Source organism: Rufibacter soli (assembly GCF_054781795.1).
Genome location: NZ_BAAGTS010000001.1, coordinates 115,344 through 172,619, shown reverse-complemented (window position 1 = coordinate 172,619; position 57,276 = coordinate 115,344). Strand labels below are relative to the sequence as shown.

Below are 57,276 nucleotides of genomic sequence, written 5' to 3'. Positions count from 1 at the left end.
GACCTGCGGGCTCTTTTTATTACCACGGCCTCAGGGAAGGGATTGCAGCAGATTTCTCCTAAAGGCGAGCACCTGGTGCATTGGAAAATGCAGAAGACTACCAACGCGCTTACGTTCATCACCAAGGCAGATTCTAACAAAGACAACAAGTTTGACGAGAAGGATGTGAACAAGGTGTATGTCTTTCACCTCACGGAGGAAAAGCTGACGCCGGTAAGTACCGGTGAACCGCAGCCTATGCGTTAAGCCCTGCGTGGGGGACGCCGGTTTCCTCCAGGTAGCGCTGATGCGCCAGCACGGTTTGCGGGGAGATTTCCTCCAGGACCGGGTGTGGTTGGGAGAGGTTGAGCAGATAGCCTTGCAGAGTCATAAGGTTCAGGAGGTCATGCGTGATGCAGAGCACGGTCTTGCCTTCGGTCTGTACCCACTGGGTCATTAAATCAAACACCTTTCTTTTGTGGTAGACATCTAGCTGCTGCGTGGGTTCATCTAGCAGGGCAATGGGGGCGTCTTGCAGCATGAGCTGGGCCAGCCAGACCAGTTGCTGCTCTCCGCCAGAAAGCTGGGTGAACGGGCGGTGACTCAGGTGTGAAATGTGCAGGTGGGCCAGGGTCTGGTCTACGCGCGCATAGTCGGCGGCAGTGTAGTTCTCCAACAGGCGCTTCTGCCGGAAGAGCCCCATCACCACCAGTTCGCGCACTTCCACCGGAAACGCCACATTGTTCTTCTGCGGCAGGTAGGAAAGGGAGCGGGCCAGTGCCCCGGATTTTGAGGGAAGCGCCTTGCCCTGCACCAGAATCTGCCCCTTATAGGGCACATGGCCGGTAAGGGTTTTCAGAAAGGTAGATTTGCCGCTGCCGTTGTGGCCAATAATGGCAATGAAAACCGGCTTGGGCACTAAAAAAGAAAGGTTGCGGATAAGTACGCGCTCGTCGTACCCCGCAACCAATTCTTTTATTTCTAAAACGCCCAAGGGAATCAGGAATTAGGAGTTAAAAATCAGGAATCACCGGAGAGTATATTCCTGATTTTTTAATTCCTAATTATATTAATATTCGTCCTCGTTGAACATGAAGTCTTCTTTGGTAGGATAGTCCGGCCAAACTTCTTCAATGCTCTCATACGGCTGACCGTCATCTTCCAGGGCCTGTAGGTTTTCTACCACTTCCATGGGAGCGCCAGAGCGGATAGAATAGTCAATCAGTTCGTCTTTGGTGGCGGGCCAAGGGGCATCTTCCAGGTAAGAGGCAAGTTCTAGTGTCCAATACATAGTAATTTCTTTAAAGTAGTATAGCTATACAAATAGGTTGCACGTGTTTCAACGGGCTGCAAAAATAGAAAATTGATTGACAAATCAAAGGTTTCTTCTCAATAGGCAGCCGTAACGTTAAAACAGAACGGGCAGCTAGGTAAAATGTTTAGGTTCCAGGGGTATTTTTACTGGTGCCGGGCGCTAGATTCGCCATCGCCGGTGTTAAAGAGATAATTGATGCCCAGCTGCACGCCCACCACCATGTTCTGGCGCAAGACATAGTAGTCTGGGTCTGTGGCGGGCCGTATGTATTCCTTGTCTCTGATGTCTACAAAGTTGTAGCTGTAGCGCACGTTGGCGCTCAAATACAGATTTTCTGTGAAGCTGTACTCTACGCCCGCGCCCAGGGCAATGCCCAGGTCATGTTTGTTGAAGCCACCCACCTGCGCGTTGTTGCCGCGGTCACTTTCTTCAGTGCTGGCCATGAGGTAGGTGCCCTGTGGAATGGTGATAGGCTCTTTGTCTCTTAAGTAGTTGGCGGTGCGGGTGAAGCGGTTTTCCTCGCGGCCCTTTTGCAGAATGCTTACCTGTGGCCCTACCATGAAGTTAAAGCGCAGGGTACCGGTAGTGGTGTATTTGAAGAGCAGCGGAATGTTCCAGTACACCAGGTCTACCTCTTTCTCGCCGGTTTTCTCATCGTTGACATCATGCAGGTCAAAGGTCTCGCCTTGGTAAGACCGGATGGCCTCTATCTGCAGATTGTGATTTTCATTGAACTTGTAGCCCAGCGTGGCGCCAATGGGGGCCCATTTGGTGGTGAAGTTGTGGCGGTAGTTCACGTTCTCGTACTGCTCATCATTAATGATCCAGGTATTCTGGAGCTGGGTCGTGAGCCCCACGTACGGACCTTTAATATTTTGGGACTGTGCCAGCAGGGGAAAAAGGAGGAGGGAAAGTAAATAGTATTTTTTCATAAGTAAGCCGTTAGAACTATGGTTAAGTTTCTAACGGCTTACGGAGAACTTAGGCTGTTTTGTTGCTTTGTACTTCAGTCTTTTTACGGAGCAGGTCTATGAGCTCTGTCTTGGTCCTGATCTTGCGGTTGAAATTCTTGATTTTTCCTTCCAGCATGGCCCTGAACGTTTCATTGCCCGGGTTGGGGTTCAGGCGGCCCAGATTGGTTTCCAGCACTTCCAGTTCCTGCTTGTCATACTTGATGAAATCACGCAGGGCACTAATGCGGGCCTGCACCTGGTCCTGGTCAGAGTTCTTGCCGTCTGGCAAGGGCCGCTTGCGCATGAAATGCTCCAAACTGCTGAGTTCAAATATCTTGTCGCAGGCCACTAAAAAGCTTTCCCAGACAATGTCAGACTCTTCCTGCTTTACCGGGCCTACCTTTTTCCAGGCGGCCTGCAGTTCTTTGGCCTTAGGCACAGCCTGCTGCACAGGCTCCTCTAAGAGGGCTTCGGCCTGGGCCACCAATGATTTCTTCTTGGCCAGGTTATCTTCCAGGTACTTGTCTTTAGACTCTGTTTTCTGGCTGTTGATATGTTTTTTAAGGCGCTCAAAGAAGTGGTTGTTGGCCGCCCTGAAGCTGTTCCAGAGGTCATTAGACACCTTGCGGGGCAGGGTGCCACCAATTTCCTTCCACTGGTTCTGGAGGTCTTTGAGTTTCTTGCTGGTCTCTTCCCACTCCTCAGAGTTTTTCACGGCCTCAGACTGGGCAATGAGCGCTTTGTATTTGTCTATGGTGCGGGAAAGCATGTCCTTCTTGTCCTGGAAGAACTCTTTCTTGCGCGTGAAGAACACTTCTACGGCGGCCTTGAAACGCTCTTCCAACTCCTCAGTAAGGGTTTTGTCTACCGGGCCGGTCTTGATCCAGTTCTGGCGCAGTTCCTTCAGCTTGTCAGTGGTTTCCTGCCAGTCAATGCTGTCTTGCAGGGCCTCGGCTTGCTGGATAAGGGTAACTTTGGTGGAGAGGTTCTTGTCGCGGTTTTTGGAAATGGCTTCTTTGATCTCGGTCTCAGCGGCGGCAAGGCGGTGGTGAAGAGCCTCAAAGTCACCGATGGCGTCATATTTCTCAATCTGTTCTTTCAGGTGAAGCACCTTCATCAGAAAAGAACCCTTGTTCTCAGACGTTTCAATCTTCTCCAACAGGGCATTCACCTTCTGCCTGAAGTTCTCAAACCGAAGGGCAAAGTACTGCAATGATTCCTCGGGGACCTCTTTCACGTCACCAACCTGGCGGGCAGGAAAGTGCATAAAAGGCTTCAACCACACCTGGTTACCCTCAATGTAGCCGTACTTATGGGCCTCCTCAGACAAATCTTTGGTTTCCATCAAATGGATTATTAACTGAAAATATGAACGTCTATTTTTTTACAAGTTTATGAATTGCCGGCAATTTTCATAACCCGCCCCTGCCAAAATTTACGATATTTGCACCTTCTGGCACAGAAATACTGCGTTTTGGCGTCTGATTGCATACTGATTTCCAGCCCACAAAGTTATGCCTTTGTTTTAGGGCCGTTTTGGGCAAAACAGGCGTAAAACGCTTTGGGGCCAGGCACTTGACCTGAACTTATACCAAACGTTCCTTATGAGCAGCGAAACCATTATCTTCTCCATGGCGGGGGTAAGTAAGATTTACCCTCCGCAAAAGCAGGTTCTCAAAAACATTTACCTTTCTTTTTTCTACGGGGCCAAAATTGGCGTGCTGGGTCTTAACGGCTCCGGTAAATCATCCCTCCTGAAGGTGATTGCAGGGGTAGACAAGCAGTTCCAGGGCGAGGTGGCCTTCTCGCCGGGCTATAGCGTGGGCTACCTGGAGCAGGAGCCGCAGCTGGACCCCTCCAAAACCGTGATGGAGATTGTGCAGGAAGGCGTGGCCGAAACAGTGGCGCTTTTAAAGGAGTACGACCAGATCAACGAGGCCTTCGCCGATGAGAACGCCGACTTTGACAAGCTCATGGCCCGCCAGGGCGAGGTGCAGGAACGCCTGGACCACCTGGGCGCCTGGGACCTGGACAGCAAACTGGAGCGCGCCATGGATGCCCTGCGCACCCCGCCCTCTGAAGCCGTGATTGGCAACCTCTCTGGAGGGGAGAAACGTCGCGTGGCCCTATGCCGCCTGCTCTTGCAAGAGCCAGACGTGCTGCTCTTAGATGAACCTACCAACCACTTAGACGCTGAGTCTGTGCTGTGGCTGGAGCAACACCTGCAACAGTACAAAGGCACCGTGATTGCCGTTACCCACGACCGCTACTTCCTGGACAAGGTTGCCGGCTGGATTCTGGAACTGGACCGCGGCGAGGGTATTCCCTGGAAAGGCAATTACACCAGTTGGCTGGAGCAGAAGGCTGAGCGCTTAGCCAAAGAAGAGAAAACCGAAAGCAAGCGCCAGAAAACCCTGCAACGTGAATTGGAGTGGGCCCGCATGAGCCCCAAGGCCCGCCAGGCCAAATCTAAGGCCCGTTTAGGCAACTATGAGAAAATGGCCTCTGAGGACGCCAAGGAGAAAGAACAGAAACTGGAGCTCTTCATCCCAGACGGCCCACGCTTGGGTAACGTGGTAATTGAGGCCGAAAACCTGAAGAAAGCCTACGGTGACAAGCTCCTCTTTGAAGACCTCACCTTCAACCTTCCCCCGGCCGGTATTGTGGGGATCATCGGGCCGAACGGCGCCGGTAAATCCACCTTGTTTAGGTTAATCACGGGCCGCGAAACGCCAGATGCCGGCAACATCACCGTGGGTCCTACCGTGGAGATTGCCTATGTAGACCAGCAACACGAAAGCCTGGACCCCAACAAGTCTGTGTTTGAGACCATCTCTGGCGGAACCGAGACTATGCTCTTGGCCGGCCGCCAGGTAAACGCCCGCGCCTACGTGAGCAAGTTCAACTTCACGGGCGGTGACCAGGAGAAGAAAGTTGGGGTACTGTCTGGGGGAGAGCGCAACCGCGTGCACCTGGCCATGACCCTCAAGCAAGGCGCCAACTTACTGCTGCTGGATGAGCCTACCAACGACCTGGACGTGAACGCCATCCGGGCCCTGGAAGACGCCTTGGAAAACTTCTCTGGCTGCGCCGTGGTCATCAGCCACGACCGCTGGTTCCTGGATAGAATTGCCACTCACATCCTGGCCTTTGAAGGTGACTCACAGGTAGTCTGGTTTGAGGGTAACTTCTCTGACTACGAAGAAGCCAAAAAGAAACGCCTGGGCGACGTGGAGCCGAAGCGTATCCGCTACAAGAAGTTGATGAGCTAAGCCGCTGGTTTAGCCCTGTTTTAAGAAAAACGGCCCCGAAACGAAAGTTTCGGGGCCGTTTTGGTTTTGGGAACGTGTGGGTGTTAGGAGGGGTAGTTGTGTAAAGAGAAACCAAATTATGGTTGCAATGAAAAGAGCCCGGTAACGAAGTTGCCGGGCTCTCATTTTCTTTGTGAAAATATTGAATTTTATATTTGATTTAAATTCCCCAAACCTGCAGTCTAAAGGACCAGATTTGAGCGTGTTAGAATAGATAGTTTTTGATGATGGTTTTTATTTTCTCTTAATTAGAATCCGGTCAACTTAGTTCAAATCAATGCCTTAATAATTTTGCAAGGGGGAAATGGCTGCTGTGATGACAAGAGACTTGCCTGTGATAATTTTAGGTAAAGAAAAGCCTAAATCTGCTGGAAAAGAATACCAATATGTCGGTATTTTGCTTGGGAAGATATAATTATTCAATGTTTTATATATATCAAGGAAAGCATTAAACAACAGGCCGCAGACAGGAGCAAAAGTCTGGTTTGGGCCTCATTTCTGAAAAATGGCTTGGAAACGATTTTCCCTATCCAGGCTGCCTGTACGGGTGGTTGGCGCGGCGCTGACCCTCAAGCAGCCGTATTGCCCAGATGAAAACAGAAGTGTAGCTTTAGAAGGGAAATAGGAGACGCATCTCCCTTAAAACGCTGAGAGAAACTTGGCCAGGACCATTCACCAACCACCTAACGCGCCCCATGAAGTCATTCCTTAAAATTGCCAGTGTTTGGATCTTACTAGCGCTGGTATCCTGCTCGAAGCCAATTAAAACCGAGGAGATCCAGGAAACCCCAACCTCCGCTTACTTTGCTTTCCCTGAGAAAGGGGTGCAGGACGGCGGTGTGCAGATGGTGCCTATTAAAACCGCCAAAGGCACGTTCAAAGTCTGGACCAAGCGCATAGGCAACAATCCTAAAATCAAACTGCTCCTGCTGAATGGCGGACCCGGGGCCACCCATGAGTATTTTGAGTGCATGGAGAATTTCCTGCCAGCAGAAGGCATTGAGTTCATTTACTATGACCAACTGGGTTGCGGCAACTCAGACAATCCGCAGGATACCACTTTCTGGGCCTTGCCCCGGTACGTAGAGGAAGTAGAGCAGGTGCGGCAGGCGCTGAATCTGGGCCCAGACAATTTCTACCTGTTGGGCCATTCCTGGGGCGGTATCCTGGCCATGGAGTATGCGCTTAAATACCAGCAGAACCTCAAAGGCCTCATTATCTCCAACATGATGGCCAGCGCCATTGACTACGGCCAGTATGCCCAAGACGTGCTCTCCAAGCAAATGGACCCCCAGGTGCTGGCGCAGGTAAGAGACATTGAAGCCCGAAAAGATTACCAGAACCCCAAATACATGGAGCTGCTCATGCCGCACTTCTACGCCAAGCACGTGCTGCGTCTTCCGTTATCCGACTGGCCCGAGCCGGTGAACCGCTCCTTCGGCAAAATGAACCAGTCTTTCTACGTGACCATGCAAGGCCCCAGCGAGTTTGGGATCTCCGGTAAACTGGCCAAATGGGACCGCAAGGCAGTCTTGAAAAACATAACGGTGCCCACCTTGTCTATTGGCGCGCAGCATGACACCATGGACCCCGCGCACATGCGCTGGATGGCTACCCAGGTACAGAACGGCAGCTACCTGCATTGCCCCAATGGCAGCCACATGGCCTTCTATGATGACCAATCCACGTATATGAAAGGCCTGATCACGTTCCTGAAAGAAATAAACAAAGGCCAAAAACAGGTAAAGCTTTAACGCTGGGTAGTACCTTTGGCCATGAACTATAAATTCTTCGCGCTGCTGCTCTCTGTCACGCTGCTTACCAGTGTGGTTGGGTACACCCAAACCCCGGCCCCAAAGTTGGTTACCTGGCAAGACCTCACGCAGTTACCCACCCCAGCCTCAGGTCAAAAAATAGCCTATGGCAAAGATTCGTTGCAGTTTGGCGAGTTAAGGATGCCGGTCGGCAAAGGCCCGTTTCCGGTGGTGGTGGTCATTCATGGCGGGTGCTGGCTGGCCCAATACAACTACCAGTACATGAGCCACCTGAGCGCGGCCCTTACCAAAGCCGGCTACGCCACCTGGAACCTTGAGTTCAGGAGGGTAGGCGACCCGGGCGGCGGGTGGCCAGGCACGTTTCTGGATGTAGCCCAGGGCGTAGATTTTGTGAAACAGCTGGCCCGGCAATACCCGCTTAATAGCAAAAAAGTTGTGGTGATGGGGCACTCGGCGGGAGGGCATTTAGCCCTGTGGGCCGCCGGCCGAAAAGACCTGCCGCGCAACAGTGAATTGTACACCCGCAACCCGTTAAAAGTGACGGGAGTAGTGTCGCTGGCCGGTATTCCAGACCTGGTTTCCTATAGCGCAGCCAAAGGCAGCTGCAACGCCGCCGTAGAGAAACTGATGGGCGGGTCACCGGGGGGCGTTCCCCAGCGGTATCAACAGGGCACGCCCTCCTCTAAGTTGGCCCGTCGTGCCACGGTCAGGTTGGTGCAGGGGAGCCTGGATCCCATAGTACCCGTAAGTCAGGCCAGTGATTTCGCCGCGAAGTCTTCGGGTAAAGGCAACCACGTGAAAGTAGCTTTGTTGCCCCAGGCAGGCCACTTTGATCTGGTAGCGCCCACCTCTCCGGTGTGGCCTACCGTGGCGCAAGCCGTCAAAGAGGCCCTGGAAAAGAAATAGGATGAACCTGGCTGGGTAATCACTCCGCAATAGGGCGGGCTTCCTTATGAGCATAATCCTTGATTAAGGTTTCCATTTCAAGGCTGTTTTTATGAAAACAGGCTCAAAACAGGTTTTCCGGCCAAAGGGAACAGCACCTAAGAACGCGCTGCCGGCCATCCATCCTCGGCCCTTCCTTCCCATAAAATTAACGTCCATTTTTGGGTGAACCTCGTTTTCTATAAAGAGAGACGGTGCGTTTTAAACCGATTGAATATGAAGACGTTATATGTATTTTTCAATGTCCTGAACAGGTGCTGGGGGCTGTGGCTTCTGCTGCTGTTTGGGCTGGCAGGCTGTGCCCCTTCCAACCAGATCACGGGTACCTGGAAGAGCCCACAAGCCTCCGCCAACACCTATGACCGCATTCTGGTGGCCGTGCTCACCGACCACGCCCGCGTAAGGCAAACCGTGGAAGAGCACTTGCAGACGTATCTACAGCAACATGGGGTAAAGGTGACCAAAAGCATGGACCTGTACCCGCCCACGCTCAAGCGCGAAGGACAGGTCACTGCTGATGACCTGCTTTCCAAGATAAAGGGAGAAGGCCAGGATGCCATTTTAACGGTGGCCCTGATAGACACAGAAACTGAAACCCGCTACGTGCCCGGCAACATGGTCTACACGCCTATTACCCGGTTTGCCTGGTACGGCACTTTTAGGGGCTATTACACCTACTGGGCGCCCATGATGTATGACCCCGGCTACTACCGTGAGTCAAAGGTCTATTACCTTGAAACCAACCTCTATGACGCAGCTACTGAGAAATTGCTGTGGTCTGCCCAGTCCCAGTCCTATAACCCCACCAGCCTGCACCGGACAGCGGAAAAGTTTGCGGAGATGACCGTGACCAGAATGAAACAGGAAGGCCTGATCAAATAAGGCCGAAACAGACAGGCGTGGCCGCCGAGGCCGTTTTAAAGCCGTTTTTACAAAAACAGCCCCGAAACGCAGATCGCGCCGGGGCTGTTTTATTTTGGGTGGAGGAACTCCAGGTGCTTATTTCTTCTTGGCTTCCAGGTCTAGTTCAATATTCACCGTTTCTGAGATGAATTTATCGCCTAAGGTTTTGTCATTGCCGTAGTTCATCTGCCACTGGCGGCGGTCAATGTCAAAGTTAGCCTCAGCCTCCATTTCGTCTCCGTTCAGCTCAATGCGGGCCGGGAAGGTGATGTTCTTGGTCACGCCCTTTAAGGTAAGGTTGCCGCTCACGCTGAAGTTGGCGCCGGCTACCAATGAGGTGTCTTTGCCGTCTGCTTTGTACGGCTCAATCTTGGTGATCTCAAACTGGGCGGTACCAAACTTCTCGGCGTCAAAGAAGTCGCCGCTTAGAAGGTGGGGTTTTAGCTTGGTCTGGAACATCTCTTCCTGCTGCTTCAGCTTCAGGGATTTAATGTCAATGACAAACTTGCCGCCGGTTATCTGGTTGTTGGCCACGGACACGTCCCCTGAAAGCAACTGGAAAGTACCCGGGTGGTTTTTGCCCACTCCGTTCCCCGTGAACTGTACCACTGAGGCGGTAGTATCCACTACAAAGGTCTGGCCGGAGGCATCGGCGGCTTCCTGTTTGTCGGCGATGGTGGCTTTATCGCCGGTAGGGGCCTGGTTGCAGGAGGCCAAGGCCAGTCCCAGCAGCAAGGCCAGAGAAACGTTGTGTAATTTCATAATGAAAGAGGTATAGAGGTTAGCAATGTACCTACACCAAACAAGGATAGGTATTCCGCTATATAACGGGATTGTTACAGATTGGTTCAGGCGTGGGGACAGGTGTGCGCGGCCCCGGTTTCTGTAAGTCTCTAGAAGTTAAATATTTCTTAAAAAAGCGGAAGGCACCTTGGCTGGTAAACCAGAAAGGGCTTTAATGTCTTCATGAAAAGGAAAGGGGCTTTGGGTAAAGGGTAAAATGTTTTATTATTACTCAGAATTGTACCGCGCCTAGAGCACTGCCCCCTTTCCCTTTATGAGATATTTCTGCTTTGTATTCGCCTTGCTGCTATTCGGTTTAGGATCTACTGCTTCGTTGGCCCAAGGCCGCAAGGGCGAGGTGAAAGGCCGGCTCTGGGATGCCACCCACAAAGAGGCGCTGTCTTACGCCACCATTGCCGTGTACACCGCCCAGGACACCACCCTGGTCACCTTTAGGGTAAGCGATGAGAAAGGGCACTTCAGGGTACCTAGCCTGGCGCTGGACCAGCCGCTGAGAATAGTAGTGACCATGACCGGCTATAAAGTGTTCAGGAAAGAATTCTCCTTAACGGCCAATGACCCGGTGCGGGACCTGGGGCAAATAGACATGACCCAGGCCGATAACATGTTGGGCGAGGTGATTATTGAATCTGAGGCACCGCCCATTGTGGTGAGAAAAGACACGCTGGAGTTCAACGCCAATTCCTTTAAGACCCTTCCTACGGCCCTGCTGGAAGACCTATTGAAAAAGCTGCCCGGCGTGTCTGTAGACGGGTCTGGCAACATAGGGGTCAACGGCAAGGCGGTCAACAAGATTTTGGTAGACGGCAAAGAGTTCTTCGGGACGGACCCCAAGGTGGCCTCCCGCAACCTGCCCGCCGACATGATTGACAAGGTACAGGTGGTCAATGACCCAGATGCCCTGCGCAAAGACCCAGACATGTCGGTGAACGAGATTCCGCAAGTGATCAACCTTAAACTGAAGAAGGGCATTAAGCAGGGGGCATTTGGTAAACTGTACGCCGGCAAGGGCAATGACGGCCGCTATGAGGGCGGCGGGATTCTCAATATTTTCAGAGACACCACCCAGGTGAGTTTGCTGGGGTACTCCAATAACCTCAACCGGCCCGGCTTTGGGTTTGAAGACATCTCCCGCATTGGTGGCTTTAACCGCAGCGGCATGAACATGATCATGATGCGCAGTGATGGCGGCATTGCCGTGAACGGAATCTCCTTTGGCGCCACCGAGGAAGGCATTCAGCAATCGTCGGGGGCGGGCGGTAACTTCAATACCCTGCTAAAGGGCGGCGTGAAACTTAACCTGCAGTACTTCTTTGGCGGCATTGACGCAAACCTAAACCAGATCGTGAACTCGGCGCAGCACCTGGAGAAGGACACCATTAACAGCCGGCGCACCAGAGATAATGCCAATGAAAGCCGCAACCACAAAATAGGCGGCAGAATAGACTGGAAAATAGACTCGGTGACCAACGTGAGCTTCACGCCCAGCATCACGCTGGCCAATAGCTTCTCTAACCAGGTGGCCCTCACCCGTACCTTCCAAAACACCAATGAGGTATTGAACAGAAGTGATAACCGCCAGCAGATAGACAACGGCGCTAAGACTTTCTCGGGTAACCTTTCTTTTGACCGCAGTTCCCGCCGCAAGAAAGGCCGCATATTCAATTTCTATGGCACCTATAACTTCAATGACGGAGACCAGGAGCAGTACTACCAGGTGTTCAATGAGTTTTTCCGGCCGCAGTTCTCCACCAGTGAACTAAACCAGTTGCGGGACAATGCGGTGGCCAGCCGGTCTGTGAATGCCTCCTTTGCCTATACAGAGCCGTTCAGCAAAAGCCTGAGCGCGGTGTTCAGGTACAACGCAGAATATTTCCAGGACAATAATGAGGTAAACACCTACAACGCCATCTCTGAGAACCAGGAATACACGCAGCTGGTGCCGGGCCTCTCAGACGAGGTGAAACGGGAGGGCATGCGCCATTACCTGACCACCGGCCTTAAATGGAAAGTGAAAGACCTCACCCTGCAACCCGGGCTACGGTTTACCAGGCTGGATATTGACAACACGTTCCAGAAAGTAGCCCCTGTGCCGCAGGAGTATTTCTATGTGTTCCCGTCTTTGAACATCAACTGGAAGCAGTTTTACCTAAGTTATAACGTGAACGTGCGGGAGCCCTCAGCCGCCGATCTGCAACCGGTTACGGACCAATCCAACCCCTTGTTTATTCTGCGGGGCAACCCCCAGCTATCGCCTACCATCTCTAACAGCGTGAACCTTAATTACAGGCAGACAGACAGCAAGCGGTCTATCACGTATTATGCCTACCTGTCTGGCAGTGTCAGCAAAGATGCCGTGACCCGCGCCAGAACCTTAGACCGGACCACAGGCGTGCAAACCACCCAGCCGGTAAACACAGACGGCAACTGGGACCTGTACGGCAACGCCAGCGTGAACAGAGACTACAAGTTTGACGGCAAGAAGCAGTTTACGGTGGGCATGTCCATGAGCTTTTCCTACGTGCGCACCCTCATCCTGATCAATAACTTAAGAGGCTATGGGCAAACCCTGAACCTAAATCCCCGGCTGGAAGCCCGGGTCAACCTCAATGACAAGTTTGAGTTCAATGAGACGTTTTCCGTTGGCACCCGCAGCAGCCGGTATGAGCACAACCTGTTCCAGAATCTGAATTATTTCACCAGAAGCTCCAGAACGGGGGCGGTGCTGCGCATGCCCAAGAAGCTGGTGTGGGAGGCTACCTTTGACTACTCTTATAACTCCAACGTGGCACCAGGCCTCCGCAAAGACGTGGGCCGGTTAAATGCGGCCGTGACCTACCTTTTCATGAAAAATGACCGGGCCCAGCTCAAGTTTTCTGTGTTTGACCTCCTGGACCAGAACATAAGCACGTACCGCTCCATTAGGGAGAACCTCATTGAAGATTACCAGACGGTAGTGCTGCGCCGCTATGGGCTGCTTACTTTCACCTACAATATCCGCAATTTTGGCGGCAAAGTAGGGGGCACCAACTCAATTATCAGATTCTAACCAAAAAAGATACCTATCTTAGCCAGTAGTACCCAAGCCTGGAGAAGCGGTGTCCTGCGTTTTGCGCCTGTTTTTCTTAAAACAGGCGCAAAACGGCTTTTAGGGCCTTGAGTTTCCCAGACCAAGGGAGGCTGGCCCAATCCGTCATTTTCTGCCCCTGAGGGGAAGTGGCTGTTCCTGCGTACTTACCGTATAAGTCTTTATTCTTACCAATAGCCTCCTATGCCTTCCTTTACCCAGCCCAACCCCACAGATAATGGCCTACATTTGTTCCAGGGGGGCGGTGAAATGGGAGCCTTGATGCGAAACTATCCCTGGGAAGAACACCCGCTGGGTCCGCCTGACCTTTGGCCGCAAAGTCTCAAGACCAACATCCGGCTTCTCCTCAATTCAGATTTCCCCATGTTTATCTGGTGGTCAAAGGAACTGTACGCCTTCCACAATGACGCCTATCTGCCCGCCTTAGGCGACAAACACCCGCAAGCATTGGGTACCTCCGCCCGCAAGGTCTGGGCCGAGATATGGAAAGACATTGGCAACGTGGCGGAAGAGATCTTACAGGGGGGCAAGTCTTTCTATGCCGAAGAACTCAAGCTGTTTCTGGAGCGCAAGGGCTTCGCCGAAGAAACCTACTGGACCTTCTCCTATAGCCCCGCCTTCAATGACCAGGGCCAGGTAGAGGGCGTTTTCTGCGCGTGTTTTGAGGTAACCAGCACGGTATTGGGCCAGCGCCGCCTCAAAAACCTGAAAGACGTAGCCGACGGTATCTCGCACCTAACTACCTTGGATGACGCTTGCCGCACCGCCTGCGATATCCTGGCCCAGAATGCCAGTGACATTCCCTTCTGCCAGATTTACCTGCTTAACCGGCAGGAAACCGAGGCAAAGCTCTGTGGAAGCGCAGGTACTGAAACCCCTGAGGCCGCCCAGGTGGTGCAACTGCAGGAAGAAGATGAATTGGCCCATTGGCCCCTGGCCCAGGCCCTGCGCACCCGGCAGGCCGTGGTGGCCGAACAGTTAAGCAGCTATGCCCAACTTCAGCCGGAGGCGGGCGAGCCAGTCCCCGTTCGGCGCTTTGTGGTGTTACCGCTCTTCAGGCAAGGGCAGGACCAGATGCTGGGCTTTCTGGTTTCGGGGATCAGTGCAGATTTGCCTTATGACCAACAGTATCAGAATTTCCATGAGCTGGTGGCCGGCCAGATTGCTACCTCCATTGCCGGAGTGCGCGCCCGCGAAGAAACCATCCGGCAGCAGGCCGACCTGGTAGAACTGTTTGAACAAGCCCCGGTGGCCGTCTGTATTTTGCGCGGACCCCAGTTTGTGGTGGACCTGGCCAACCCGGGTATCTGCCGGCTGTGGCGCAAAAAGCATGAAGACGTGATAGGAAAACCCATTCTGGAGGCGCTGCCTGAAATCAGTAACCAAAGCATTCTCCCCCTGCTGGAAAACGTCTTTACCACCGGTGAGGCCTACGTGAACAATGAGATGCCTGTGGTGCTGGAAAACGAGGGAACGCTGGAAACTGCGTACTTCAGTTTTGTCTATCACCCCCTGCGCAATGCCAGAGGCATTATTACCGGGGTGGTGGCGGTAGCCATTGAGATCAATGAACAGGTAGAGGCCCGCCAGGAAATAGAAGCCATGAACCGTGAGCTACTGGCCGTTAACGCAGACCTTGACAATTTTGTGTACTCTGCCTCCCATGACCTAAAAGCCCCTATCTCTAATATTGAAGGCCTGTTAGGCACCCTGGTGGAGTATCTGCCAGAGAATACCCTGCGGGAAGACGTGGTACAACGGGTGCTTTCCCTTATGCGGTCTTCCGTGGACCGGTTCAAGCGCTCTGTGGCAGACCTCACAGACGTAGCCAGGATACAGCGCGAAGACCAGGAAGAGATTGCTTTGGTGAATCTGCCCCAGATGGTGGAAGGCGTGATGCTGGACTTTGAGAAAACCATCACCGATGAAAAAGCTCAGGTAGAAGTAGATTTTGCCCCTGATTCCATTATCCGGTTCTCGGCAAAAAACGCCCGCAGCATTTTCTACAACCTTTTCAGCAATGCCCTCAAGTACCATGCCCCAGACCGGGCGCCCCAAATAACAGTCAAGACGGAAGTAACGCCTGAACACGTGGTGCTGTCTGTCTCTGACAACGGCCTGGGCATCAAAGAATCTGACAAAGACAAGATTTTCTACATGTTCAAGCGCCTGCATGACCACGTAGAGGGTACGGGAATTGGGCTTTATATTGTAAAACGCATTGTGGAGAACGCGGGTGGCCGCATAGAGGTAGACTCTGAGGTAGATAAAGGCACCACGTTCAAAGTGTATTTCAAGCGCTAGCGGTTCCTATAACTTTCCGCCGTCCATCACTTTTATCTCAGAGCCCTCGGCCAGAAACACAGAGCGGGGCGCGGCCTGGTTCAGGAAGGCGAAGTCTGGCCCATACACGGCTTTGAAATCTACGCGTATGGCCTGTTCCCTTACCGGATAAACCTCCCAGCGGGGATGGGCCACTTCATACTGAGAGGTGGTCTGCTGGTTGATCTTGGTGTAGCCCCAGAAATGCTCGGTAATGAATTCTTCTTCGCTGCTCACGGCAATGGGTTGGGCCTGCCGGTCAGCGGTCACTTTTAAGGAATACCACGTTTGCCCTTTCCAGGCATATTCTACTGTTTGGGTTTGCTCTTCCGTAACCCAGGAATGGCGCATGGGCCGGGTCTCATAGTTCTCCCCGTAAAGCGTGTTAGCCACCAGGGTAATGGCCAACTTGGGAACAATCTCCTTCAGGAATACCACGCCCCGTTTGTAGACCCCATTCTCCAGGCCTTTCACATAAAACCGTAGGTTCACCTCCTCAAAATTGGAATGGAAAGGTATCGCCAGCCCTTTCACGCGGGTGTTCAGAAACATAAACCCAATGAGACTCACGTAGCACCTGCCGTCCCAGAAATCCAGCTCTGTTCCGGTAGGAAGGTAAGGCGCCAACACCTGCGGGTCTACCTGATAATTGGCCATGCAAAGCTTTCGCCATTCAGCCGTGAGAAAGGTCTTTTTCATGAGATGGAAGTAAAAGACGGTGGTGCAAGAAAACAACGTTTCCTATAAGATCTTATGCCCTTGGAACTGCTACGCTCTGCTGTTACATGCTGCTATTTTTAATTTCCCGTTTTAAGCCCGTTTTTTCAAAAACAGCCTCAAAACAGCCTTATCCTACACATAGCTTTACCGCTTCTTCAATGGTGTTGACTTTAAAGCGGTAACCGGCTTCCAGCAGGCGGGTGGGCATGACCCAGCGGCTTTTCAGGAGAAGTTCCGTCTCGGTACCTAGCACCCGGGCGCCTATCTCCAGCATCCACCTGGTGGCGGGTAACCCGAAGGGTACTTTCAGGGCTTTCCGTACGGCACGCATAAAGTGGTGGTTAGGAACCGGTCGTGGTGCGGATAAGTTGAACACGCCCTCCAGGCCTTGCTGGGCTATCAGGAAATCAATGCTCGCCACTAAGTCCTGGGCATGAATCCAGCTGAAGCACTGGAGCCCATTGCCCTGGCGGCCGCCCAACCCAAACCTGGCCAGGTTCAGGAAGTAGGGCATCACGCCGCCGTCTTTGTCCAGCACAATGGCCATTCGCAACGCCACTTTTCGGGTGCCCGGGGTGTGTTGCGCAAAGAACGCGCTTTCCCAGGCCTGGCACACCTCCACCGAAAAGCCTTTGCCAATCTCCCCGGTGAGTTCATCTTGGGGACGGTCCTGGGCGTGGCGGTAAATGGTAGCGGAGGCGGCGTTCAGCCAGACCTTGGGAGGCTGCTTTAAGCGCCCAAGCGCCTGCCCCAACACCTGCGTGGCCTTGACTCTGGAGGAAAGGATTACGCGCTTGTTCTTCTCATGGTAACGGCAGTTCACACTCTTGCCCGTGAGGTTAATGAGTACATCGGCGTTTTCCAGGTGCTGGGTCCAGGGGCCCAAGGTGGTGGCATCCCAATATACCTGTTGCGCCTGGCCGGAAGGTGGGGCAGGGGTTCTGCTGGGTATAATCACCTCATCGCCTTTGGCGAGAAAGTGGCGGGCGAGCAGCTGCCCGATAAAGCCGCTGCCACCCGCTAAAATAACCTTGGCCATGGTTCTAGGCGGCTTTAGGTGTCAACTGGCTGAGAGCCCGGTTCCGGAGCTTGAAGAAAATGATCAGGTTAAGAAAGTGCATGGCGCCCAGAATGAGGATAATCCAGCCCAGTTTCTGGCTAAGCACTTCTACCACCGCCTGCACAGAGCCAATGGTGCCCGCCTCTTTTAAGGCTAGGCTCATGTAGCCAATGTTAATGAGGTAGAAACCCACCACCAGCAATTTATTGACAGAATCAGCTAAGTGCGTGTTCCCCTGGAAGATGTCTACCAGAAAGATGCGGCCGTTGTTAAACAACACCCGGGCTACCCAGAGGGTGAGGCCAATGCTAACGGCCAGATAAACAGTGTAAGTAAGGATAAAGTAATTCATAGAAGTAGGGATTAAGAGTGAATATTAAATATTGAACTTTCAGTAAAAAATGAAATATATAGATAAAAAAATTATTTGAACAGTTTGAAGATAGAGCCAAAGAACCAGTTCTCTTCTGCTTTCAACATGGTTTCCAGGGTCTTGTCCACGTTGCCGGCCAACTTGTTAATATCAGTGACGGTAGTTTTAAAGGTGTTGAACTCAGGGTGCTGAGTATCTCCGTGCACTTCCTGCAGTTGGTTGAGGAGTTTGAGCACGGGTTCCAGTTCTCGGCGCTTGCGTTCTTTGGCTACCTGCCGGGCAATGGTCCAGACATCTTTCTCCGCAAAGAAATACTCCTTGCGTTCGCCGCTGCGGTGCTGCTTTTCTATCAGACCCCAGTTGATCAGGTCCCGTAGGGTCATGTTGGCATTGCCCCTGGAGATCTTTAATTGCTCCATCACCTGCTCGGTGGTAAGGGCCTCCGGCGAAATCAAAAGCAGGGCGTGTACCTGCGCCATGGTGCGGTTAATGCCCCACTCAGACCCCAGTTTTCCCCAGGCCTCAATGAATCGCTGCTTTGCTTCCGGTAACTCCATGGCTCAAAGATATAAAAGTTTTCAAACTTTCAATATTTAATGAAAATTTATTTTTAGCTATGCGTTTGCATATAAATATTCTTGTGGAAATTTACCTGTAAGGTTCTCTAGATTCCCGCTTGGCTAGTTGACCACTGGTTTCGTTTTTGTGGCTTTTTCCCGCTAATGAATGGCCTCTATAGCCTGCCTTTTACTACCGTTGTTGGTGTTTTCACCAACAACCAAATCAGCGGTTCAGGTAGGAATTCATTTGTGTTTCTGCTAGTGAATGCCTTTCTATTCCAAGGCCATTTTTAGGAAAACAGGCCCAAACTGGCACATGTTCTAAAATGTAGCGGCGTTACATTGTAACGCCGTGTCTCTATGCAATGAGAAGGTCTCTTTAACAAAAAGCTTTTCTCATTGCAGGAGGTGGTTGCAAAAAAGGTAGTAGAAACCAGAGCCAATCCTGCTGCGTGGTGCCACGTTGTTACAGTGTAACGACGCTACAGTTCAGCCAATATGGGCAGACGCTTGCGCCCGTATGTCCTCTGGTATAATCTCCTTTCTGCCTAAACCTGCTATGTGTTCAACTTTCCAATAGTTTTCTGTTTTGAGCCCGTTTCTTCAAAAACGGGCTCAAAACAGAAAAACTCAAACACTAGGTGCTACTCGGGTCTTTCCAGGTCGTGGTTCACCATCCACCGGATACCGAAGCGGTCTGTGAACATACCGAAGTAGGCGCCCCAGAACGCTTTCTGCAGAGGCATGGTGACGTGGCCGCCAGCCGAGAGGCCGTCAAAGAGGCGGGTCGCTTCTTCCACGCTGTCGGTGTCAATGGAAAGGGAGATGTTGTCACCCACGGTGAGGGACTGGCCCATAGATTCCAAAACATCGGTGGCCATGAGAATGGTATCAGTACCAATAGGTAGGGCAATGTGCATGATCTTCTCCTGGTCCTGGGGCGGAAGGCTGGCGCCTTGGTCGGTGTCTTTAAAGCGCTGCACGCCTAGGAACTCGCCCCCGAAGACAGATTTGTAAAAGGTGAAGGCTTCTTCAGTGTTGCCGTTGAAGTTGAGGTAAGGATGAATAGAGGCCATGGTAGTATTTCGTTGTTAGTTATCAGTTATTGGTTTCTTGTTGGCAGTCATACCACAGTTGCACCAGGCCAGAGGGAAAGGTAAGGCTTTTGGAAAGCGTAATAGACTGCTCTGGCCGTCCGTCTTTGAAGAGCCGGATGCCACTGCCCAGCAAATGCGGAATGATGGAGATCACCAGCGTGTCCAGGAGCTTTTCCTGCAGCAGGGCAGAGACTACTTCGGCGCCGCCGTCACAGTAAATATCCTGGCCGGGCTGTTGTTTCAGAGAGGCAATCAGTTGTTTCAGGTCACCGCCGTAAAACTCCACGTGGCCCTGCTGGCCGGTTCTGGTTCTGGAGAGCACATACACTTTCTTGTCTTTGTGCAGGTAATCAGGTATAAAAGAAAGGACCTGCTCATAGGTGCGGCGGCCCCAGATAACGGTGTCTATGGTGTGGGTGAAAGCGGCATAGCCATAGTCTTCGTTGGGGCGCTCTACCTGGGTCAGAAAATCCAGGTTATCCTCTGGGCCGGCAATGTACCCGTCCAGGCTCATGGCTATGTATAGAATGACCTTTCTCATAGGGTAGAGGTGGTTAAGAATACCAAACGCAGAGGAAAGCTGCCGTTAGGATTTGAACGTGGCTTCATAGCACGCAATCCATTGGGCCGGAGTCATTTTTTCGGCTAGCAGACCCAGCAGTTCAAAGGGAATCTGGGCGGGCTTTTTAAACCTGATGCAGCTTTTACCCATGTCCAGTTTGGCGGTGGTGTGTTTGGGGTATTCTTCCAGGAACCACGCCAGGAGTTCTGGGTTGGCATATAAACCCATGTGGTACACGGCTATAAAATTTTTCTGCGAGGCAATGCTCAGGAAAGGCAGGGGCAGGGCCGTGTTACATTTATAGCCCGCCGGGTACAGGCTGTGCGGCACCACGTAGCCAATCATGCCATAGCTCATTTCTTCTGAGAAACCGGCCGGTAAATGGTCCAGGAAGGTTTGCCGAAGGGCAGTCATGGCCTCCTGCCGGTCGGCGGGCAGGGCTTGAACGTAGTCGTTGGGGCTTAGCGCGGTGGTGGACATAGAAGGTAAGTAAAAGGTTTTCAGTAGTTTGAGCGGCCGCAGGGGTATCTGGTACGTGTCCAGAACCAAAGCACAGGGCCTGTACGCCGACGGGTCTTAAAAGCAGGGGGAGACCACACCGGCCGGCTCTGCAATATAGCAGAATATCTTTTCCGGGCGGGCACACGTTAAGGTAGGCCTATGGGAATTTTAGCATTGGTGATTTTTGCAGTAGTGGTGGTAGGGCTTTTTTACCGGTGGGCCACCCGTAAGACCCGGCGGCGCAAAAAAGTGCTGGCCCAGGCGTTTCCGGCGGAGTGGCGCAAGATCCTTATGGATCGGGTGGGCTTTTACCACACGCTGCAGACCCAGGAGGAAAAAGACCATTTTGAGAAGATGATCCAGCTGTTTCTCTCTGAGAAGCGCATTACAGGCATTGAGGTAGTAGTAGACGAGGTAACCAAGGTATTGGTGGCTGCCAGCGCCATTATTCCTATCTACGGGTTCAAGGACTGGGAATACCCCAACCTGGGCGAGGTGCTGGTGTTCCCCGGCAGCCTGGAGCGGTACAAGCACCAAGACTCTGAGGCTGTCTCAGAGGTCTTAGGCCGCGTAAACCCGTTCCAGAACGACCATTACGTGACCCTCTCTAAACCAGCGCTGGAAAAGGGCTTCAATGACATGGCCGACCGCCAGAACGTAGGCATTCATGAGTTTGCGCACCTGCTGGACCAGGCCGACGGCGAGATCAATGGCCGGCCCACGGCCTACCTGCCCCCTGAACTGGTCAAACCCTGGGAGGAACTCATGTACCGCAAGATCAAACAGATCAAAAAAGGCGAGTCTGACATTAACCCCTACGGTGCCACCAATGAGGCCGAGTTCTTCGCCGTAACCACCGAATACTTTTTTGAAAAACCGGAACAGCTCGCTGAGAATCATCCCGGGCTATACAAAATGCTCACCCAGATCTTCCAGCAGAACCCCAAGCGCCGCTTTAGGTTGAACTTCAGGGAATTGCTGAACCCGTACGGTAAACGCCTGGGCCGCAATGAACCCTGTCCTTGCGGCAGCGGCGAGAAGTACAAAAACTGCTGCCTGCCTAAGAAAAGTGCCGCATAAAAGGCAGTTCTTACGGGCGCCGCATAGCGCCTGCCTGGGCGGGCGGGGAATAGGTAAATAATTGCAACTGTACTTTCACGGCATCATAGTTTTCCTGGCGGCCCATAATATGGAATTTTTTATTGCGTGAACCAATCCATGCCCCAATACCGCTGCCGGTAAACAAACCCGTTACACCTACCACAAAGGTGTCATAGCCCCTGCCAAAGTCAAAACAACTAGCATCCTGGCAGGGCTTGTAGGTGAGGTTCCCTAATGCCGCTCCGGCCACAGTTCCCAACAGGGCTCCTATCCAAAACCCTTTCTTGTTGGCGTTCATTTTCCTGATCTTCAATAGTTGCATGGTACTGACGGGTATCTCCAGCAATTCGCCTGGCATAGGCGCTTTATTCGCTTTTAGGAGGCTTTTGGGCATCACGCTAATCAAAGAATCCTGCACCGCATACAGAACCCCTTCAACAGGTTTGCCCTCAGTAAACTCAATGACCACCCTATATACCTGTTGGTTGTCCTGAACCCTAATTTGCCCCAGGCAGGGCAGACTAAACAGGCAAAGCAAGAGAAGGGAAAGTCTGAGCATGGCGCTGGGTTTAGGTAAGAAAAAAGAGATCTTCCAGAAGGGAAACTCCCAGAAGCTGCTGAAGGAACAAAGCAAAACTGACACCTGGAACCAGGTACTGGGGTGAGCGGAGCTGTTGACTAAAAATAGAGATTCTTTTTTACAAAGTTCACCTGTTGTATGCCTGCTGTTAGAAAGAGCGCCACATGCCCCAGAGAAAGGCCACCGGCTAGCCAAACCTTCCAGAATCACAGGCAGAACCAGTAGCGCAAGAGCGCGGTAGGAGACCCGCTTTCCGGGCCCGGCCCCTTGTCTACAATCTCCCAAACTTCTTTTCCTTATAACCCTTGGCCAGCTCTGACAGTATCAAATAAGAATTTGCGGGTAGAGGAGCTTATGGGGTAGTTGGTTGGCGGTTGGATAGCCATCGCAAAGATTTTCTGCCCAAAGGGGCAGCTTACGAAGCACTAGATGAGGTATCAACCCATTGAGAATTACGGAATAATAGGAGACCTGAACACGGTGGCGCTCATTGGCCTGAACGGGGCCATTGATTTCATGTGCTTCCCCAATTTTGACTCGCCCAGCATCTTTGCCGCCTTGCTGGACGCCGATAAGGGCGGAAGCTTTCAGTTGCACCCGGTGTTTCAGAAATGCAATACCAAGCAGCTGTACCTGCCAGACACCAATGTGTTGCTCACCCGTTTTCTTTCGCCGGAGGGCGTGGCCGAAATCACGGATTTTATGCCCGTAGAAGAGCTCTACAACGGCAAGGAGCTGATACGGCGGGTCACTACCATTAGGGGAGAGGTAACCTATCACCTTAAATGCCAGCCACGGTTCAACTACGGCATGAGCCCGCACACCATAAAGCAGGTCTCTGAGACAGAGGTGATTTTTGCCTGCTCCGCTAATTCTACCGTGCTGCGCCTGGTGAGTTCGGTGCCCCTGCAGGTGAGCGGCACAGACGTGGTGGCTGAATTTACCCTGGGCCCAACCCAAACCGCCGATTTTCTGCTGGAGCACATTGAGAAAGACCATTCTGGGGTGCAGGACTTTGAGAAGTTTGTGACCGAAAGCCTGTTTGCGACGGTGAACTACTGGAAGAACTGGATTGGTCAATCTACCTACACCGGCCGCTGGAGAGACATGGTGAACCGATCAGCGCTGGTCCTGAAACTACTTACTTCGCATAAGTATGGTTCTATGGTGGCTGCTCCCACGTTCAGCCTACCCGAAAGTGTGGGTGGCGGGCGCAACTTTGATTACCGCTTCACCTGGATCAGGGACGCCTCTTTTTCTATGTACGCCCTTATCAGGTTAGGCTATACCAAAGAGGCACGGGGGTTTATGAACTGGGTAGAACGGCTGTGCCAGGACATTAAAGGCCAGAACCGCCTGGGGATCATGTATTCCATAGACGGGCACCGGCAGCTGGAGGAAAAGGAACTACCGCATTTTGAAGGCTACAAACAGTCAGCCCCCGTCCGGATTGGCAATGACGCCTACGCGCAGCTGCAACTGGATATTTACGGCGAGCTGCTAGACGCCGTCTACCTCTGTGACAAGTACGGCGAGCCCATTTCCTATGACTTCTGGAAAGACCTGGAGAAACAGATGAACTGGCTGCTGGACAACTGGAACCAGCCCGATGAAGGCATTTGGGAAGTGCGCGGCGGCCGGCAGAATTTCCTGTATTCCAGGCTGCTGTGCTGGGTGGCGTTTGACAGGGCCATTAAGATAAGTGAGTCCCGGTCTTTCCCCTTGAATGACCGCTGGCGCGAAGAGCGGGATAAGATCTTCAACAGCATTTTCAGTGACTACTGGAACGAGGAACAACAGGCGTTTATGCAATACCCCGGTGCCCAAACGGTAGATGCGTCTACTTTGCTTATGCCGCTGGTCAGGTTCATCAGTCCCAAAGACCCCCGTTGGCTGTCCACCCTGGCCCGCATTGAAAAAGAACTGGTATCAGACTCCCTGGTGTACCGCTACCGGCAAGACGCCGCCGCGCCAGATGGGTTTGTAAGCCATGAAGGCACGTTTTCTATGTGCTCGTTCTGGTATGTAGAATGCCTGTCACGGTCTGGGCAGTTAGAAAAGGCGCGGTTCTATTTTGAGAAAATGCTGGGCTACGCCAACCATCTGGGCCTGTACGCAGAGCAGCTGGGTTTTCAGGGCGAACATTTAGGCAATTTTCCGCAGGCCTTCACACACATGGGCCTCATTAGTGCCGCCTACAACCTCAATAAACAACTAAACGACAGCCGTAACAAGGCGGTCAATAATCACTAATCTGGAAAACGATATGCCCGCAAAAACAGCAAGACAGACGGTTATAGTAACTGGCGCCAGCTCAGGAATTGGGCAGGGAGTAGCCATTGCCTTCGGGCGGCAGGGAGCCAATGTGGTGGTCAATTACTACAATGGCGAAGAAGATGCCCAGCAAACACTGGCGGAAATTGAGAAAGCCGGGGGTAAGGGTATTATTTTCAAAGCCGATGTAGGCAAGGAAGAAGACGTGAAAGCCATGTTTAAGGCCGCCGAAGATGCCTTTGGAACGGTAGATGTGCTCATCAACAATGCCGGGATCCAGAAAGACAGTTCGTTTGTGACCATGACCCTGGAAGAATGGAACAAGGTGCTGACCACCAACCTTACCGGCTACTTTCTATGCGCCCGCGAAGCCATCAGGGTTTTTGAGAAGAAAGGCCCGGCCGGCCCTGATGACAAAGCCAAAGGCAACATCATTTTCATGAGCTCGGTGCATGACATTATCCCCTGGGCCGGGCACGTGAACTATGCGTCTTCCAAAGGCGGTATTCTCATGCTCATGAAATCATTGGCGCTGGAGGTAGCCCCCAAGAAAATACGTGTGAACGGCATCTCGCCGGGCGCCATTGCCACTGATATCAATGATGAGGTCTGGAAAGACAAGGAAAAAGCCAAAGAACTGCTCACCCTTATTCCGTACCAGCGCATTGGCCAGCCCGAAGACATTGCCAAGGTAGCCGTGTGGCTGGCCTCTGAGGAAGCCGACTACATCACGGGCACCACCATTTACGTAGACGGCGGCATGACCCTGTACCCCGGTTTCGTGGATAATGGGTGATAGCCCACACCGGCTACTCCTGCCCGTATTTCCGTTTTAAGCCTGTTTTTCAAAAAACAGGTTTAAAACGGAAATACGGGTTCTACTAAAGGTAAGACAAGCCCGCCAATGGACCAGGAAATGAAATAGAAGGAGGCGTTGGCATGCGTTAGGCCCGGTGGGCCGAAAAGGCAGAAGCCGGTGCAAGGGCCAGGCGCAGGCTAAACACCGCCAGTAGCAGAGTTACCGGCGTAAAGATCAGTTTCTCCAGGTGGTTGGTAGACGCCAGATTGCCCAGCGTGTTTAACAGGAAAAGCGCCGCCATGGCCCAAAGCACGCCCTTTAAAAAGAACGGGTTGACCCTGCGCTTGAACAGGCCGGCATACATGCCCACGGCCCACACCATACCCACATTTAAGGCTATGGAAAAGGCTTCAAACCCCAGCATCTGCTCCCGGGTTTGCAGCCTTCCGCCCCAAACCATGTTGAAAGGAATCACCCCTGTGACAATAAGCGCATGAAAGCCCACCATGCAAGAGAGAATAAGCAGGATACCGTAGGCAGAGATTTTGGCAGTGTTCATGAACCTGTGGTGTAGAACGGTTAAAAATGGGTGAAAGTAAACGCAAGCTAGCCTAACCGCTGCGGTTGAAAAAGGGACTACCTGTTTTGAGGCCGTTTTTTGAAAAATAGGCTTAAAACGCTGTCAGCTTTTTCTAGATGTTGACCGTTTTCCAGCGGCCTTTCCTGAACAGCCACCAACTTACCACTGAATGGAAGGAGTGGCAGCAGGCAATGGTCACGAAAATACCGGTCACGCCCAGGCCCCAGTACACGGCCAGCAAGTAAGCCATGGGTATCTCCAGGAGCCACAGCACAAAGATGTTGATGAAGGCGGGTGTTCTGGTGTCACCGGCGCCGTTAAAGGCCTGCACCATGACCATGCCTAGTCCAAAGAAGATATAGCCCAGCGTGATGATGCGCAACCCTTCAGAGGCAACGGCAATGACTTCAGGTTCGTGGCTGAAAAGCCTTGCAAGGTGCTCCCCAAAAAAGAAGAAGATCACCGTGACTGTGCCCAGGAAAACCATGTTGTAGCGAGCGGTTAGTAGCACCGAGAGCTCGGCCCGCCGTGGTTTATGGGCGCCCAGGTTTTGTCCCACCAGCGTAGCCGCCGCCGAAGACAGGCCCCAGGCCGGAAGCAGCGTGAACATGATCACCCTAAACGAGATGGTATAACCCGCCAGCGCGTTACTCCCGAACTCAGCAATGATGCGGGTCAGGAAAATCCAGCTAGCCGAGTCTATCAGGAACTGGCCCATCCCACCCACTGATACCTTTAGAATTTTCTGGATGACCGCGTAACTGACCACCAGATTCTCCCGCACTATCTTGAGGTGGTGTTTGCCGTTGAGCAAGTGGTAGAGCTGGTAGATGACGCCCGTGCTTCGGCCTATAGTAGTGGCCCAGGCGGCGCCTTCTAACCCGAAGCCCGGCACAGGGCCCCACCCGAAAATGAGGATTGGCGCCAGCACAATGTTAATGCCGTTGGCCAGCCAGAGCGCCCGCATGGGCAAATGCGGCTGCCCCGCGCCCCTAAAGGCTCCGTTGATCAAAAACAGCAGAATGATAATCACATTACTCCCGAAGATGATGCGTGTGTAGCCTATTCCCCTGGCAATAACCTGTTGGTCGGCGCCCATGAGTTGCAGGATCTCTGGGGCAAAGTAAAAGGTGATGGAACTGGCCAGCAGCGCCAGAATAGCCCCGGTTACCAATATCTGAAACGTGGTGGTGCCGGCTTGGGTGTAGTTCTTCTCGCCAAACCGCCGGGCCACCATGGCTGTGCCCGCCATGCTCAAGCCCATACCCACCGAATACACAATCATGAGAATAGATTCCGTGAGGCCCACCGTAGCCAGGGCATACGGGCCCAGCCGACCTACCAGGAAAATGTCAACCACCGCAAACAAAGACTCCATGAGCATCTCCAGAATCATGGGGGTGGCCAGCAGCACAATAGAAGTCTTGAGGCTAAGGCGCGTGTAGTCTTGTTCCTGGCCTTTCACGGCGGCCCAGATGAGAGAGAACAGTTCTTTGCGCAAGGTCATGGAAAAAGTGCCAGGGTTAGTACAGGTGAATTCCAAATGTAACAGACTGCATTGATTTTGTGCTGGTTTATTTTGACCGCATGACAGGTAATAAAGATGTATTTCAGGGTGGGCAGGGAGTTTTCCGGTGACGGGAGGAGCAGGCTAGCTTTCCCCTCAAAATTATTGTAGCTTGGGGTTACATCTTCCTTTGCGCTTAGAAACCACAGGTAATGCCTGTATGCCAGAAAAAAAACTTATAGCCTATTTCATCCTTCAAAACCAGACAAATTCTATCTCTCCCATTGAATCACATGAAAGAAATATTAAGAATGTTCTGTGCCGTGCTGCTGATGGCGCTGTGCATGGGTTGGCAGACTGGACCCGTTCCCGCAGGCGAAACCAACGTGGTGCAGCGTCTTACGCACATTAGAGACACGTTCAATAAAATTCAGTATGACCATACCTTTACCTATGACCAGAAGGGCCGGTTGCTTACCCACTTGGGCGAATACAGAAACGGTGGCCAACTGAAGTCTTCCGATAAAATGGTGTATGCCTATGATGCCAATGGCAAGCTGCTTTCTAAAATAGGGAAAATCAGTAAGTACCTTTGCTTCTATGACCAGAAAGGCACGCTGGCGAGAATCACGCAGGAAGTGATCTACAAAGGCCAGTGGGTGCTGTGCGAGGAAACGCTGCTCACCGAAACGGAAAACCCGAGCGGGAAAGGCAAGCAGGTACACTTCCTGCTGAACAAAAGCACACCGCTGCCTACCGGGAAAATGAGCGCCCTGGAAAAGTACTCTGAGATTCACTACATCCTTGACAAGAGCAACAACATTAACAAAGCCACCATTCTGGCCAGCAATTACAAAGTCTTGGAGGAGCCTATTGTGTATGAGTACTACCATGACAACAAACCCAACCCTATCCAGAACATGTTTGTGGAACGCTGGTACCAGTTTGACCTGGAAAACGGCGGCCTTACCAACATGACCCGCAAAAGATACCGGGGCCGCATTATGGAAGACCGGGTCTATGAATACAATGAGCTGGGCTACCCCACCAAATACGTCAGCAACGGTTTCCGGACAAAAACCTTCACCTATACCCCAGTGGAAGTACCCGCGCAGGAAGAACCCGAACAGGCCATGGCTAAGGTAGCAGCAGACTCCCTGGCAAAGACTCCAGCACAAGACGTGCGCCAGAGCAGCCGGCAGCTGGAGCCAGACAGCAAACCTTTTGTGTTGTTGTACCCCAACCCGGCCTCCGTCAATTTTACGGTGAGGGCCAATAACCTGGGCAAAGGCGAAGCGGTGCTGCGGGTGTTTGATTACTTCTCCATGCGCGTGCTCACTCAGGTCCCCTACCAGGTAGACGGGCAGTTGGAGGCGCTCATCACTACCAACGGCATGCCCGCCGGCCTGTACATTGTAGAACTGACCTCGCCTAACGGGAAGTTAAAGCAGCGGTTGCTGGTGCAGTAGGATCTGGTTAGCGAAAAAACAGAAGAGCCCGGGAACAAGCGTTTCCGGGCTCTTTTTCGAAAAACAGGCTTAAAACGGGAATTGTACCTGCTGGGAAAATATTCTGTTACCGGCGGTGCTGCTGGCTACGTACCTCGCGGCGCAGATCCTGTATTTCTAATTTGTTGTTGTAGTTGTCTACCATGCCACTCAACAGAAACGCGTCTACCAGCCAGCCAATGCCCAGCAACTGTCCCGTAAACAGATATAGAAGGCCAGAGCCCACCTTGCCCAAGTAGAACCGGTGCAGGGACAACCAGCCCAGAAAGAACCACAAGAGATACGCTGCCAGTTTTGATTTCATAGAGTTTGGGTACTGATTTTGGTATGGGTTGCAAGCTAAGAATTTAATCGCCTTTTACTTTTTCACCGCAATCTTCAACACCACCTTTCGCACCACTTCCTCAGTAGCCAGAGGTGCGTGCACATCATTGGGGAAGAAGATAGTAAAAAAGCCAGCTGGCACGTCAAACCAACTGGTGGGCCGCACATCAAAGAAATAAACATCACGCTCCGCGGAATACGGTTCAATGGAAGTGCCGCAGGTAGAGAGATCTTGCCAGCCCATGTGGTCCACCCCTTTGACAACATATTGGATGTCAATGTAGCGTTGGTGGGCCTCCATTTTGGCGTCGGTCTTGGCCACGCCCGGGCCGTCTGAGATCATGGCAAACAGGTCTTCGCCGGCCAGTTCTATTTTGCCGGTGTGTAAGTTCTGGATATCTGCTTCTTGTAGAAAGGCAAACGCCTGTTGGAACAGCGGGTGCAGGGAGTAATACCGCGATGCGTGTTGTAGGGAATCTAGAATCATGGGTGTTTTTTACAGGATTGGCCCTATTTATTGGTTTTGCTATCTGATGCCAAAGGACCTTGAAATTGGCTGGTAAGATGCATGAAATTATGAGAAGCGCCAACTGCCAGGTTCTGTTTTAAGGCTGTTTTCAGGATAATGGCCTTAAAACAGGAGATAAGCCTGTAATGGGCTCAAACGCTATCTGCATTCACTTTAGCCTCTTTATTTAAGTTAGAGTTTTCTATAATGTAGAGGGGGCGGTTCAGCACGTTCTTGTTAATTCGGCTGAGGTATTCACCAATTATACCAATAGAGAGAAGCTGCACCCCACCAATGAACATGGAACTAATGATGAGGGAGGTCCAGCCGGTAATAGTACGATGCAGGAAATAGTGTGAGTAAATGGCGTACAGAATTACCACAAAGGAGAAAAGTGAAATGAAGAACCCAAGCTTAGTGACCAGCTGCAGAGGCTTGTCTGAAAAGCTGGTAATGCCATCCATGGCAAAATGCACCATCTTAGAGAAGGAGTAACCAGTTTTACCATATTTGCGACCATCACGATTAAACTCTACTTGTATTTGCCTAAAGCCTAGCCAGGCAATCTGGCCACGCAGGAATTTATTCTGCTCGGGCATCAGTTTGAGGTAATTAACCACTTTTCTGTCAATGAGCCTGTAGTCGCCAGTATCCAATGGGATGTCAATGGCGGTAATGCTCTTTAAGAGGCGGTAGAAAACTTTGGCGGTGTATTTCTTGAAGGTGCTCTCGCCCTTGCGTTCCATGCGTTTGGCATAGGCTACCTCATAACCCTCCTGGTGCTTTTGGTAGAGCTGGGTAATGAGCTCAGGCGGGTCCTGTAAATCTCCGTCAATAATAACTACAGCCTCGCCGCGGCTGGCATCCAGGCCTGCCGTGACAGCAATCTGATGCCCGAAATTCCGTGAGAAATTAAGGAAGAAAACATGGTCATCTGTGGTGCTTAGCCGCAGGATCTCCAGCAGGGAATTGTCTTTGCTGCCGTCATTGACAAAGATGAGTTCATACCATGGGGTGAGGGCCGCCACCGTGCGGGTTAAGCGGACATACAGCTCAGGGAGGTTCTGTTCCTCATTGTAGATAGGAATTACCACAGAAAGGGCAACTGGGGTATTATTGCTTTCTTCCATGTATTCTATAGCTCACTACATTACCCACTTCTTCTACTATCTGGTGTTGGTAAGTATCTGTAATATAAGTTTTTATATGGGGTTGTGTGGCAATGATTACTTCGCCGGGGTTAAGGCTTTTCCAATCCTTCAGGGCCAACAGGGTGCCTTTGTCTTTTAAGATGTTGAGGTAAAACTGGTTCTGGGCATTGTACCCCTCATACGCCAAAAATCTACCGTCTACCGCGTGGTGGCCTTTAGACGCATTGCGCAGATAGTACCCCATTTCGTAGAACTCTTTGTCCCAAGGCGTTTCTTCGGGGCGGTAGGTTCTGTCCAGCACTTTCTGGTAAGGGAAGGTTAGCACCACAAACAAAAAGACGAACGGAGCCACATTGTATTTGAGGGTAGCATTAGGCCATTCCAGTGTTTTCAGGAAGTTAAACACGTAGTAAATAAGCACCGCCGTGAGCAGCGCCAGGTACGGGTACATGGGCACATCATACCATTCCAGCTTGGTCTCAGCGGCAGAAATAATCAGGAAAAACGTAATCACCACCAAGGAGGAAAACAGGGTAAGCCGGTTTACTCTGCCATTCTTGAGCATAAGGCCCACCGCAAACCCACATGGTGCCAGCAAGTACCAGGCCTGCATTCTTAAATGGATAAAATTATTATAGTAAAACCAGAAGTACTCTTTGTGGTTTTCTTTGGCTTCCCCAAACCTGCCACCCAGTTCATTTTCATACACAGCTTTCAGAAACCCGGGGTTGTAGGCTTCACGGAGCAGATAATACGTCAGTACCGTTCCTAGGCAGGCCGCCAGCCCCAAGTAAAAATGTTTGTTGGTGAGCAGTGGCAAAAACTGTTTCTGAAGAATACTGTAAAGCACAAGAGCAGGCAGGAAAAGTAAACCGGTCACGCTTTTGGTGAGCACCGCCAAGGCTGTGGCCGCAAAAAAAGCATATAGAAACCTGGGGCGGCGGGATTCGCAGAAAGCGAAGAAGGAGAGACCGCTACTGGTGGTGAACAGGGTGAGCAGAGCATCATAGTCTCCGGTTCTGGATGCGTGTAAATGCACATACCCGGTAGAAGTGATGAGAACCAGCACTGCTATAAACCCAAACCAGAAGCTTTTAAGGTAGCGTTCAGAGAAGAGTAGCAACAACCCGCAGGTAAGCAGCGCGGACAGGGCAGAGGGCAGTCGAACCGCCAGTTCATTTACCCCCAATAGTTTCATAAACCCTACCTGCAACCAAATGAGCAGGGGCGGCTTGGTGTTCCACATGTCAGGTTGGCCTTCAAAATACGTGACTAGGTAATTACCGTTAACATGCATTTCATAGGCATTAATAGCTTGGCGGGCTTCATCCCAGATACGAATAGGGAATCTTTCTAAATAACCGAAAAGGGGGAAATACAGTAAGGCGGCTAAAATGAAATACTTCAGGTAATTAGCTAAAAGCTGCTTTGTAAGGCTTTGGGTCTGCACGCAGGTTAAGGGGAAACGTGGGTATATGGTACAGGAAAGGGTATTGCTTTCCATTCGAAAGATACAAGGTCTTGGCACGACGGTGAAATGTTGGGGAAGTAAATTTTCTCTGCGGGAGTGGTTATAAAAACAAAAGAGCCCCAAAGCAACGCTTTGGAGCTCTTTTGCCAAAAGCGGGCTCCAAACAGCTTTATGCCATTCCTGTCCCATTCCTAATTCTCAATTCCTAATTCTTACGCCATGGCCATTTCCTTCAGCTCGCTCACTACCTTGGTCATAGTGGCTTTGGCATCCCCGAAGAGCATGAGGCAGTTGGGGTACCCGAAAAGTTCGTTCTCAATACCCGCGTAGCCGGCCGCCATACCGCGTTTGCAGACAATGACGGTGCGGGCCTTGTCGGCGTTGAGGATGGGCATGCCGTAGATGGGGCTGCCGGGGTTGGAGCGGGCTGCGGGGTTCACCACATCGTTGGCGCCAATTATAAGGGCAATATCCGTGTTGGCAAACTCGTCGTTGATGTGGTCCATTTCAATGAGCTTGTCATACGGGATGTTGGCTTCGGCTAAGAGCACGTTCATGTGACCCGGCATCCGGCCCGCCACCGGGTGAATGGCAAACTTGACGGTAGTGCCGCGCTTCTCCAATAGATCGGTGAGTTCACGTACCACGTGTTGGGCCTGCGCCACGGCCATGCCATAGCCCGGCACAATAATCACGCTGCTGGCAGAGTCAAACAGCATAGCGGTCTCTTCCACGCCCACTTCTTTCACCACAATGTCTTCGCCGCCGGCAGAGGTAGACTTACCTGCCGTCTGCCCGAAGCCGCCCAGCAGCACGTTCACCAGCGACCGGTTCATGGCCTTGCACATGATCTGGGTAAGAATGATACCAGAGGCACCTACCAGCGCGCCGGTAATGATGAGTACTTGGTTGTTCAACACAAATCCCGTGGCGCAGGCCGCAATCCCGGAGTACGAGTTGAGCAGCGAGATCACCACTGGCATATCGGCCCCCCCGATGGGGATGACCGTAAGCACGCCCAGCAGCAAGGCCAGGGCCATCACGGCCATCATCCAAACCTCGGTGTTGGGGTCTATGACCACCAGCACGCTAAACGCCAATGAGGCCAGAAACAAAAACGCATTGAGCGCGTGCTGACCTGTAAACGTAATTGCCCGCCCATTGATCAGACCCTTGAGCTTGCCAAACGCTACCATAGAACCTGTGAACGTGACCGTCCCAATGATGATAGAGATAACCACCGTGATACCTACCACCATGGGCATGGTGATGCTGGCCTCATGGGCCATGCGCCAGTACTCAGAGGCAGCCACCAGTACGCTGGATGCCCCGCCAAACCCGTTGAACAAGGCCACCATTTCGGGCATGGAGGTCATCTCCACGCGTTGCGCCACCACCCAGCCCACCGCCGAGGCCAGCAGAATGGTCACAAAGATTTCGGTGTAACTCAGCACATCCCGGTGAAGCAGTGTGGCCGCCACAGCAAGTAACATGGCTACCGCCGATAGCGTGTTTCCATTACGGGCGGTGCTGGTTTTACCCAGCATCTTAATGCCAATGATAAAGAGCACCGAGGCCACCAGGTAAGCAATTTGAATAGGTAGATCTAGATTCATAGCCAATGGGTTATTTCTTTTTCTTAAACATTCTCAGCATGCGGTCCGTGACCACATAGCCGCCCACCACGTTAAGCGTAGCCAGGAACAGCGCCGCTATCCCCAACCATTTGCTCACGCTGGAATCTGGGTGGCCTCCCGCCAGAATGGCCCCCACAATGGTAATGCCTGAAATAGCGTTAGACCCCGACATTAAGGGCGTGTGCAGCGTAGGCGGCACCTTAGAAATCAGCTCAAACCCCACAAAGCTGGCCAATACCAGCACGTAGAGGAGGACAATCAAAGCTTCTGCGCTCATAGTTTTATGGTTGGTTATTGATTGTTAGTTGTTAATTGTTGATTGTTCAGGAAGGCCTCTTGTGAATACTTCTGCCTTCTACCTCGTCCCCCTTTGAAGGGGGTAGGGGGATGATGCACACTTACCAGACAAGCTTTCCTGAAGTAGGGGCAATCCCTTGTGGTTGCCCTAAACGGTGGCTAAACGCAAAGGGCAACCACAAGGGATTGCCCCTACAGTATTACACCGTCTTGGCCAGAATATCCCGCGTAAACTGGTGCACCAGCGCGCCTTGGTGCGTGATGAGGGAACCCTTGGTTACCTCTTCCTCCAGTTCCCACTTAAAGCCGTCTTTGTCTGCCAGGTGCAAAAGCAGCGTGCTAATGTTCTTGGCGTAGAGTTCGCTGGCGTTCACAGAGACCATGGCGGGCAGGTTGGCTTCCCCGATGATGGTGACCCCGTGCTTGACAACCGTCTGGTTGAACTCACTCAGGGCGCAGTTGCCGCCAGATTCCACGGCCATGTCCACAATCACCGACCCCGGGCGCATGCTTTCCACCATTTCCTCAGTGACCAAGAGCGGAGCTTTCTTGCCAATCACCAAGGCAGTGGTAATAACAATATCGGCCTCGGCAATATGTTTTGAGATAAGTTCTTTCTGTTTCTGCAGGTATTCGGCAGAGACTTCCTTGGCGTAACCGCCTTCGGTTTGTACACCTTCAGCCTGCACCTCCAGAAACCTGCCGCCCAGAGATTCTACTTGTTCCTTGGTCTCCGGGCGCACATCGGTGACCTCTACCACGGCGCCCAGGCGTTTGGCGGTGGCCACGGCCTGCAACCCGGCAACCCCAGCCCCGAAAATGAGAACCCGGGCAGGCGTAATGGTGCCGGCGGCGGTCATCATGAGCGGGAAGATCTTGCCCAGGGCATTGGCACCCAAAAGCACAGATTTATAACCCGCCAGGTTAGCCTGAGAGCTAAGCGCGTCCATTTTCTGGGCTCTGGAAATACGCGGCACGGCATCCATGGCGAACGCGGAGATGTTGCGTTGCACCAGCGCGTCAACCAGTTCGGGCACGGTGTAAGCGTACAGAAAAGAGATAACCGCACTGCCCTCGCGCAGCTGCATGACTTCTTCCAGGGTAGGGGCGTTCACCTTCAGCAGCACATCGGCGTCAGCTAACATAGCGGCTTTGTCCAGGAAGATAATGCCGCCGGCCTGCTCATAGGCAGCATCATAAAACCCAGTGGCCTCGCCGGCCCCGGTTTCAATGCCGCATTTAAAGCCAGCCTTGGTGAGAGTCTTTACCACATCCGGTGTCAGCGCCACCCGCCGCTCCGGGACTTTGGTTTCTTTTAGTACAGCTACTTTCAAGGGAATAAGGTTAAGGTGATATCACAATATTAGATTGAGCAGATTTAAGGGATAATAGCCAGATTGTCAAGGAGATTTATCATTATTCCTGAAAAGAGACGCAATCCTGTACATAAACAACCGAGAGTAAGGGAAAGCCGGGTAGCGTTTTGGGCCTGTTTTCAGAAAAATAGGCCCAAAACGCTACCCGGCGCAAATGCTGCCATTGGCTGTAGAATAATTGTTTCAATGGAATCTCTGGGGCCACTTCTTTGAGAAGTAATAGTTTATGCCCACTTTTAGAGACCCAAGCACCAACTTTCCCGACGTATGAAAAAAATCTACCTCTTTTTCACCTTTTGTGCCATCGTTGGCATAGCCGCGTTTACGGTAATCAAAGAAGAGAAATACGCCTACCCGTTTCAAGATCCGTCGCTCACTATAGAGGCTCGCGTGAATGATCTGGTGTCACGGCTCACCCTGGAAGAGAAAGTGGCCCAGATGCTGAACGCCGCCCCGGCCATTGACCGATTGGGCATTCCCAGCTATGACTGGTGGAACGAGGTGCTACACGGCGTGGCCCGTACCCCTTATAAGGTCACCGTGTACCCGCAGGCCATTGGCATGGCTGCCACTTTTGACACCACTTCTTTGCAACAGATGGCAGATTTCTCTGCCCTGGAAGGAAGGGCCATCTACAACAAAGCCATTGCCGACGGGAAAAGGGGACAGCGCTACGTGGGCTTGACCTACTGGACCCCCAACATCAATATCTTCAGAGACCCGCGCTGGGGCCGGGGTCAGGAAACTTACGGCGAGGATCCGTTCCTGACCGCCATGCTGGGCCGGGCGTTTGTGCGTGGTCTGCAAGGTGATGATCCCAAGTACCTGAAAGCGGCGGCCTGCGCCAAGCACTACGCCGTGCACTCCGGCCCTGAGCCCGAGCGGCACGTATTCAATGCCACCGCCACACCTTATGACCTCTGGGATACCTACCTGCCCGCTTTTGAGGAACTGGTAGTGAACGCCAAAGTGGCGGGTGTAATGTGCGCTTACAACGCCTACAAGGGCCAGCCCTGCTGCGGAAGCGATGAACTCATGAATGACATCCTGCGCAACCAGTGGCAGTTCACCGGCTACGTGACCTCCGACTGCTGGGCCATTGACGACTTTTTCAAGAACCACAAGACCCACCCAGACGCCGCCTCGGCCTCTGCCGATGCTGTCATGCACGGCACCGATATTGACTGCGGCACCGACGCCTACAAAGCCCTGGTGCAGGCCGTGAAAGACGGCAAGATCACCGAGCGCATGATTGACGTGTCGGTGAAGCGGTTGTTCACCATCAGGTTTAAGCTGGGCATGTTTGACCCCGTGGCCATGGTGAAATACGCCCAAACCAAGACCGATGTGCTGGAGAGCGCGCCGCATAAGGCCCACTCGCTCAAGATGGCCCGCCAGTCTATGGTGCTGCTCAAGAATGACAAGAACACGCTGCCTCTCAAAAAGAACCTGAAGAAGATTGCCGTGGTAGGCCCCAACGCCGATAACCCCATTGCCGTGCTGGGCAACTACAACGGTACGCCCTCGGCCATTGTGACTGCTCTGCAGGGTATCAAAGACAAAGTGGGGCCCGGTACCCAGGTGGTGTATGAGCGCGCCTCTACCTTCACAAAAGACACCCTGCTGGTCTACACCAACATTGCGCCGCAATTGAGCTTTGACGGCAAGCCCGGCGTGAAGGCCGAGTACTTCAACAACAAAGAACTGAAAGGCGAGCCGGTAACCGTTCGGCAGGAACCTGAGATTAACCATTTCTGGCAGGAAGGCGAAACCGTAGTGGGCAACATGAAAGCCTACAATTTCTCGGCGCGCTACACCACAGATTTTACCGCTGCCACCACCGGCTCCATTATGCTGGAAGTGGAAGGTGATGACGGCTACCGGATCTCCGTGGATGGAAAGGAACAACTGAATGCCTGGGAACGCAACCGCTGGGGCGCGCGCAACTTCAAGTTGAACACAAAACAAGGCCAGAAATACCGCATCGTGCTGGAATATGTGCAGGCTGAGGGTAAGGCGTCTGTGAACCTGAGAGCCGGTAACTTCGCCAAAACAGATTTCAAAGCCTTGGCTAACCGCGTGAAAGACGCTGACGCCATCATCTTTGTGGGTGGTATTTCGCCGCAGCTGGAAGGCGAGGAAATGAAGGTGAACGAACCCGGTTTCAACGGCGGCGACCGTACCTCTATCTTGCTGCCCCAGGTGCAGACCGAGGTGATGAAAGTACTCAAAGGCACTGGTAAACCGGTGGTGTTTGTGATGATGACCGGCAGCGCCATTGCCATTCCGTGGGAGTCCGAGAACGTGCCGGCCATTGTGAACGCCTGGTATGCTGGCCAATCGGCGGGCACCGCCATTGCTGATGTTTTATTTGGCGACTACAACCCTGCCGGTCGCCTGCCCATCACCTTTTACAAAAGTGATAAGGACCTGCCAGGCTTCGGGGATTACTCCATGGAGAACCGCACCTACCGCTACTTCAAAGGGCAGCCGCTGTACGGCTTTGGGCACGGCCTTAGCTACACCACCTTTGCCTATGACAAACTGGATATCCCTAACCAGGCCAAGCCCAACAGCAAGGTGCGGGTAAGCGTGCGCGTGACCAATACCGGTAAACTGGACGGTGAGGAAGTGGTGCAGCTGTACGTAACGCGCCAACAAGACGGCTTTAGAACGCCGGTACGGGCCCTGAAAGGCTTTGAACGCATCACCCTGAAGCGCGGCGAAAGCAAGGTAGTGGACTTTGAGCTTCGTCCGCAGGACCTGGCCCTCATTGCCAACGACGGTACCACCAAGCATGTGCCCGGGACCGTGCAGATTAGCATTGGTGGCGGCCAACCCGATGCCCAATCCAAGAAAAGCAAGAAGACGGTAGGGGGGACGCTGGCTTTGAAATAGAAGCCCGCCTTTCTAAACACCGGTTCTCTTAAACGCCACTGCCCTTCGTTTTCAGGAAGGGCAGTGGCGTTTTTAGTTGTATAGGGATTCGTGGAGAATTATTTTAACCGGTACTCGTCTACCAGATGTACGCCCAAGCGGTAAGAAACGCCTGCTTCGACCATGGTGCCAGACGCATTTCGGTGGTTCATGAACATTGGCCGCAGGGCCACATGAAAGTTAAGGTAGTGGTGGTAAAGGGAAGGAGTGCCGTAGTAATAATAGGCTTTGGGTTGGCCTAGTTGTAAGGCGTAATGCGCCACCAGGCCCGGGCTGAACCCGTAAAACTGCGTCCAGTCCTCATCTTGCTCGTTTTCCCTGGCCGTAATGTTTTGAATCACATAATTAAGCTCCAACTGCACCAGGAACTCACGTCTTTCCTTTTTGACCAGCATCTTGTTTGCCGCCAGCCCCATTAGTAGGGTAGGCGGGGCGGCATTTTGCTTACGGTCAGAGGCAATTGGGAAGTCTTGTTTTAGCCCGTTGCCATAGAAGCTCATGAGCATGCCTCCGCCCACCCCTTTTTTGCCAGCGTACAGTATTTCCATCTTCATGCCGCCACCCAAGCCTAGGTGGTTACCGGCCTTCCCTAAAAAGGAATTGCCCACCAACCCAAAGATAATATCATACCGCTGGCCAGACCGGTGAATGTGATCAAAGTCTTCATAAGCCGTTTGGGTGTACTCCTGAACCCCGGGCAGGCCTACCGCCAAAGGAGAAGGAAACCGGATGGTCATCATGTAAAGGCCGCTTTCAGCTACGCCGTTGACTTTTCTAGGCTTGAAGGCAGGCAGCCGGCCTGATACCCGGGTGAGGCTATCCAAAATGGTAGGGTCTGTAATGCCTTCTATCTTCTCCAGTTTGGGGGTGCCATCGGCCGCAATAGAATACAGAAACTCCAGGTCTTTTTCTTGCACCAGTTTTTTCTGCTCCCGGGTGAACCGTATTTTGAATTATTCCAGCGCCAGGGTGCTCACGCCGCCAGCGGGCTGAGCTTCTTCTACTCCATTTTTCTGGGAATACGCGGGTGCCCACAGGCAAATGAAAAGGAGGGCCAGAAAGACAGGTTTTATAGGTTGTGCCATACGTGTGTGAAAAGCCACCCGGTACCAGGAATGGTGGTAAGCAAAGATAAAATTCCTCTGCTGTTTTAGGCCTGTTTTTCGAAAAACAGGCCTAAAACAGCAAGACGCTCACCAGGTAGGCAGGGCAGGGCAGCGGGCATTTACCAGCAAGGCCTAAGGCAGCACCGCAAACTTCTGGTGTTTGGTATCCAGCACAAGGGTGTGGCCCAGAAAAAGCTTGTTGCCGGTCATACCGCCTAAACCGGAGAAGGTCGTGAGCAGTCGGTTCACCAGGGGCATGCCTTCCAGGTAGGTGGCTTTGCGGAGGGGTAGCCGCACCTGCCCGAACCGGGCTTCTGCGGTGGTGATAGTGGTGTAGGCTGTGAGTGTTTTCCCCCAGGAGTTCACATGGGCGGTGTCAACCTGGCTGTTTGGGTGCTGCATTTCCTGCCAGGTGCTTTTATCTGTGAGAAGTTCATAGGCGCTGGAACCGGAATCAAACATGAGCGCCGTTTCTTCGCCGTTGATCTGGCCAGGGAGCAGGATGCGGCGGCTGTTGAACTGGAAGTCCAGGAGTTGGGTACCTTGGGCCAGGTTGGTCGGGAGTTGGTCATACACAGAGAACAGGTTCTTTTTATAGTCCAGCACCAGCACCTTGTCCTGAATGAAATCAGTACCTAAAGTGCCAATGACCTCTATGCCGGTATTATCTGTCCAGTTGATCACCCCATCGCCTATTGCCTTTACAGGTACCTGAGAAGCCGTTACCGGCAGGGACCCTACCTGGAAAGAGAAGTCCTTTAAGACCTGCCCGTTGCCCAGGCGGGGAACGGTGGCGTGGCCGTACTTCTTTTGGATGCTCTCCAGCTTGGCCTGGTAGAAAATGGTATAGGGCGAGCCGGTGTCAAACTGCAGGTAAAAGGTTTTGGGGCAGCCCTTGAGCGTGACCGGAACTAATTGGAACGCGTGCAGCTCTGAGCCATTACTTTTCCAGAGAAAGGGAACAGTAAGGGGTTGAGAGGCCAACCGCAACTGGCTGGGCGCCGCCTCAAATTTGTTTTTGAAATAGGCGTACCCGCCCGCAGCGCTTACTACCAGTAGTAACAGAAAAGAGAGAAGAATGCGTTTTAAAAGTTTCATAGCAGTGTGTTTTTTGAGTTCACAATGCTAGGGAAGAAAACACCGGTGCGCCCCGCCGTTCTTACGCCATTCAGCCGTCATTTCTATGCCAGAGACGGCATAACGGTGTTATGTCTTTGTGATAACCGATTCATAATGAGTGGGAAACATTAGTGAAGGAAAAGATTGCCCCATTTCTGATATACCTGGGTGTTGCTCCGCCGGAGCTGTAGAGATGCCCGCACCAAGGTGAAAATATTGACCAGATACAGCATAAAAAAGCAGCCCACCACCAAGAAAGGAAACCGGAGCCTGAAGTAATGCGCCGCCGCCAACTGCACCAGCAACGCCCCCAGCAAGGTCAGGTGCAGGCCTATGCACCACATGAGTTGGAAATTGATGATGCGGGCCCCGGCCGGGTGATCTACCTGGGCCGCCTTCTGTTTTTTGCGGAGCCAAAGTGGCACCAGAAACCCTAGGTACGGGAACAACAGAAAAGAGAAAGCCGATAGGTTCAACTGTTGCAGATAGGCGCTAGCCGGCAAAGAGGAACTGGGTGGAGAAGGAGTCTGGGCAGGCGCAGGAACCGATATCTGAGAGTTTTCTGAGGCAGCTGGAAGCGCTGAAAAGTCCTCTACAGACTGACCCAAGGCCTGCGCGATGGCCTTGAGGGTAAACCCACGGGGCACGCTTTCCTCCCGTTCAATCCGCTGGATGGTGCGCAGGCTTACCTGGGCCAGATCGGCTAATTCCTCCTGGGAGATTCCTCTCCGTTTTCGTTCTGCTGCTACGGTGGTGCCTAAGGTCATATCTGCGGGAACTCTGTAACCGGCCTTTGGAAGTGAAGCCAGGGCCAGAACCCGCAAGATAAGCGTCTGCCGGAAGAACCCTGCTATGGAAGTTGCCAGCCAGGGCAGAATCTTTCAATGACAAAAAATCCGTTTTGGGCCTGTTTTTAGGAAAACTGGCCCAAAACGGAAATAAAAAATAGTTATGCAGGTTAAGCGCCGGCTTTCTCTTCAGCAGACACTTTCTCCAGCACCTCCTGGAACAGCTCTGAAGGTTGGGCCCCAGAAACCGCGTACTTACTGTTGAACACAAAGAACGGCACGCCTTGTACGCCAATTTGCTGAGCCTCCTGCATGTCTTGGCGTACCTCCTGGGCATAGGCCTCAGATTGCAGCGCCTCGCGTATGCCGGCCCCGTCCAGGCCTACTTCTTCGCCTAGTTGCACCAGCGTGTCAAGGTCGCCCACGTCTTTGCCCTGGGTGTAATAGGCCGCAAACAGCCTTTCTTTCATGGCATCCTGAAGCCCGTGTTTTTTGGCGTGGTGCAGCAGCCGGTGGGCCTGAAAGGTGTTGTTAATGATGGCATGGTCCAGGTCATAAGTCAGGCCTACTTCCTTGGCCACCCCGGTCATGTAATCGTTCATTTTTTTGCCTTCGGCGGTGGTGGTGCCTTTGCGCTTGCCCAGGTAGTCATGCAAAGTTTGGCCCGGTACCGGTTTCAGGTCTGGGTCAAGCTGGAAACTTCTCCACACCACCTCTACGTCTTCTTTGCCCTGGAAACCTTCCAACGCCTTCTCAAATCTGCGTTTGCCTATATAACAAAAGGGACAAACCACATCTGACCATATCTCTACTTTCATGTTATTCGCTTCTTAAGGGTAAAACAAGGTTTGGTAGCCGTCTTTGCTTTTAGTGCAAAGAAAAAAGCCGGGCTTCCATTATACTAAGTTATGGCCTTTTGGTTGGTGCCCCCAAGGCTTGAGCTTCGGCGGCCGCCGAAAGCAATAACTGAATCATGGGTTCTGTTTGTTTTGTGTTGATTATAAATGGTTTACGAAAATAAGCGACGCGAAGTAGGTTTCTTTGGGGTAACCCAGGGCGTTGGCTGGCCAGGCTTTTTTAGCGGAAAAGACTGCGTTTGGCCAACGCAATAGCCACACTTTTTTTATGTCTTCTGCATGGCGTAGCAAGGCTAAAACAATCAGGGCTTCAATCCGTTTTCAGCGGTAGTGGCCGCAAGGCTCCACCCTCGTTTTTTCTAGCTTTGCAGCAGACTTGCTCTATTGTTCTTCAAGCAAAGGCTTGGCTTTCTTCCTTTGACTAACACACCTATGAAATACCTTTTTACCCTCCTGCTTCTGCTTACTTTTCTGCCCAGCTTCGCGCAAGTGACCGTGACTGGCCGGGTGCTGGATGCCCGTTCGCAGCAGCCGCTAAACGGAGCCGTGGTAACAGATACTAGAACCGGGACCAGGGCGCTTTCAGATGGGGCAGGGGCCTTCCAACTTATGCTAGCTTCCCGCTTTGACTCCATTCTAGTACAGCGCACCACTACGCACCGGGCGCAAAAGCTGGCCGCGCCCGTGGGCAAAAGCGAGCTGTTGGTGTTGCTGGAACCGTTGGCCGTAGCTTTGCAAGAAGTGGTGGTACGCGGCTATGAAACCAACCGTCCGCTCCAGAAAACCGCCGGGGCCATTGGGCTTCTAACTACCCGTGACCTGGAACGATTTCCGCAGACTACGCTGGTGCCTGCGCTGAATACCCTGCCCGGCGTACGCATGGAAGAACGGGCCACGGCCAGCTACCGCCTCTCCATAAGGGGCAGCAGCCTTCGAGCACCATACGGCGTGCGTAACGTGAAAGTATACCTGAATGAGATTCCGCTGGTAGAAGCCAACGGCACTATTCCCCTTAACATGCTGGATGCCGGCACCATTGGTAACGTGGAAGTGCTGAAAGGTCCGGCGGGCAGCGTGTACGGGGCCGGGACTGGGGGCACCGTATTGCTGGAAACGGCTCGGCCCCAGGAAAGCAGCATAATGGCCGGCGGCCTGGTGGGTTCTTATGGCCTGCGCCGCGGGTTTGCGGCCGCCAGTTTGGCCTCAGAGAAGTCTAACCTACTGTTGCGCTATGACCGCCAGACCCTGGATGGCTATCGCGAGCAAAGCGCCATGGACCGGAAAACGCTTCTGCTATCGGGGCAGTTTTACCCTTCCCCAAAGCAGATCCTTTCCTTTCATGCCTTGTACTCAGACCTGTTCTATGAATTGCCCGGCGCCCTCACCCAAGCCCAATTTGACGCCAACCCAAGGGCGGCGCGGCAGTTGAACAAAGATCAGAACGCCTCGCTTAACGTGGAAGGCCTGAACCTGGGCCTGGTGCATGTGTACCAATTCAATGATCGCTGGAGCAATACCACCTCCGTGTTTGGTGTGTTCAGTTTCCTCAACCATCCGTTCGTGACCGATTATGAACGGAACCTGAACCAAAGCTTCGGTGCCCGTACCCGCACTACCAACCGCACCCAATTAGCCAACCTGCCGGCCCGTTTCTCCCTGGGGGCCGAAGGACAGCGCCGGTTTGTGAACGCCCGCCAGTACGTGAACGCCAAAGGCACACCCGGCAAGCTGAACTATGATGATGAGGTAACCGTGCACGAAGGGTTTGTCTTCGGCCAGGCCGAACTGGATTTGCCGGCAGATTTCCTACTTACTCTAGGCGCCAGCCTGAACGGGCTACGGTATGACATTACCCGGGTCTCAGACGCCGCTACCAGGCCAGACGCCTACCGGCAGCGCCGGACCATTGACACCCAGTTCTCGCCCCGCATAGGATTGGTGAAAGTAATCACGCCTACCTTGTCTGCGCACGCCAGCGTGAGTGCCGGTTTCTCGCCGCCCACTGAGGCCGAGGTGCGGCCCTCTGACGGTAGCCTGAATACTGCTTTGCAACCAGAGCGCGGCTTGAACTATGAGGCAGGGGTACGGGGAAGTCTCTTGAACCAACGCTTTACCTTTGATGTGGTAGGGTTCCATTTTAAGTTGAAAGAAACTATTGTAAGCCGCACTACGGCATCGGGGGTAGTGGTTTTTGCCAATGCCGGTGCCACGCGGCAGCAGGGGGTAGAGGTAGCGCTGGGATACGCCCTGGTACAGAACCCAGAGGGAGCGTTACCCTTAGTGAAAGTATGGGGCACCTACACCTATAACCGCTTCCGGTTTCTTGACTACCGCCAGAACGAAAATGACTTCTCGGGTAACCGTCTCACCGGCACCGCCCCGCACGTAGCCGTGGCCGGCCTAGACGTAGAAAGCAAGCTGGGCCTTTACCTCAACGCCACCGCCAATTACACTGCAGAAACTCCCCTCAACGACGCCAACACCGTGTATGCCCCAAACTACTTTATCCTAGGTTCCCGCATCGGGTTCAGGCGCACCTTCCATGACACCTGGCACCTGGACCTATACGGCGGTATAGACAACGCTACCGATGAAGACTATAGCCTAGGCAATGACCTGAACGGCTTTGGCGGACGGTACTTCCAGGCAGCTCCAGGGCGGAATTTCTATGGCGGAGTGCAGGTAAGGAAAAGCTTTTGAGTTAGCCTTTTGGTAAAGCTGTTTTAGGCCTGTTTTTAGAAAAACGGGCCTAAAACGGAATTGATGTAAATTTTAGCCATTCAACACAAGCAAGAAATTGGGTCCTTTCTTATTGCCGATTACTTTAGGGTACCTTGGTAAACGTTTCCCGGTCCCGGAAGCCGCCCTGGCGCAGGAACTTTCTAAGCGATTTTTGGGAGGGATTGGCCAGGTAGATTTCCTTTTCCTGCCGGCGAACCGGGAGAAGTTCCTGCAGCTTGGCCAGGTCTGTAGAATCATTCAGATACATCAACTGGATTTCCTTCCGGCCGGTAGGTTTCAGGCAGAAAACTTTCCAGCGGTTAGGGGCCAGTTGCTGGTTCAGGAAATAAGCTCCTTTCCACTTACGAAGCCGGTGCGTGGCATCCTGCACAAAGAGCGTGTCTGCCAAGGTGGCCAGCAGAAAGATAGAATCAGGGGTGCTGCGCAGAACAGGTAACCCGTCCGGTGAATCTGGAGAGTAAAACGTATTATTTTCTAATCGGTAAGCCACTGAGTCTTTCTCCAACTCCTGCAGAGAAACCGGAACCGGAAGCCTTACCTTTCTGATGACGGTGGTGGCAGTGATCAGCAGCGTGGCACTATCCTGAGGGTTGTGGTATTCGCCTTGTACTGCCTTCGGGAACCCAGTTAATTCTGGGGACGTGAGGGGCTGTGGGTTCTTAAACTGGACGGCAGGCTCTGAGGAACAGGCCTGAAACCCCAGGAACAAAAAGATAGCGCTGCAGAAGGAAAGGAGTCTTTTCATGGCGTTGTCCTCCATTTCTCTTTAATGCCACCCACGCGCAGAGGTAACCCGCTTATTCTCAATAATTAACACAAGGTAAGATCGCAAAAAAAAGGCGTTTCCGGGGTGTTTTCCCGAAAACGCCTTTAAAACGTATTCCTTGCCGGCGGTTAGCCGGCGACTAGATTAAAACTAAAGGATCTTGCCTTGTACTTTGGCTTTGCGGCCTTTCTTAGGCTCTTCTTTTTTCACCTCTGGGGTTGCTGCGGGAGCATCGGCCTTGGCCATGATCACACTACCTTCTGCGTCCATTTCTACTACCTCGTAGCCAAGTTTCTCCAGGCCTGGTTTGATAGCGGCTTTGTCGCCTACCAGCATGATGCTCATGTTATCTACCGGCAGGTACTTTTTGGCCAGCGCGTTGATCTCCTCTTTGGTGATGTTCTGCAGGATCTCATTTTGCTTGGTCACGTAGTCTGGCGTGAGGTTATAGCGCAAGATGTTGTTCAGGAAGGCTGCCTTCTGGAAAGAGGTCTCATAGCGGCGGGCATCTGACTGGCCAATGGCGTTCTTCATGAAAGCCAGTTCCTCATCTGTGATTCCTTCATCCCGGAAACGCTTGATCTCCTTCATGAATTCTACCACAGACGCGTCTGAGGCATTGGAACGAACCCCGGCAGAAGCCGTGAACGGACCAGCTTCCTCGGTACCGGAGAAACCGGAGCGGGCGCCGTAGGTGTAGCCTTTATCTTCGCGCAGGTTCAGGTTAATGCGGCTGTTGAAAGCCCCGCCCAGCACGTAGTTCATCAAGCTGGCTTTGTAGTACTCGCCGGTGGCGTCATACGGTAAGGCCATGTACCCTATTCTGATCTCAGACTGGGCGGCTTTCTCTTTGTCTACAATGAAGATCTTGGTCTTGTCTATGCCGGCGGTTTTGAAGTCTGAAGGCATGGTCACCGGTTTAGGAGCCCACTTGTTCAGGAAAGCCAATTTAGGCATGATCTGCTTCTGCTCCACGTCTCCCACAATCACCAGGTTAGCCACGCTAGGCGAGAAGTAGTTCTGGTAGAACTTCTTCACGTCATCCAGCGATATGCTTTCCACGGTTTGCACGGTACCAGCCACCGGAATGGCCCGGATGTTGCCTTCGCCATACAGCATTTTGTTGTACACGTTGTCTGCTACCGTAGTGGCCTGGGTGCTCTGGTTCTTGATGGCTTCAATTCTTTGCTTTTTCAGGCGGTCAAACTCAGCCTGGTCAAACTTAGGCCGTAGCATACGCTCTTCCAGCAAGGCCAGGGTGGCGTCCAGGTTTTTCACTTGTGACTGCACAGAAATGGTCATGCTCTCAGAACCGCTGCCAAACCCAATGGAAGAACCAAGTTTCTCCAGTTCAGTGCTGATCTGCTCAGCGGTGTATTTCTGCGAAGACTCATTCAGCATAGAGGCCGTCAAAGAAGCCAGACCTGCTTTGGTTGGGTCGTGGGCCTCCAGTTTGTGGCCACCTTGTAAGGTGAACAGCAAGGTAACGGTAGGCACCTCGTCATTTTTGGTACCAATTACTTTAATACCGTTGGCCAGGCTTTCTTTCCAGAACGGTGGTACGGCAATGGTAGGAACCGCGCCGGCACCCGGACGTTTGCTGCGGTCAAAAGAATCTTTGGCTTTGGCGTATTTCAGGCCAGAGTACTGGTCAGCGGGGGCTTTGTAGCCGGCCGGGTTTACTTTGAAGTTATCGGCTTTGGCCACCATTTCAGGCTTGCCTTTAGGCACCACGCTCAGGATAACCGCTTTCTTGCCTTTAAGGTACTGGTTGTACACCCGCTGCACATCTGCTTTGGTCACGGCTTTCACGGCCTGCAGTTCTTTGGCCAGGTGGTTAGGGTTACCGGTCATGAACTGGTTGGCGGCCAGGGTAGAGGTTTTGCCCTGCACGCTGGACATTCTGTTGATGACGCTAGACTCATAAGAGGCCTTGAAACGGGCAATGTCCTCATCGGTCACGCCTCTTTTCTCAAACTCAGCAACGGCATCGCGCAATTGTTTCTCGGCATCGGCTAAGCTTTGGTTAGGTAATACGCGCGCAGAAAGCGTGAATTCACCGGCCAGCTCAGAAGTGGAATGGTAAGAACCGGCCTGGTTGGCTTTCTGCGTCTTTACCATGTTCTGGTAAATGATGGAGGTTCTGCCGCCGCCAATAATTTCTGAAAGAACGTCTAACGCCGGTTCATCTGGGTGGTTAGCCGGTACGGTAGGTAAGGTCATCTGCACCATAGGGAAGCGGATGTTGTCCTCATAGGAGATGTAACGGTCTTGGGTTAATACCGGGGCCGCCAGTTTCATGTTCTGCACCTCTGGGCCACGCGGAATGGAGCCGAAGTATTTCTCCGCCAACTTCACTACTTGCTCTGGGGTTACGTCACCACCAACAGTCAAAGTAGCGTTGTTAGGACCGTACCAGCGCAGGAAGAAGTTCTTAAGGTCGTTTACGTCTACGCGGTTCAGGTCTTCAATGTACCCAATGGTGGTCCAGGAGTAAGGGTGACCATAAGGGTAAAGGGCGGCCGAGGTTTTCTCATAGGTTAGGCCATATGGACGGTTGTCATAGTTCTGGCCCCGCTCGTTTTTCACGGTCTCGCGCTGTACCTCAAATTTCTTCTGGGTAACGGCGTCTAACAAAAAGCCCATGCGGTCAGCCTCCAGCCATACGGCTGTCTCTAACTGATTGCTGGGAACGGTTTCATAGTAGTTGGTGCGGTCACGGTTGGTAGATCCGTTCAGGGTTCCGCCGGCTTCAGAGACAATCTTGAAGTGCTCCTCATCCGCCACGTTGTCTGAGCCCTGGAACATCATGTGCTCAAAGAAGTGCGCGAAGCCAGACTTGCCTACTTCCTCGCGGGCTGAACCCACGTGGTAGGTCACGTCTACGTGTACAATAGGGTCTGAGTGATCCTCGTGCACCACCACGGTCAAGCCATTGGGTAACTGGTATTTCTCATACGGGATGAGCAGTTCGCCGCTCTTGCGGGTCACGGTCTCCAGTTTACGGGTGCCCTTTTGGGAGGCAGTGGCGGCAGTAGCGGGCTTTTTGGCCGGAACCGCCTTTTTCTGGGTTTGCGCCTGTGCCTGGGTCAACATGGCGGCGGCCAGCAAAATGGCCAGGGTAGTCTTCTTTGACATGCTTAAAAGTTGTTGGTGTTAGTTTCAGCTTGAAAATTAAGGATTTAACCTAGGAGCCTCTTGCACAATTCCTGGCTGTGAAAGGTTCCTTGAGGCAATAAAATAATGGAAAGCGCCAGTAGGTGCTGGTTTGCCAGGGGGGCGCTGCATAAGTCGTGGCACGGCGCGAAAAATTACACCGCTCCTCGATTTTAATCTGTTTTTCTAAAAACGGGCCTAAAACGAAACCCCGCCAAGTAACCAAGGTCCTCTATGCCTGGTGGGCCCAGCGCAAGCTTCTGCTATGGCTTTACCCGCGTGAACTCCAGTTCTGAGAAATGGAAATCTGGGTTGTTGGCGTCCAGACGTAGTTCCTGGATGGTGCCGTCTGGACCCGGTAAGAAGCGCGCTCTAGTGGGGGTAAGCAGCGCGAAGTTGTTTTTCCAGGCAAGGTCAAAGATATCTGGTTGCCACAGGCTGAGCTCTCCGCCCAACGCCGGGGCCGCCGCCAAGGCTAAGACCAGTTTGCCGTTCTGCAGGGTCACCGTGGCGTTGCCGTACAGTGGGCTGGCATAGGTGCCGGCATAGGCGCCTAAGTCACGCGTCAATTTGGCTTTGGGCAGCTTTACTTTGGGCTTTTTGGCTTCAGTGGCTTTCTGAGCTTGGCGATTTTTAGCGGCTAAATCCAGGCTGAACTGGCTCCAGTCACGGCCATTGGTTATACCCAGGAACTGGTCAACGGTGTAATTGGCGAGTGGGGCCGTGATGCTGCTCATGCTATTGGTCAGAATCACAATCCCTAGCTTTTCTTCGGGTACCAGCAGGGTGCGGCTGTTCATGCCTTCGTGGCCCCCGCTGTGCGACACTATTTTGCGGCCCTGGTAGTCATTGAGCATCCAGCCCAGACCAGCTCCACTAAAATGGGTGGAAGGGTTAATGGCTTCGGCCTGCTGTGAGACCGGGGTGGGATTGTGCATGGTCCACATGGTGTGGCTCACGGCCTCAGAGAACAGGCGTTGGCCTTTGTAAGTACCCCGGTTCAATTGCAGTTTCAGCCACTGGGCATCCTGGGTCACACTGGTGAAGATACCGGCGGCCGGGTTCCAGCTGTCCCAAGCGGTAAGCACGGTGGGCACCGGTTTGCCGCCTTCCTGGGTAGGGTTGGCATGCGGCGCGGCTACGTTGTCTACGCCTTTGAGTTGGTTAACCGAGATATAAGACCGGGTCATGCCCAGCGGCTTAAAGAAGCGTTCCTGAATGAACTGCTCCCAGGTTTTGCCAGAAACGGCCTCTAGCACTTCGCCGGCGGCGATGAACATGAGGTTGGAATAGCCATACCCGCCCCTGAACGGATAGGAAGGCTGCAGATATTTGGCACGTTGCAGAATCTCTTTGCGGCTATAAGTGGTGTTGTACCAGAGCAGGTCTCCGGAGAAGGTTTGCAGGCCCACGCGGTGACTCAAGAGATCACGTATGTTCAGGTTCTGAGTGACGTAGGGGTCATAGAGTTGCAGGTAGGGCAGGTATTTAATGACTTTGTCGTCCCAGCTCAGTTTGCCTTCGTCAACGAGCATGCCCAGCGCCGCGGCAGTATAGGCCTTGGAATTGGAGGCAATCCCGAAGAGGGTGTTGGCATCTACCGCCCCGCCTTTCTGCTGGTCGCGCACGCCGTAGCCTTTGGCAAACACCACGGAGTCATTCTTGACAATGGCAATGGCCATACCGGGCACGTTCCAGTCTTTAAGGGCCTTCTGGTAATAGGCGTCCAGTTTCTGGAGATCGGCTTGGGCAAATACGGGTAGGGAAAGGCTCCAAAGAAAGAGCGCCAGAAAAGAAAGCCGCAGAGACCGGCCGGAAGAGGTCAGGGACATGTTGGAAAGGTTCGTTTCACCCACCAAGGTACGCAAAAGAGTGATGGCATAAAAGAGGGGTTGACGGCGGCGGCGGGCATGAATTCAGAATAATAGCTACCTTTGCCAGGGCATTACCCGCAGGTGCTTTCATCTGCCCAGGAGCCAGCGCTGTTTCAAGGGTGTTTTTTGGAAAACAGCGTCAAAACGAATAACCATGGGGCGAATACTGGCCATAGATTACGGAGTGAAACGAGTAGGGCTGGCAGTGACAGACCCGCTGCAACTCATCGCCTCGGCGCTGGACACGGTGCACGCCCAGGATGTGCTGGCGTTCCTGACCCAGTATTTCCAGAAAGAGCAGGTAGACGAGGTGGTGATAGGCATGCCCAAGCACCTGGACAGTTCAGACACCAACAACACCCAGCACGTGGTGGGCTTCGTCCGGAAACTTCAGAAGCTGTTTCCGGGTTTAAAGGTAACCACCCATGACGAGCGCTTTACGTCGCGCATGGCGTTCCAGACCATGCTTGACGTGGGCTTGGGCAAAAAGGCGCGGGCCAACAAAGCCACCGTGGACAAAATTAGCGCCACCATTATTTTACAGAGTTATTTAGAGAGCAAGCAATACTTATGATCTACCCTATAGTTGCCTACGGCGATCCGGTGCTGCGCACCAAGGCCCAGGATATACCTAAAGATTACCCCGAGCTGGACAAGCTCATTGCCGATATGTTTGAGACCATGTATTATGCGCACGGCGTAGGCCTGGCCGCCCCGCAGATTGGCAAAAGCATCAGGCTGTTCGTGATTGACTCCAAGCCGTTTATGGAAGAGGGCGAAGAGGAAAAAGGCGTAAAAAGGGCGTTCATCAATCCCGTGATCATAGAAGAGAGTGGCGAGGAGTGGGGCTTTGACGAAGGCTGCCTGAGCATACCCGGCGTACGCGAGGAGGTATGGCGCCAGGAGAACGTGAAGATCCGGTACTATGATGAGACCTGGACCCTGCGCGAAGACGACTTTGACGACGTGACCGCCCGCGTCATCCAGCACGAGTATGACCACATTGAAGGCATCCTCTTCACAGACCATTTATCGGCTTTGAAAAAACGTCTCATCAAAGGCCGCCTCACCAAAATCTCCAAAGGCGACGTGGACGCTGATTACCGCATGAAATTCGCGGGATTAGGCAAACGGTAGGTTCCCAAATACGTTAGAGAAAGTACCTACTGTTATATAATATAAAAGAGCCCTTCCGGCGCCATTGGCGCCGGAAGGGCTCTTTCCTTTGGGGCTGTTTTTGGGAAAACGGGCGGGAAACGGGTGCGTTGAGTCCTGAGTTGGGAATGCGTGCTCTCCTGTGTAAACACCCCTCTCCAGAGCTTTGCTCGCTGCCTCGAACTCTCGTTCGGGCAATCCTCAAGGGGAGAGTCTGCGTTTAATAAGCGGTTTAGTCATCTTTAAGCAGTATTGGGTTTTAAGCCTGTTTTCCCAAAAATGTGCCCAAAACGCCATTTACCCTAAAGCGTTATTGAAGAACCTCATACCCAATCGTTTTCCCAGTTCCAGTCTTTACTTCGAGCGCCTCGCTTGTGGCCCTGCAGGGACTTTACTAAGAGAGAACTGCAACTCGGCCGCAAGGGCAGTGCGAGGGGGAAAGACGGGGCCCCGCGGCCGTGAGCGCTCGGAGGGAAACAATGCAATAAAAAAGGCATAAGGGCTTAAGGCGACAGCCGAAACTACGCCAGCCACAGGCGGGAATGCGTGCACAGGATATAATAGAAACGCAGTCTCAGTCTTTATCCCCTATAAACACCAACTCCAGCAAGCAAGTACCAAGGCTTAGGTAGACACCACGCCAGCGGGAATCAGAATTGCCAAAAAAGCCAAATCAAACTTAAAGTCTTAGAAACCAGTTTATCAAAGCCCCGTTACTTTTCGTATACCCCTCCATGCGAAAAATCCTCCTCCTGCTTTTTCTGCTACAGCCCATAAGCCCCGTCTTCCCCTGGGGCTTCTACGCGCACCAGCGCATCAACCGGCAGGCGGTGTTCACGCTACCCCCAGAGATGGTGGGCTTTTACAAACAACACCTGCCTTACATCACAGAACAAGCCGTGGCTCCGGATAAGCGGCGTTACGCGGTACCCGAGGAAGGGGCGAGGCACTTTATTGACCTGGATGTGTACGGCGACAGTGCCCTGCAGAAACTTCCTCGGCGCTGGGAAGAGGCCATCAAGCAAATCCACCCGGATACCCTGCAGCGACATGGCATCGTGCCATGGCACATCAACTTTATGCAGTACCAACTCACGGAGGCCTTCAAGCAACATGACCTGCAACGCATTTTAAGGGTTTCCGCGGAGCTGGGACATTACGTGGCAGATGCCTGCGTGCCCTTGCATACCACCCGCAACTATAATGGCCAGTTTACAAACCAGCGTGGTATCCATGGCCTATGGGAAAGTCGGTTGCCGGAACTCTGGAGCCAGGAGTATGATTTCTTTCTGGGGCAGGCTGAGTACCTGAAGAACCCGGGAATCAAAGCCTGGGAGATTGTGGCCCGGTCGCATGCGGCTCTGGACAGCGTCTTCTCTGTTGAGCGCCAACTCACCAACACCCTACCAGAGGATAAGAAATACAGCCTGGAGGAACGAGGCGCGGCCACAGTAAAAGTCTATTCAAGGGACTTCAGCCGGGGTTATCACCAGGGGCTGCACGGACAGGTGGAGCGCCAGATGCGGTTGGCGGTGCACCTGGTGGCCAGTTACTGGTATACCGCCTGGGTGAACGCTGGTCAGCCCGATCTTAAGAATCTGGCCCCGCTTACCGCCGGGCAAAGGGAGGAGTTGGAGCTGGAAAAGACCCGATACCAAACCGGCGAACACGACGAGCGGGAACACTAAAGGACATTTCTAAGCCGTTTTATGGAAATCAGGTAAAAAACGTATCTTACAAGTAAGGAAGCCACGCAGGGAGAGGGGATGTAAACTTGGAAGGGTCTTAGCATGAGAAGTAACCTGAGGTTTGATATTGGCATGATTGGGTTTGGCATAGCCTTGCTGACCTGGCAGCGGTTCTGGTGGGAACCGGCTAAGGACAAAGCAGCCGCTAAGGCCCACTATATTCTTGCGGCCAGCACCTCAAAGTCTGGGTTGTCGCCTTCCGCACCGCAGTGGGAAATCACGTATCCAGAGAACTCCCCCTACTGTAATCTTACCCCGCCGCCAGGCATCACGCCTAACCCTTTCCAGGAAGTTTACCGCCTGGTGCGCGAGACCGGTCCCGTGCATGATTACTCGGGCAAAGACACCGACATGCGACTGCTCCTGGCCAAGTATGAAAAAGAAGACTATTACTTCGTGATTCAGCAACAGGTGGCTAATGAGATGCTGCGCCGGGAACTGTTCCCGCACTATTACCAGGACCCCACGCAGCCCAACATGCTGGAGGCCATTGGCTTTTACACGCAGCAACTGGTAGAGGCCGGCTCCGCCGATGCCAAGCTGGTGTATATGGGCCTACAGGCCTTGAAAGGGCATTGGACTGAGAAACAGATTGCCCTTCTGGCGCAGGCCACGGCCCGGCAGGTGAAGGCCGTGACCGCATCGGTCTCCCATGATACCACCACCTTAGCCGGCTATTACCGGCAGGTCTATGCCCGTGAACTTACCAAACTGAGTAACAGACTGCAAGAAAACCAAAACGTGGATAACATGGTGGATAAGCGGGTGTATAAACCCGTGGATAAAGATTCTAACCTACTTTCTTCCACTAACTGAGTTAAAGTATTACTTTAGGCGCAACGGATATAATTTTTTGTTCCTCCCGCGTTGCTTAAGCAAGCGTATTACAATCTTTAAATGGTGATTTCATTTCCCCGAGGGGCTGCTTTTTTAGGGGCTTTTTTGTTGGTGACCAGCTTGTCTTCCTGTGAGAAGATGCTTAGAGACAGGGCCACAAAAGAGAAAGCCAATTCAGATTCCACTGCCGTGGCTGTGCCGCAGCAGGCAGACTCAGCGCAGGTGGCGGCCCGGCCCAAAGAGCCCGAATATGAGATAACGTATCCCAAAGGGTCAAAGTACCAGGACCTGACACCCCCTGCCGGGGCCACCCCCAATCCGTTTGAAGAGATAGCCCGTATATCGGCTGCGCACGCAGAAAGCAGCAACTGGGCCGATAAGCACGCCGACATCAAAGGGCTGCTTTTGCAGAGTGCGCGCAAAGACTACCTGTTTGTGTTACAGCAGCAGGCGGCCAATGAGATGCTGCGGCATGAGCTTTTCCCGCATTATTACCAGGACATGAACAACACCTCGGTGCTGGATAAGATTGGGTACTACGCTGAGCAATTGGCAGAAGCAAAGTCTGAAGATTCTGAGCTGATCTACAAATGCCTTCGGGCCTTAAAAGGGTATTGGGATGATGACCGGATTGCCGAGGTGGCCCGTGTGACCGCCACCCGCGTGCAGGCACGGCCTATTCTGTCAGCGGCAGATACCACTACCCGCAACGGCAGTTACCGGCAGATTTACGCCCGTGAGCTTAAGAAAATGGCCCAACGCCTATCTGGCAAAGGCTGAAGTACTTAGGCAACTATTATTAATCAAAATTTGTACTATATTAGAGGACTTCTTTATCAAGCTTGCTTTAACCTACAGTGAAAAAGCATTCCTTAAAGAAGGTAACAGAGATTGAAATATGACCACATGGATAATATGAACGAGAACCATGAACCCCAGAAAATAAAGAACTCTTTATTTCAGGTGCGTTTGCCGTTTTTTTTAGGACTGGCGGTGGCAGTAGGCATCCTGCTGGGGGCCACTCTGTTTCAGCCCAGTTCTAATAATCCGCAGGGCACGGCCCGGGGTTACCTTAAATTCAGGGAGATCCTGAGTTACATAGACCGCGAGTACGTAGATACCGTGAACACAGAGCGCCTCTCTGAGTTTGCCATCAACAAAATGCTGGAAAAACTAGACCCGCACTCTTCCTACATTCCCACCCGAGACCTCACCATGGCGCGCTCTTACCTAGAGAGCGACTTTGACGGTATTGGCGTGGAGTTCAATATTTTCAGAGACACCCTCTACGTGATTGCGCCTTTGAGTGGTGGTCCGTCTGAGCAAGTGGGTATTCAGGCCGGCGACAGAATTATCAAAGTAAACGGCGAGAACATTGCCGGGGTGAATATCTCTAATGATGTGGTGTTCAAGAAACTGAGAGGCCCCCGGGGTTCCAAAGTAAACCTTTCGGTGTTGCGCCCCAATGAAACCAAGCCGGTGCAGTTCTCGGTGGTTAGACGTAAGATTCCGTCTGTTTCTGTGGACGCTTCTTACATGATTGACAAGCAGACCGGTTACATTAAAGTGAGCCGTTTCTCTAACGGAACTTATGAGGAGTTCAAAACCAAACTGGCCGGCCTGAAAAAACAAGGCCTGCAGCGCCTGATCCTGGATTTACGGGACAACCCTGGCGGCTACCTGGACCACGCCACCCGCATGGCCGATGAGTTCATTGCCGGCAACAAAAAACTGGTATACACAGACGGCAAAGGCTCTAAATATGACGCTGACTACTACGCCAAGACCAAAGGTGATTTTGAGACCGGTGACCTGATCGTGCTCATCAATGAAGGCAGTGCCTCGGCGTCTGAGATTCTGGCCGGTGCCCTGCAGGACCATGACCGTGCCTTGATCGTGGGCCGCCGTTCCTTCGGGAAAGGGTTGGTGCAGGTGCCTATTCCGTTGTCAGACGGTTCTGAGCTTCGGCTTACTATCTCAAGATATTACACGCCAAGCGGGCGCTCTATCCAGAAGCCCTATGACCCAGACGCTACTGAGGATTATGAGCAGGACATGGCCAACCGCTACAAGCACGGTGAGTTTTTCAGCCAGGACAGCATTAAGTTCAATGACTCGCTTAAATACAAAACCAGCCGCGGGCGGGTAGTGTATGGCGGCGGCGGTATCATGCCTGACGTGTTTGTCCCCCGTGACACCACTGATAATACAGAGCTGTTAACTGAGCTGTACCGCAAGAACGTGCTGCGCGAATACGCCCTTAACTATTTCAGGGAGCACCGCAAGCAGCTGGAAACCACCACGCTCACAGATTTCAGGGAGACATTCCATGTGACAGACGCCATGATGACCGCCCTCCTGAAACAAGCCAAGCGCGCTGATATCAAAATAGACAACACGGAGCTGAAAAGGTCTGAGAAAACCATTCAGAATAACCTCAAGGCGTTCATTGCCCGCAGCCGCTATGAGGCCGAAGGTTTCTACCCGGTGCTAAACGAGATTGACCCCGATTTCCAGAAGGCCCTTGGGCTTTTTGAACAGGCCAAACAGATAAGTCTTGGCAAAGTGACCACCGCCAAGAAGTAACCAAAAGCGCCGCCGGAAATTATTCCGGCGGCGCTTTTTTTGTTTGTGGGCAGAACATATCCTAACTTATTCACCCAATCCAGCAAGAGCGTACGTATTTCTGGAACAACCCTCATTGAACAGACATGGCATATTATCATAGGTTAGGCAACATTCCGCGCAAACGGCACACGCAGTTCCGGAAGCCAGACGGCACGCTGTACCATGAGCAACTGGTGGGTACG

General features: G+C 52.7%; 50 protein-coding genes (2 of these 50 running past the window's edge). 20 read left to right on the top strand and 30 right to left on the bottom strand.

Features of this window, described 5'->3' with window-relative positions; genetic code table 11:
• Positions 1-246, top strand: partial view of a hypothetical protein gene (locus ACYVJQ_RS00720; RefSeq protein ID WP_460891147.1) — the final stretch only. Its footprint begins 378 nt before the window's first position; 246 of the gene's 624 nt are visible here — the last part of the coding sequence; its start codon lies off the left edge, out of view; it ends in the stop codon at positions 244-246.
• Here ACYVJQ_RS00720 and ACYVJQ_RS00715 read toward each other — a convergent pair.
• The 4 genes from ACYVJQ_RS00715 to ACYVJQ_RS00700 all read right to left on the bottom strand — a co-directional run bounded on the left by ACYVJQ_RS00715 (position 236) and on the right by ACYVJQ_RS00700 (position 3,592).
• Positions 236-973, bottom strand: a complete 738-nt coding sequence (locus ACYVJQ_RS00715) for an ABC transporter ATP-binding protein (protein WP_460891146.1) — start codon at positions 971-973, stop codon at positions 236-238. The two genes, ACYVJQ_RS00720 and ACYVJQ_RS00715, sit on opposite strands and share 11 nt — an antisense overlap.
• Positions 974-1,048: 75 nt before the next feature.
• The gene (locus ACYVJQ_RS00710) at positions 1,049-1,270 is read right to left on the bottom strand and encodes a DUF2795 domain-containing protein (protein WP_022821757.1); all 222 of its coding nucleotides are present in this window, start codon (positions 1,268-1,270) and stop codon (positions 1,049-1,051) included.
• Positions 1,271-1,437: 167 nt separating this feature from the next.
• Positions 1,438-2,226, bottom strand: coding sequence for an outer membrane beta-barrel protein (locus tag ACYVJQ_RS00705; protein ID WP_460891145.1), 789 nt, complete (start codon positions 2,224-2,226; stop codon positions 1,438-1,440).
• Between the two features lie 49 nt (positions 2,227-2,275).
• Complete coding sequence (locus tag ACYVJQ_RS00700; RefSeq protein WP_460891144.1) at positions 2,276-3,592, bottom strand: DUF349 domain-containing protein; 1,317 nt, start codon at positions 3,590-3,592, stop codon at positions 2,276-2,278.
• Positions 3,593-3,851: 259 nt separating this feature from the next.
• Between ACYVJQ_RS00700 and ettA the strand changes: the two genes are divergently transcribed.
• The 4 genes from ettA to ACYVJQ_RS00680 all read left to right on the top strand — a co-directional run bounded on the left by ettA (position 3,852) and on the right by ACYVJQ_RS00680 (position 9,160).
• Positions 3,852-5,519 carry an energy-dependent translational throttle protein EttA gene (ettA, locus tag ACYVJQ_RS00695; RefSeq protein ID WP_460891143.1) on the top strand — a complete coding sequence of 556 codons (1,668 nt, stop codon included), beginning with the start codon at positions 3,852-3,854 and terminating at the stop codon, positions 5,517-5,519.
• Positions 5,520-6,253: 734 nt separating this feature from the next.
• Complete coding sequence (locus ACYVJQ_RS00690) at positions 6,254-7,312, top strand: proline iminopeptidase-family hydrolase (protein ID WP_460891142.1); 1,059 nt, start codon at positions 6,254-6,256, stop codon at positions 7,310-7,312.
• 21 nt (positions 7,313-7,333) lie between these two features.
• Positions 7,334-8,239: an alpha/beta fold hydrolase gene (locus ACYVJQ_RS00685; protein ID WP_460891141.1), complete on the top strand. Its 906-nt coding sequence runs from the start codon at positions 7,334-7,336 to the stop codon at positions 8,237-8,239.
• A gap of 255 nt (positions 8,240-8,494) precedes the next feature.
• The gene (locus ACYVJQ_RS00680) at positions 8,495-9,160 is read left to right on the top strand and encodes a hypothetical protein (RefSeq protein ID WP_460891140.1); all 666 of its coding nucleotides are present in this window, start codon (positions 8,495-8,497) and stop codon (positions 9,158-9,160) included.
• Between the two features lie 117 nt (positions 9,161-9,277).
• On the opposite strand, the gene ACYVJQ_RS00675 is transcribed toward ACYVJQ_RS00680, so the two are convergent.
• Positions 9,278-9,943 carry a YceI family protein gene (locus ACYVJQ_RS00675; protein ID WP_460891139.1) on the bottom strand — a complete coding sequence of 222 codons (666 nt, stop codon included), beginning with the start codon at positions 9,941-9,943 and terminating at the stop codon, positions 9,278-9,280.
• Between the two features lie 295 nt (positions 9,944-10,238).
• Between ACYVJQ_RS00675 and ACYVJQ_RS00670 the strand changes: the two genes are divergently transcribed.
• Positions 10,239-13,034 carry an outer membrane beta-barrel protein gene (locus tag ACYVJQ_RS00670; RefSeq protein WP_460891138.1) on the top strand — a complete coding sequence of 932 codons (2,796 nt, stop codon included), beginning with the start codon at positions 10,239-10,241 and terminating at the stop codon, positions 13,032-13,034.
• Positions 13,035-13,256: 222 nt separating this feature from the next.
• Positions 13,257-15,377: a sensor histidine kinase gene (locus ACYVJQ_RS00665; protein ID WP_460891137.1), complete on the top strand. Its 2,121-nt coding sequence runs from the start codon at positions 13,257-13,259 to the stop codon at positions 15,375-15,377.
• Between the two features lie 6 nt (positions 15,378-15,383).
• On the opposite strand, the gene ACYVJQ_RS00660 is transcribed toward ACYVJQ_RS00665, so the two are convergent.
• The 7 genes from ACYVJQ_RS00660 to ACYVJQ_RS00630 form a co-directional block, all read right to left on the bottom strand.
• Positions 15,384-16,094, bottom strand: a complete 711-nt coding sequence (locus ACYVJQ_RS00660; RefSeq protein ID WP_460891136.1) for a YqjF family protein — start codon at positions 16,092-16,094, stop codon at positions 15,384-15,386.
• Between the two features lie 148 nt (positions 16,095-16,242).
• A complete protein-coding gene (locus tag ACYVJQ_RS00655; RefSeq protein WP_460891135.1) occupies positions 16,243-17,154 on the bottom strand; it encodes a TIGR01777 family oxidoreductase in 912 nt (303 codons plus the stop codon).
• 4 nt (positions 17,155-17,158) lie between these two features.
• Entirely contained in the window at positions 17,159-17,527 is a 369-nt protein-coding gene (locus ACYVJQ_RS00650) for a hypothetical protein (protein ID WP_460891134.1), read from the bottom strand.
• 71 nt (positions 17,528-17,598) lie between these two features.
• Positions 17,599-18,105, bottom strand: coding sequence for a GbsR/MarR family transcriptional regulator (locus ACYVJQ_RS00645; RefSeq protein ID WP_460891133.1), 507 nt, complete (start codon positions 18,103-18,105; stop codon positions 17,599-17,601).
• A 647-nt stretch (positions 18,106-18,752) separates the two neighbouring features.
• On the bottom strand, positions 18,753-19,184 hold the full coding sequence (locus ACYVJQ_RS00640) for a VOC family protein (protein WP_460891132.1): 432 nt from the start codon (positions 19,182-19,184) through the stop codon (positions 18,753-18,755).
• A gap of 22 nt (positions 19,185-19,206) precedes the next feature.
• Positions 19,207-19,746, bottom strand: coding sequence for a dihydrofolate reductase family protein (locus ACYVJQ_RS00635; protein ID WP_460891131.1), 540 nt, complete (start codon positions 19,744-19,746; stop codon positions 19,207-19,209).
• A 45-nt stretch (positions 19,747-19,791) separates the two neighbouring features.
• The gene (locus ACYVJQ_RS00630; protein ID WP_460891130.1) at positions 19,792-20,247 is read right to left on the bottom strand and encodes a DUF1801 domain-containing protein; all 456 of its coding nucleotides are present in this window, start codon (positions 20,245-20,247) and stop codon (positions 19,792-19,794) included.
• Positions 20,248-20,427: 180 nt separating this feature from the next.
• Between ACYVJQ_RS00630 and ACYVJQ_RS00625 the strand changes: the two genes are divergently transcribed.
• Complete coding sequence (locus ACYVJQ_RS00625) at positions 20,428-21,348, top strand: zinc-dependent peptidase (RefSeq protein ID WP_460891129.1); 921 nt, start codon at positions 20,428-20,430, stop codon at positions 21,346-21,348.
• A 10-nt stretch (positions 21,349-21,358) separates the two neighbouring features.
• Here the strand turns inward: ACYVJQ_RS00625 and ACYVJQ_RS00620 are convergent, their stop codons facing one another.
• The gene (locus ACYVJQ_RS00620) at positions 21,359-21,928 is read right to left on the bottom strand and encodes a hypothetical protein (RefSeq protein ID WP_460891128.1); all 570 of its coding nucleotides are present in this window, start codon (positions 21,926-21,928) and stop codon (positions 21,359-21,361) included.
• Between the two features lie 450 nt (positions 21,929-22,378).
• Here ACYVJQ_RS00620 and ACYVJQ_RS00615 point away from each other — a divergent pair, with 450 nt between their 5' ends.
• The gene (locus ACYVJQ_RS00615) at positions 22,379-24,202 is read left to right on the top strand and encodes a glycoside hydrolase family 15 protein (protein ID WP_460891127.1); all 1,824 of its coding nucleotides are present in this window, start codon (positions 22,379-22,381) and stop codon (positions 24,200-24,202) included.
• Between the two features lie 13 nt (positions 24,203-24,215).
• The gene (locus ACYVJQ_RS00610) at positions 24,216-25,019 is read left to right on the top strand and encodes an SDR family oxidoreductase (RefSeq protein WP_460891126.1); all 804 of its coding nucleotides are present in this window, start codon (positions 24,216-24,218) and stop codon (positions 25,017-25,019) included.
• Between the two features lie 148 nt (positions 25,020-25,167).
• On the opposite strand, the gene ACYVJQ_RS00605 is transcribed toward ACYVJQ_RS00610, so the two are convergent.
• Positions 25,168-25,581 carry a hypothetical protein gene (locus tag ACYVJQ_RS00605; RefSeq protein ID WP_460891125.1) on the bottom strand — a complete coding sequence of 138 codons (414 nt, stop codon included), beginning with the start codon at positions 25,579-25,581 and terminating at the stop codon, positions 25,168-25,170.
• Between the two features lie 133 nt (positions 25,582-25,714).
• The gene (locus ACYVJQ_RS00600; RefSeq protein WP_460891124.1) at positions 25,715-27,109 is read right to left on the bottom strand and encodes an MATE family efflux transporter; all 1,395 of its coding nucleotides are present in this window, start codon (positions 27,107-27,109) and stop codon (positions 25,715-25,717) included.
• 293 nt (positions 27,110-27,402) lie between these two features.
• On the opposite strand from ACYVJQ_RS00600, the gene ACYVJQ_RS00595 reads away from it, so the two are divergent.
• Positions 27,403-28,578 (top strand): T9SS type A sorting domain-containing protein, encoded by a 1,176-nt coding sequence (locus ACYVJQ_RS00595; protein ID WP_460891123.1) that lies wholly within the window; start codon positions 27,403-27,405, stop codon positions 28,576-28,578.
• Between the two features lie 106 nt (positions 28,579-28,684).
• Here ACYVJQ_RS00595 and ACYVJQ_RS00590 read toward each other — a convergent pair whose 3' ends face one another.
• The 7 genes from ACYVJQ_RS00590 to ACYVJQ_RS00560 all read right to left on the bottom strand — a co-directional run bounded on the left by ACYVJQ_RS00590 (position 28,685) and on the right by ACYVJQ_RS00560 (position 35,339).
• Positions 28,685-28,921 carry a TM2 domain-containing protein gene (locus ACYVJQ_RS00590; protein ID WP_460891122.1) on the bottom strand — a complete coding sequence of 79 codons (237 nt, stop codon included), beginning with the start codon at positions 28,919-28,921 and terminating at the stop codon, positions 28,685-28,687.
• A gap of 54 nt (positions 28,922-28,975) precedes the next feature.
• On the bottom strand, positions 28,976-29,428 hold the full coding sequence (locus ACYVJQ_RS00585; protein ID WP_460891121.1) for a NanQ anomerase/TabA/YiaL family protein: 453 nt from the start codon (positions 29,426-29,428) through the stop codon (positions 28,976-28,978).
• Between the two features lie 173 nt (positions 29,429-29,601).
• A complete protein-coding gene (locus ACYVJQ_RS00580; protein WP_460891120.1) occupies positions 29,602-30,579 on the bottom strand; it encodes a glycosyltransferase family 2 protein in 978 nt (325 codons plus the stop codon).
• Positions 30,563-32,104, bottom strand: a complete 1,542-nt coding sequence (locus tag ACYVJQ_RS00575) for an ArnT family glycosyltransferase (RefSeq protein ID WP_460891119.1) — start codon at positions 32,102-32,104, stop codon at positions 30,563-30,565. Before ACYVJQ_RS00575 ends, ACYVJQ_RS00580 begins: the two co-directional genes overlap by 17 nt.
• 179 nt (positions 32,105-32,283) lie before the next feature.
• The gene (locus tag ACYVJQ_RS00570; RefSeq protein WP_460891118.1) at positions 32,284-33,687 is read right to left on the bottom strand and encodes an NAD(P)(+) transhydrogenase (Re/Si-specific) subunit beta; all 1,404 of its coding nucleotides are present in this window, start codon (positions 33,685-33,687) and stop codon (positions 32,284-32,286) included.
• A 10-nt stretch (positions 33,688-33,697) separates the two neighbouring features.
• Positions 33,698-33,985 carry an NAD(P) transhydrogenase subunit alpha part 2 gene (locus ACYVJQ_RS00565; protein WP_460891117.1) on the bottom strand — a complete coding sequence of 96 codons (288 nt, stop codon included), beginning with the start codon at positions 33,983-33,985 and terminating at the stop codon, positions 33,698-33,700.
• A gap of 220 nt (positions 33,986-34,205) precedes the next feature.
• Positions 34,206-35,339: a Re/Si-specific NAD(P)(+) transhydrogenase subunit alpha gene (locus ACYVJQ_RS00560; protein WP_460891116.1), complete on the bottom strand. Its 1,134-nt coding sequence runs from the start codon at positions 35,337-35,339 to the stop codon at positions 34,206-34,208.
• Between the two features lie 309 nt (positions 35,340-35,648).
• On the opposite strand from ACYVJQ_RS00560, the gene ACYVJQ_RS00555 reads away from it, so the two are divergent.
• Positions 35,649-38,279 (top strand): glycoside hydrolase family 3 C-terminal domain-containing protein, encoded by a 2,631-nt coding sequence (locus ACYVJQ_RS00555; protein WP_460891115.1) that lies wholly within the window; start codon positions 35,649-35,651, stop codon positions 38,277-38,279.
• Between the two features lie 98 nt (positions 38,280-38,377).
• On the opposite strand, the gene ACYVJQ_RS00550 is transcribed toward ACYVJQ_RS00555, so the two are convergent.
• The 5 genes from ACYVJQ_RS00550 to ACYVJQ_RS00530 form a co-directional block, all read right to left on the bottom strand.
• Positions 38,378-39,235 carry a hypothetical protein gene (locus tag ACYVJQ_RS00550; protein ID WP_460891114.1) on the bottom strand — a complete coding sequence of 286 codons (858 nt, stop codon included), beginning with the start codon at positions 39,233-39,235 and terminating at the stop codon, positions 38,378-38,380.
• 36 nt (positions 39,236-39,271) lie between these two features.
• Positions 39,272-39,403 (bottom strand): hypothetical protein, encoded by a 132-nt coding sequence (locus tag ACYVJQ_RS00545; protein WP_460891113.1) that lies wholly within the window; start codon positions 39,401-39,403, stop codon positions 39,272-39,274.
• Positions 39,404-39,556: 153 nt separating this feature from the next.
• Positions 39,557-40,522 (bottom strand): hypothetical protein, encoded by a 966-nt coding sequence (locus ACYVJQ_RS00540; RefSeq protein WP_460891112.1) that lies wholly within the window; start codon positions 40,520-40,522, stop codon positions 39,557-39,559.
• A gap of 149 nt (positions 40,523-40,671) precedes the next feature.
• Positions 40,672-41,310 (bottom strand): helix-turn-helix domain-containing protein, encoded by a 639-nt coding sequence (locus tag ACYVJQ_RS00535; RefSeq protein WP_460891111.1) that lies wholly within the window; start codon positions 41,308-41,310, stop codon positions 40,672-40,674.
• 191 nt (positions 41,311-41,501) lie between these two features.
• A complete protein-coding gene (locus tag ACYVJQ_RS00530; protein WP_460891110.1) occupies positions 41,502-42,149 on the bottom strand; it encodes a DsbA family oxidoreductase in 648 nt (215 codons plus the stop codon).
• 471 nt (positions 42,150-42,620) lie between these two features.
• On the opposite strand from ACYVJQ_RS00530, the gene ACYVJQ_RS00525 reads away from it, so the two are divergent.
• The gene (locus tag ACYVJQ_RS00525; protein ID WP_460891109.1) at positions 42,621-44,888 is read left to right on the top strand and encodes a TonB-dependent receptor domain-containing protein; all 2,268 of its coding nucleotides are present in this window, start codon (positions 42,621-42,623) and stop codon (positions 44,886-44,888) included.
• Positions 44,889-45,012: 124 nt separating this feature from the next.
• Here the strand turns inward: ACYVJQ_RS00525 and ACYVJQ_RS00520 are convergent, their stop codons facing one another.
• The 3 genes from ACYVJQ_RS00520 to ACYVJQ_RS00510 form a co-directional block, all read right to left on the bottom strand.
• Positions 45,013-45,675 carry a hypothetical protein gene (locus tag ACYVJQ_RS00520; RefSeq protein WP_460891108.1) on the bottom strand — a complete coding sequence of 221 codons (663 nt, stop codon included), beginning with the start codon at positions 45,673-45,675 and terminating at the stop codon, positions 45,013-45,015.
• 171 nt (positions 45,676-45,846) lie between these two features.
• The gene (locus ACYVJQ_RS00515; RefSeq protein WP_460891107.1) at positions 45,847-48,834 is read right to left on the bottom strand and encodes a M16 family metallopeptidase; all 2,988 of its coding nucleotides are present in this window, start codon (positions 48,832-48,834) and stop codon (positions 45,847-45,849) included.
• Positions 48,835-49,115: 281 nt separating this feature from the next.
• On the bottom strand, positions 49,116-50,684 hold the full coding sequence (locus ACYVJQ_RS00510) for a serine hydrolase (protein ID WP_460891106.1): 1,569 nt from the start codon (positions 50,682-50,684) through the stop codon (positions 49,116-49,118).
• A 196-nt stretch (positions 50,685-50,880) separates the two neighbouring features.
• On the opposite strand from ACYVJQ_RS00510, the gene ruvX reads away from it, so the two are divergent.
• From ruvX to ACYVJQ_RS00475, 7 genes are all read left to right on the top strand, one after another.
• Positions 50,881-51,300, top strand: a complete 420-nt coding sequence (gene ruvX / locus ACYVJQ_RS00505; protein WP_460891105.1) for a Holliday junction resolvase RuvX — start codon at positions 50,881-50,883, stop codon at positions 51,298-51,300.
• Positions 51,297-51,863, top strand: a complete 567-nt coding sequence (def, locus tag ACYVJQ_RS00500; RefSeq protein ID WP_460891104.1) for a peptide deformylase — start codon at positions 51,297-51,299, stop codon at positions 51,861-51,863. The genes ruvX and def overlap by 4 nt, the downstream gene beginning before the upstream one ends.
• A 752-nt stretch (positions 51,864-52,615) precedes the next feature.
• Complete coding sequence (locus tag ACYVJQ_RS00495) at positions 52,616-53,569, top strand: zinc dependent phospholipase C family protein (RefSeq protein WP_460891103.1); 954 nt, start codon at positions 52,616-52,618, stop codon at positions 53,567-53,569.
• A gap of 102 nt (positions 53,570-53,671) precedes the next feature.
• Positions 53,672-54,445 (top strand): hypothetical protein, encoded by a 774-nt coding sequence (locus ACYVJQ_RS00490; RefSeq protein ID WP_460891102.1) that lies wholly within the window; start codon positions 53,672-53,674, stop codon positions 54,443-54,445.
• A 159-nt stretch (positions 54,446-54,604) separates the two neighbouring features.
• Positions 54,605-55,246 (top strand): hypothetical protein, encoded by a 642-nt coding sequence (locus ACYVJQ_RS00485; RefSeq protein ID WP_460891101.1) that lies wholly within the window; start codon positions 54,605-54,607, stop codon positions 55,244-55,246.
• 126 nt (positions 55,247-55,372) lie between these two features.
• Positions 55,373-57,052 (top strand): S41 family peptidase, encoded by a 1,680-nt coding sequence (locus ACYVJQ_RS00480; protein WP_460891100.1) that lies wholly within the window; start codon positions 55,373-55,375, stop codon positions 57,050-57,052.
• A gap of 125 nt (positions 57,053-57,177) precedes the next feature.
• Positions 57,178-57,276: the start of a homogentisate 1,2-dioxygenase gene (locus ACYVJQ_RS00475; RefSeq protein ID WP_460891099.1), read on the top strand. It continues 1,101 nt past the right edge of the window; the window shows 99 of its 1,200 coding nt (coding positions 1-99); the start codon lies at positions 57,178-57,180; its stop codon lies beyond the right edge, outside the window.

Excerpts from the sequence above, each read along its gene's own strand:
- def (WP_460891104.1), top strand. The coding sequence starts at position 51,297 with ATGATCTACCCTATAGTTGCCTACGGCGATCCGGTGCTGCGCACCAAG.
- ACYVJQ_RS00545 (WP_460891113.1), bottom strand. The coding sequence starts at position 39,403 with ATGGCACAACCTATAAAACCTGTCTTTCTGGCCCTCCTTTTCATTTGC.
- ACYVJQ_RS00640 (WP_460891132.1), bottom strand. The coding sequence starts at position 19,184 with ATGGCCTCTATTCATCCTTACCTCAACTTCAACGGCAACACTGAAGAA.
- ACYVJQ_RS00660 (WP_460891136.1), bottom strand. The coding sequence starts at position 16,094 with ATGAAAAAGACCTTTCTCACGGCTGAATGGCGAAAGCTTTGCATGGCC.
- ACYVJQ_RS00575 (WP_460891119.1), bottom strand. The coding sequence starts at position 32,104 with ATGGAAAGCAATACCCTTTCCTGTACCATATACCCACGTTTCCCCTTA.
- ACYVJQ_RS00650 (WP_460891134.1), bottom strand. The coding sequence starts at position 17,527 with ATGAATTACTTTATCCTTACTTACACTGTTTATCTGGCCGTTAGCATT.
- ACYVJQ_RS00600 (WP_460891124.1), bottom strand. The coding sequence starts at position 27,109 with ATGACCTTGCGCAAAGAACTGTTCTCTCTCATCTGGGCCGCCGTGAAA.
- ACYVJQ_RS00680 (WP_460891140.1), top strand. The coding sequence starts at position 8,495 with ATGAAGACGTTATATGTATTTTTCAATGTCCTGAACAGGTGCTGGGGG.
- ACYVJQ_RS00595 (WP_460891123.1), top strand. The coding sequence starts at position 27,403 with ATGAAAGAAATATTAAGAATGTTCTGTGCCGTGCTGCTGATGGCGCTG.
- ACYVJQ_RS00625 (WP_460891129.1), top strand. The coding sequence starts at position 20,428 with ATGGGAATTTTAGCATTGGTGATTTTTGCAGTAGTGGTGGTAGGGCTT.
- ACYVJQ_RS00675 (WP_460891139.1), bottom strand. The coding sequence starts at position 9,943 with ATGAAATTACACAACGTTTCTCTGGCCTTGCTGCTGGGACTGGCCTTG.
- ACYVJQ_RS00525 (WP_460891109.1), top strand. The coding sequence starts at position 42,621 with ATGAAATACCTTTTTACCCTCCTGCTTCTGCTTACTTTTCTGCCCAGC.
- ACYVJQ_RS00515 (WP_460891107.1), bottom strand. The coding sequence starts at position 48,834 with ATGTCAAAGAAGACTACCCTGGCCATTTTGCTGGCCGCCGCCATGTTG.
- ACYVJQ_RS00610 (WP_460891126.1), top strand. The coding sequence starts at position 24,216 with ATGCCCGCAAAAACAGCAAGACAGACGGTTATAGTAACTGGCGCCAGC.
- ACYVJQ_RS00590 (WP_460891122.1), bottom strand. The coding sequence starts at position 28,921 with ATGAAATCAAAACTGGCAGCGTATCTCTTGTGGTTCTTTCTGGGCTGG.
- ACYVJQ_RS00620 (WP_460891128.1), bottom strand. The coding sequence starts at position 21,928 with ATGCTCAGACTTTCCCTTCTCTTGCTTTGCCTGTTTAGTCTGCCCTGC.
- ettA (WP_460891143.1), top strand. The coding sequence starts at position 3,852 with ATGAGCAGCGAAACCATTATCTTCTCCATGGCGGGGGTAAGTAAGATT.
- ACYVJQ_RS00635 (WP_460891131.1), bottom strand. The coding sequence starts at position 19,746 with ATGAGAAAGGTCATTCTATACATAGCCATGAGCCTGGACGGGTACATT.
- ACYVJQ_RS00670 (WP_460891138.1), top strand. The coding sequence starts at position 10,239 with ATGAGATATTTCTGCTTTGTATTCGCCTTGCTGCTATTCGGTTTAGGA.
- ACYVJQ_RS00710 (WP_022821757.1), bottom strand. The coding sequence starts at position 1,270 with ATGTATTGGACACTAGAACTTGCCTCTTACCTGGAAGATGCCCCTTGG.
- ACYVJQ_RS00480 (WP_460891100.1), top strand. The coding sequence starts at position 55,373 with ATGGATAATATGAACGAGAACCATGAACCCCAGAAAATAAAGAACTCT.
- ACYVJQ_RS00665 (WP_460891137.1), top strand. The coding sequence starts at position 13,257 with ATGCCTTCCTTTACCCAGCCCAACCCCACAGATAATGGCCTACATTTG.
- ACYVJQ_RS00615 (WP_460891127.1), top strand. The coding sequence starts at position 22,379 with ATGAGGTATCAACCCATTGAGAATTACGGAATAATAGGAGACCTGAAC.
- ACYVJQ_RS00520 (WP_460891108.1), bottom strand. The coding sequence starts at position 45,675 with ATGAAAAGACTCCTTTCCTTCTGCAGCGCTATCTTTTTGTTCCTGGGG.
- ACYVJQ_RS00490 (WP_460891102.1), top strand. The coding sequence starts at position 53,672 with ATGAGAAGTAACCTGAGGTTTGATATTGGCATGATTGGGTTTGGCATA.
- ACYVJQ_RS00495 (WP_460891103.1), top strand. The coding sequence starts at position 52,616 with ATGCGAAAAATCCTCCTCCTGCTTTTTCTGCTACAGCCCATAAGCCCC.
- ACYVJQ_RS00685 (WP_460891141.1), top strand. The coding sequence starts at position 7,334 with ATGAACTATAAATTCTTCGCGCTGCTGCTCTCTGTCACGCTGCTTACC.
- ACYVJQ_RS00510 (WP_460891106.1), bottom strand. The coding sequence starts at position 50,684 with ATGTCCCTGACCTCTTCCGGCCGGTCTCTGCGGCTTTCTTTTCTGGCG.
- ACYVJQ_RS00540 (WP_460891112.1), bottom strand. The coding sequence starts at position 40,522 with ATGAAACTTTTAAAACGCATTCTTCTCTCTTTTCTGTTACTACTGGTA.
- ACYVJQ_RS00585 (WP_460891121.1), bottom strand. The coding sequence starts at position 29,428 with ATGATTCTAGATTCCCTACAACACGCATCGCGGTATTACTCCCTGCAC.
- ACYVJQ_RS00555 (WP_460891115.1), top strand. The coding sequence starts at position 35,649 with ATGAAAAAAATCTACCTCTTTTTCACCTTTTGTGCCATCGTTGGCATA.
- ACYVJQ_RS00485 (WP_460891101.1), top strand. The coding sequence starts at position 54,605 with ATGCTTAGAGACAGGGCCACAAAAGAGAAAGCCAATTCAGATTCCACT.
- ACYVJQ_RS00655 (WP_460891135.1), bottom strand. The coding sequence starts at position 17,154 with ATGGCCAAGGTTATTTTAGCGGGTGGCAGCGGCTTTATCGGGCAGCTG.
- ACYVJQ_RS00570 (WP_460891118.1), bottom strand. The coding sequence starts at position 33,687 with ATGAATCTAGATCTACCTATTCAAATTGCTTACCTGGTGGCCTCGGTG.
- ACYVJQ_RS00705 (WP_460891145.1), bottom strand. The coding sequence starts at position 2,226 with ATGAAAAAATACTATTTACTTTCCCTCCTCCTTTTTCCCCTGCTGGCA.
- ACYVJQ_RS00580 (WP_460891120.1), bottom strand. The coding sequence starts at position 30,579 with ATGGAAGAAAGCAATAATACCCCAGTTGCCCTTTCTGTGGTAATTCCT.
- ACYVJQ_RS00605 (WP_460891125.1), bottom strand. The coding sequence starts at position 25,581 with ATGAACACTGCCAAAATCTCTGCCTACGGTATCCTGCTTATTCTCTCT.
- ACYVJQ_RS00530 (WP_460891110.1), bottom strand. The coding sequence starts at position 42,149 with ATGAAAGTAGAGATATGGTCAGATGTGGTTTGTCCCTTTTGTTATATA.
- ACYVJQ_RS00630 (WP_460891130.1), bottom strand. The coding sequence starts at position 20,247 with ATGTCCACCACCGCGCTAAGCCCCAACGACTACGTTCAAGCCCTGCCC.
- ACYVJQ_RS00565 (WP_460891117.1), bottom strand. The coding sequence starts at position 33,985 with ATGAGCGCAGAAGCTTTGATTGTCCTCCTCTACGTGCTGGTATTGGCC.
- ACYVJQ_RS00700 (WP_460891144.1), bottom strand. The coding sequence starts at position 3,592 with ATGGAAACCAAAGATTTGTCTGAGGAGGCCCATAAGTACGGCTACATT.
- ACYVJQ_RS00645 (WP_460891133.1), bottom strand. The coding sequence starts at position 18,105 with ATGGAGTTACCGGAAGCAAAGCAGCGATTCATTGAGGCCTGGGGAAAA.
- ACYVJQ_RS00535 (WP_460891111.1), bottom strand. The coding sequence starts at position 41,310 with ATGACCTTAGGCACCACCGTAGCAGCAGAACGAAAACGGAGAGGAATC.
- ruvX (WP_460891105.1), top strand. The coding sequence starts at position 50,881 with ATGGGGCGAATACTGGCCATAGATTACGGAGTGAAACGAGTAGGGCTG.
- ACYVJQ_RS00690 (WP_460891142.1), top strand. The coding sequence starts at position 6,254 with ATGAAGTCATTCCTTAAAATTGCCAGTGTTTGGATCTTACTAGCGCTG.